Source organism: Bacillus cereus (assembly GCF_015071065.1).
Classification (GTDB): Bacteria; Bacillota; Bacilli; order Bacillales; family Bacillaceae_G; genus Bacillus_A; species Bacillus_A cereus_BA.
The window spans coordinates 229,699-287,369 of sequence record NZ_VOVA01000003.1 but is presented as its reverse complement, the minus strand read 5'-3'; the positions used below and the strand labels follow the sequence as shown (position 1 = coordinate 287,369).

The following is a 57,671-nucleotide window of genomic DNA, read 5'->3' as shown; positions in this document are numbered from 1 at the left end:
CCGAGGGAGAGGGAATCGTTCAAAGGTATTGTTTCAAAAATATCCACTTTCATTAATTTTAGAAAGAGGAAAAGAAATAACGAAACAAGGGGACGTAAAAAGCGGGATCGCGTTTATCGAGCGGTATAGCTCATATTTCCCATCGCTCCAGCCACAATTTCAAACTTGGATTGATTCAATATTTGGTTATCAAGTTGAAAGGACATCTCAAGGAAGAAGAGATGTGCTCCGTTTGCAAGTACAAATGAATCTAGATATTGCATTAGATCCTATATACGCTACGATGCGTTCGGAATGTCATATGGTAAAACATATATATGACACCTTAGTGTATATAGACGGAAATACAAACATGGTAGAGCCGAGACTGGCGTTTTATTGGGAATACGATGACCAGAAATATATATGGACCTTCTACTTACGAAAAGGTGTTCAATTTCATAATAGAAAAGAACTAACCGCTTATGATGTTGAACAGACATTTAAACGATTTATGAAAGCGAAAAATAATCCGCATGCTTGGATGTTACAGCACGTTGAAAGTTTACATATATTAGATGACTACATTGTGCAGATTCGTTTATCTACAGATAACAAATTGTTTTTACATGCATTAAGTGCAGAACAGTGTTCTATTGTAAATGAAGATGGAGATGGAAGGTTAATCGGTACTGGACCGTTTCGTTTATGTGAAAAGAATGAAGATGTATTCATATTAGAAGCAAATGATTTATATTTTCGCGAGCGACCATTTCTCGATCGAATTGAATTATGGAATGTAGAGCACAGTGTTAATACGTACGATATTTTAGCGAAAGCACACTATAACAATATAGAAAAGCATCATAAAGAACTAACAAGACTTGAGTCGAATGTAACATACATTACGTTAAATACTGCAAAAGAAGGACCTATGCAAAACACGATGTTTCGGAAAGCTTTATATAAAATTATTCATAGCAAGGTGCTTATTGAAGAATTACAAGGAGAGCGCGGAGAAATAGCAGAAGAATTGGTTCTAACAAAGAGCGGCACAATACATATAAATGAGGATATATATACACTTATTAAAGATAGCTCTTACCAGAATGAAACGCTACGTCTATATACATTTACAGAACAAGATCATGTTGAAGACTCATATTGGATACAAAAAGAGTGTGCGAAGTATGGCGTTACTATTGAAGTCGTTTTTCTGGAAACAAAAGAGTTATTGCAAACAAGTACGATACAAAAGGCTGATATAATGCATGATAGTGCGACAATGAGTGAGCGAATTGAAGATAGTTTACTATATATGTTTCTTACCAAAAACAGTTTTATTCATCAGCATAGCAATATGAATTTTAACGAAATTGTACAGCCTTATTTTACAGAGAATCAATTAGAGAAACGGGTGACACTGTTACGCAATATTGAGGACACATTGTTACGTCAAATGTATATCATTCCTTTATATCGTAACAAACAGCGAGTAAGTACACATGAAAAAGTACAAAATGTAATGATTAATTCACAAGGATGGATTGATTATTATAAAATATGGTTTAAACCTTGATACATAAGGGTTCTTATGCATTTTAATGAAATGCGTAAGAACCCTTTTTTCGTATGAAAAGGAGGTTTGTTTTGTACATTGTTACGCTACTGGTTATAAAAGTACATTTACAACGTAACAGTGTTATGTTACATTGTTATTAGGAAGGAGTGTTGTACAGTTGAGTACAGATTTAATTTCAAAAAAAGATTTATTAGAACTAACTGGGATTTCATATGGACAGTTATATAGGTGGAAGAGAAAAAATTTAATACCGGAAGATTGGTTTGTACGGAAGTCAACGTTCACAGGCCAGGAAACATTTTTTCCGAAAGAAAAGATATTAGAACGTATTGATAAAATCCAAACGATGAAAGAGGATTTATCACTTGATGAATTAGCAAATATGTTTTCACCGAGCGTAACAGAGATTCTTTTAACAAAAGAAGATCTCATCCGTAAAGGGATTACTTCAGAACCCGTTTTGCAATTTTTTATAGAGCAAACGAACAAAACGGCAGATTTTCAATTTGTAGATATTCTTTATGTATACATTTTAGAAGAACTTCTTCAATCGGGAGACGTTAGTTTAGAAGAGGGAAAAATAGTTTTACAAGTTTTAAGTGAAAATTATGAAACGATTAAGCATAAAAATTGTGATTTAGTTATCATTCGAAAGTTAGGGATTTCTACATGTTTCTTAGTATCAAACGTGGAGGACTTAATTTTCGAAAAAGCAGCGAAAATCGTTATACGTGTAGCAATTATGAATTATACAGAAGCATTAAAAACAAAACTATTGTAGTGGAGGAGAAATAATGCGTACAGAAAATTTAATTATAAACGGTTACGGTTCATCGAATGGCGGAGAATTTCGTAAAGTGCAATTAAACGGAAAAGGGACTGTTAACGGAAATGTTGAATGTGATGAATTTGAATGTAATGGTTACGGTACTGTTACTGGTGATTTGAAAAGTAGCAATGCACGAATTAGCGGATCAGGTAAAGTTGATGGTACAGTAAGCGCAGAAACGATGCGAATCGATGGGAAGGCGACAATTACACAAGATGTAAAGGCGAGCACTTTAAAAATTGCAGGAAAAGGAACTATAGGTGGAAATGTAACCGGTGAAGAATTTAAGGTAAGTGGCCAAGCGACGATTGATGGTAATTGTGAAGTTGATATTTTTTCTTCAGAAGGACAATTTACAGTTGGTGGATTATTAAGTGCAGATGAAATTAATATTAATATTCACGGTACATGTAGAGCGAAAGAAATTGGCGGTCAAACAATTAAAGTAAGACATAAATTGAGCGCTTTTAGTAGATTAGTTAAAACGGTATTTGGTTTGCAGTTGGAAGCTGAACTGCTAGAAGGTGATAATATCGATATTGATTATGCTCACATTAAAATGGTAAGAGGAAACAATGTTACAGTAGGACCGAACTGTGAGATTGAACTGATTGAATATACCGGTGTTCTTAATGTTGATAAAAACGCAAGTGTGAAAGAAATTAAGCAGGCTTAAAGAAGGGAGCAATCGATATGGAAAACCAACATAGTCTTACTGTAAATGGATCAGGTAGCTCGGCAGGTGGAGATTATAATAAAGTGAAGATCCGCGGCGAAGGAACAATCTCTAATCATATGAGTTGTAATGATTTTAAAACGTACGGTACGAGTGAAGTACGTGGCAATATGAAAGCAAAAAATTATGTCGTGTATGGAGATAGTGAAGTGCAAGGGAATATGGAGGCGGGATATGTAAAAGTATATGGTAATGCCCAAGTACAAGGCGACGGACAAATTAATAAAATAAAAGTTAGAGGTATGATAGAATTTAAAGGGAAGCTATCCGGTGATTTCGTAGATGTGAAAGGCGCTTTAAATGTGAAGGGAGATATAGAAGTAGAGGAATTATTACTAACTGGCGGTCTTGAAAGTGATGGTTTGCTTAATGCTGAAAATATTGAAATCTCACTTCGTTATGAAGGAAGTAAAGTAAGAGAAATCGGCGGGAAAAAGATTACAGTACGTAAAAAAGCGAGGTTTATTCCTTTTGCAAGTCATGCAGGAAGCCTTCAAACATCAATTATTGAAGGGGATGATATTTATTTAGAACATACAATAGCAGACGTAGTAAGAGGGAATCGTGTTATAATTGGCCCTGGCTGTGAAATTAGTATTGTAGAGTATCATACTAGTTTTAACCAAAAAGGAAATACAGTCGTAAAAGAACATAAACAAATATAAGTAGTATGAGGGAGAGCAAGAAATATGGTTGAGAAGAATAATAAACTCGGCTTCGTTGTTGCCGGTTTATTGCTAGGTATCTTAATGGCATCAATGGATAATACCATTGTCGTAACAGCAATGGGAACGATTGTTGGTGACTTAGGAGGTCTTGAAAACTTTGTATGGGTTGTTTCTGCCTATATGGTTGCAGAAATGGCAGGTATGCCGATTTTCGGTAAGCTATCAGATATGTATGGTAGAAAGAGATTCTTTATTTTCGGATTAATCGTCTTTATGATTGGTTCGGCACTTTGTGGAACTGCTGAAAATATTACACAGTTAGGTATTTATCGGGCCATTCAAGGTATTGGCGGCGGGGCACTAGTGCCGATCGCATTTACTATCGTTTTTGATATTTTCCCTCCAGAAAAACGCGGGAAAATGGGTGGTTTATTCGGAGCAGTATTTGGTTTATCAAGTATTTTCGGACCATTACTTGGTGCATATATTACGGATTACATTAGCTGGCACTGGGTGTTTTATATTAACTTACCACTTGGCATTTTAGCACTTATTTTTATTACACTATTTTATAAAGAGTCACGAGTTCATAGAGAACAAAAGATTGATTGGTTTGGCGCAATTACTTTAGTTGGTGCAGTAGTTTGTTTAATGTTCGCCTTAGAATTAGGTGGACAAAAGTATGATTGGGATTCTAGCTTTATTTTAAGTTTATTTGCTGGATTCGCTATTTTAGTAATTGCTTTTATTGTTATTGAGCGAAAAGTAGCAGAACCAATCATTTCATTTGAGATGTTTAAACAACGTCTGTTTGGAATGAGTACAATTATTTCCTTATGTTACGGGGCAGCATTTATGTCAGCAACTGTGTACATTCCGTTATTTATTCAAGGTGTATACGGTGGTACCGCAACAAACTCAGGATTATTGTTATTACCAATGATGTTAGGATCAGTAGTAACAGCGCAGTTAGGTGGATTTTTAACATCGAAACTTAGCTACCGTAACATTATGATTATTTCTGCTGTTATTATGCTAATCGGATTATTCTTATTAAGCACGTTAACACCAGAAACAAGTCGTATATTATTAACAATTTATATGATTATAATCGGTTTTGGAGTTGGTTTCTCATTCTCTGTACTAAGTATGGCTGCTATTCATAACTTCGGTATGGAGCAACGCGGGTCTGCGACTTCAACGAGTAACTTCATTCGTTCGTTAGGTATGACACTTGGTATTACAATCTTCGGAATGATTCAAAGAACTGGTTTCCAGGATCAATTAGAAGAAGCGTTTAAAGGTATGAGCGGGGGAATGAATACAAACGCTTTAGGAGATTCAAGAGCTATTCTATCAGAATCGGCAAGATCTCAAATTCCGCCGCAAATATTAGATAAAATTATTGAAGCTCTTTCTAATTCAATCGTTCAGACATTTATGTGGGCGTTAGTCCCAGCAAGTTTAGCGTTCGTATTCATTTTCTTTATGGGAAATGAGCGCATGGTATATAAGAAAGAACAAAACAAGGTGAAAAGTGAAACGTCAAAAGCGTAAAAAAAAGCTCCTTTCAATTTTGAAAGGAGCTTTTTCGTATGTACGGGTTTAGATTAGCCTTCGATAATTTCGTACTCTTCGTCTGCTAATAATAAAATTTGTGTTTTCTTACCTTTGTTTTGAACTTCGATTACATCATATGTACCTAAGTCTCTTAGCTTAATTTGAGAAGCGTTAACCATAACTTCCATAGAATCAATTAAGATATCTTCTTCAACGTATGATTCAGGCAATGCCATATCTTCAGTATCTAATACACATGTATATAGATTTTGTAAGTTCTCAGCAGTTGGATTTTGTTCCTCAACATCAATAATGTTTTTTACTGCTTCCATATTTTCTTCTTTTACTTGATATACTTTAATTTTAGTCATTGTTTTAATCTCCTTTATAACGTAATCTTAGAGGCTGCAATTCATCCCGCACTAACGAACAGTAAATTCCCACCTCAAGTTGAAGAAGAAAATGAGGAGGAAGGGCGAACTGCCCGTAAGAGCCCAATTGGTTCAACTAACCATTAGTAGGAGATAAAGCTCCCTGCTAATAGAAGTTTCACTTTATTATAACGCTTTTTTGTTGAAAGATGAAATTGTTATATGCATTTATAGTGAAAAATATATTTTATTACTTATTTGAGGAACGATTAGTTTCTTAATTTGACAGGCATATGTCGGTATACTTATCTAGACTAATATTAGAGTTATATTGTCCAAGCTTTTCTTACATGCCTTTCATATTATATTTATTAGGTAAAACATATAGGAAAGGAATGGAGAATCAGTGGATTGTGAGCCGAAACGTGATTGTCAATTACCTGTAAATAGAAAATGAGATATGAGGATTAAAATGAATCTGAAAATAGCAATTCTTGATTGATAAATCATTTCAATGTAATTAGATGTTATAATAAATTTGTATTTACGAATAATTTATAATTATTTGATATTTGAAGGTTGAGTTTCATAGACATTTACTTAGATAATACATAAGTGCGTATAAGAATACTAATAAAAGTTAACTCATGAAAATGTTGAGCCTAGTTGATTTTAAAGAAAGCGGGAATGTAAATGATATATGAAGCAAATATACATATAAGAAAAAAATTAGTTTCTATGTTTGAGGATTTTAATAATGTTGTTCTACTTTCTTATTTACAAGGACATATGGGCACCGCTTGGGTGAACAATCTTGAAAACCCGACAGTAGTACAGATTACGGTAGGAATTTTCACATTTTACGCTGGGGATCCAAATGCGGAAGAGACAGAAGGGTTATTACGTAACATCCCTGAAAGAATTTTAGTAATCGTAAATAGTGATGAATGGAAAAAGCGTTTAGAAGCATTCCACGAAATAAAAATAGATAAGTTTTTACGGTATAAATTCAAACGGAATCCAGAATTGTTTAATCATACAAAATTACAATCTTTTATATCGGCACTTCCAAAAGGATATGAATTAAGAAAGATAGATGAGCATATCGCGAATACCCCATCATTACACAAGGTTTCTGAAGATTTTATAAGCCAATTCCGTTCAATAGATGATTATGTAAATCGAGGTATAGGTTATTGTATTTTGTATAATGGAGAAGTCGTATGTGGTGCATCATCATATAGTATTTATGATGATGGTATTGAAATCGAAGTTGCAACTGACCCGAATCATAGAAGAAAGGGATTGGCAACTGTAGTTAGTGCAGCATTAATATTGGATTGTTTAGAAAATGGGAAATATCCAAACTGGGATGCAGCGAATAGCACTTCTGCTAAACTAGCTGAAAAGTTAGGATATGTTTTTGATAAAGCGTATGATACTTATTTTGTGAATAATAGGTAAATGAACGGTGTGTGTACAAATTATACAACGTCATAAGGCTAGCCAACCTTATTAAATTAATGTTTATTAGACTTATTTTCTATAATCGCAAATATAAACTATCCGAAGGTGATTTTATCAAAGTTAAAGGCATTGAAACAGATGTTAATTAATGAAGTTAAGGGAAAGAATGACAACCAGATTGGTTCTATTAGAAGAATTGATAAATTTGAAAAAAGCAACAGTATCAATGGTAAGATTGAGGGAGTGCGCAAAATTTGGGGTATAAAAACCGACTTTTTTAAGTCGGTTTTTATTTTTTTACTAATAGAGTACCGCCAATATTGATTTTTTGTTGTATAGATAGCATTAAATGAAAAAATTCCTCTTCCATTACTATTGAATATAATTAACACATCAGTTTCTACTTCCACTATTAGGGTTCAGAAATTCTCTTTTTGTATAGGTAGATAATCATAAAGGCTCAATATATTTAGTTGTATGTGTTTTAACTAGCAAAAAAAATGCTATTTTTTGTAAATGATAAAAGTGTCTATGATACAAACCCACGCATTAATAGAAGAGATACATATACAGTATAGAGAGTTAAAAAAACTCTAAAATCTTGTATAAAGGAGATTATAAAATATGAGTGAACAATGCCCAATTAATGTACCATGTCAGGTAGCGGGACAAACCCAAACACCATTAAGTGATGCTGCAGCATCACCAATTGTTACTCCAGGAACACCAATCGTAAAAATACCAGTTGTATTAGCAGAAAGAACAATTCAAATTGTTATAGAATCTGATATTTCATTAGATCCTCCAGCAACTGAGATTAAACGTGTGTTAAAAAATGTATTTTTAACACAATGTAAGTTAGTTCCTGTAGCATTTACTCCGGTAGTTGGTACACCTTACCGCCGAGTTACAAGAGGAAAATTATTTGTACAAGGGTATATTCGTAAAAATATTGAATATGCAAATGATGAGTGTAATGGAGTTCTATATGACCGCATTGCAAATGTTCCATTTTCTGGTTTTGCAGATCTAACAGAAGCTGATTTCCTATCACTAGCTTTAGTAGCTTCTTCCTCAGACACTACTTCTCATTTTATTAATCCTAACAACGGTGATTTACCACGTTTAGACAAATATTTCTTCGAAAATGCAGTTTTTTATAACGAACAACCATATTGTGAATTAGTAAGCGCTCAATTTTTCGAATTAGACTTTTCCCCTTGTCCAACAGAATTAAACGAGCCATTTGGAACTCTTCGTGAAAAAATTGTACTAGACCTTACTTTAAAAGTTTTACAAGTACAACAAGTACAAGTATAAAACTAAAAAAGCATTGTCTTTATTAAAAAGACAATGTCTTTTTTATTATTATAAAACATATATAATGATGAAATGGCCGCGTACAAATAATATATTTTTATGGATTTCATCAGATGGGGGGATGGTGATGGATAAGCCATGGGTCGGTAAAGGAATATGGAACAAAGTTTACAAAGGGAAAATGCTGAATGCTCAAGATGATTCGCGCGAAATAAGAAAAAAAGAGGAGATTGAAGAAACTGAATTAGAAAAAGAAGAAGTAGCAATTGAATTAGAGAAAGAAGAAATAGTAATTGAGTCAAAGAAAGAAAGTGAAGAAACTGGATCAGCAAAAGAAGATAAAGAGATTAGATTAGAGGAAGAAGAGGTGAAAATTGAATCAGAGAAAGAAGAAGTAGCAATTGAATTAGAGAAAGAAGAAATAGCAATTGAATCAGAGAAAGAAGAAATAGTAATTGAGTCAAAGAAAGAAAGTGAAGAAACTGGATCAGCAAAAGAAGATAAAGAGATTAGATTAGAGGAAGAAGAGGTGAAAATTGAATCAGAGAAAGAAGAAATAGCAATTGAATCAGAGAAAGAAGAAGTAGCAATTGAATTAGAGAAAGAAGAAGTAGCAATTGAATCAGAGAAAGAAGAAGTAGCAATTGAATTAGAGAAAGAAGAAATAGTAATTGAGTCAAAGAAAGAAAGTGAAGAAACTGGATCAGCAAAAGAAGATAAAGAGATTAGATTAGAGGAAGAAAAGGTAAAAATTGAATCAGAGAAAGAAAGTAAAGAAACAGAGTCAAAAAAAGAAGATAAAGCAATTAAATTAGAGAAAGAAAGTAAAGAGACAGAGTCAAAAAAAGAAGATAAAGCAATTGAATTAGAGAAAGAAAGTGAAAAAACTAGATCAGCAAAAGAAGATGAAGAAACCGAATCAGAGAAAGAAAAAATAGTAATTGAATCAAAGAAAGAAAGTATAGATTCAGGATCGAAAATAGAGACTTCAGTGCGTTCAATAGAAGTGAAAACTCCATTTTCTATTATTTCGGATGTGACTAGTTTTATAAAATTTCCTAATATCAATGTAAAAAAACAAGAAGCATTTGTATTTCGTAATGAAAAAGGTGCTAGGGGTCGTGAACTGGATGCTAAGTTATTAACTACAGTGCAACATTATCATGGAGAAGTTAATTGTAATTTAGTTTCTTCAAACCTTCATGAAAAGAGAGTGCTTTTAGAACTTTCTAATCAAAAAGTAAAAAGGAATATGGAAGAGAATTGGGTAGGCACATCTTCGTGGATTCCTATCCACGGTATAATATTAGAGAAAGAAGATGGAGCAGACGTAAATAATTATATAACTGCGAAATTACCAATAGAAATAGGGAGATATAAAGGTGAAATTGGTTTACGAGAAAAAGTGGTATTTAAAGAAAAAGTTTTAGGAATAAAAGAGGTATCGCAGGAAATTATTTTGACAAAAAAAGAATTCTTATTGCCAAAAATAATACAGAAAGGAGATAATCCATCTATAATTGAAAAAGGGAGCTTACTTGTAGAAGGCTATATATTTCAATGTATTGAATTTATATCAGAACGAAGTACATCTCATGATAAGCTCTATCAATTAATGCAAAACATTGTATTGGAATTGACTATCCAATTATTTCAAGAGCAGGAAGTTCGTGTGCGGATTACATAAATAATCATATCTCCATCAATCAGCTGAAAATTTTTTCAGGAGTATGTAATAGAGAAATTTAAAAATAGTGCTAGCAAGTTTGCAAACGAGCTAGCTAATAAGGATTGGGAAAAGATGTGAAATATAACTGATGGATCGATTGAAAATACTAGTTATTAAGATAGACGAAACGGATAAATCTTTGGTAAAACATGAGGTGTAATACAATGTGTATCCCCTTCAATTATAGAAAACTCACAACTTAAAAAGTAATATATGTTTATCGTAAGTTTCTAAACACCAATTATATTTTTTTAGAATAATTGGATGGACAACTTCTTCAGTAGTATTGACTTCAGTAAAGCCATATTTTTTATAAAAGTTTTCTAATTCCTCAAAAGGGAGACAATACACATTTTGAATATGTAATTTTTTCGCCGTTTGTACTAAAAATGAAACGAGTTTCCCTGCTAATTGTAACCCTCTAAATTGAGGAAGTATGAAAATACCACCCATTTCAATCGTATCTTCATCAATTTGAACTAAACGACCTACACCTGCATACTCACCGTTGTATGTAATAATCGCAACTTTATCCCGCTTTAAATCACTCGGTACAAATCCTATTGATTCGTAGTGGTTATTAATCCATTCTATATCATTAGGTGTAGCTAGTTGAATTCCCATAATCGCTCCTCCTTCAAAAAAAAACTAATATTCTCATTATATATATTTCGAGACGAATTGTAATTCATATATGGCATGAAAATTAGTAGTAATAAGTGAAAACAGAATCATTTTTAATAATAGTTCAAGTTTTGAAGAAGAGTGCATACAATATAAAGTACTTTCCCTTTCTTCATTCTTGTTTTACGTATATAATTTAAAAGTAATATTTTTATTTTATTTTTTTTATATATTTATAACAGAATAGAGGTTTAAAAATGAGTGTTAAAATCATTACGGATAGTGCGGCGGATTTACCGGTAGAATTGCTGCAGGCATATGATATAGATTTAATTCCACTCCGTGTATATGATGAAGCAGAAACAGAGTATTTAGATGGGGTTACATTAAAATCAGTTACATTACTGCAAAAAATGAGAGAAGGTGCAGTGTATAAAACGTCACTGCCTTCACTTGAAACATTCCAAGAAAAATTTGTTTCCTATGCAAAAGAAGGGAATCCTTGTATATATTTAGCTTTTTCATCTGAACTGTCTGGTACATATCAATCATCAGTTGTTATTAAAGAAGAAGTGAAAGAAACATATGCTGATTTAGATTTAGAAATTATTGACACAAAATGTGCCTCACTCGGTCAAGGTATTGTCGTATTAGAAGCTGCAAAAATGGCAAAAGAGGGCGCATCAAAAGAAGAAATATTAAACCGTGTCGCTTTTCTAATGGAGCATATGGAACATATCTTCACTGTAGCTGACTTACAGTACCTTGTTAGAGGTGGACGTTTAAGTAAAGTAGCCGGTTTCATCGGCGGTTTATTAAATATTAAGCCGATTTTAAATGTGGATGAAGGAAAACTTGTACCACTTGAAAAGGTAAGAGGGAAAAAGAAAGTATTAAGCCGAATTGTTGATATTATGGAAGAGCGCGGAAAAGACCTTAAAGGTCAAACAATCGGTATGACTCACGGTGATGATTTAGAAACTGCCGAAGCATTAAAAGCATTAATTACTGAAAGATTCGGTTGTGAAGTATTTATCGTAAATACAATTGGAGCAGCAATCGGAGCGCATACAGGACCTGGTGCATTAACATTGTTCTTCTTAAATGAAGTAGAGTAAAGGATTGATCTTTTGATCAATCCTTTTTTTATTCTAAAATAAATGTTTTATGCGAATGAAAAATATGTAATTATTTCTTAACTTTCTCTTTAAAAGGTAAGAAGGTAGATAGGAAAGTAGTGATAGCGAGTGCAAAGCTGATTCTTTCAGTATGATCAATTACCAAGTCATTTTTCCACTGATAAAGGAAAGATGCGATTATTAAAAGTGAAACGGCTCCTCCAACATATCTTACTGTTTTTCGTGCTGATTCATTTTTAAGTCTTACAATCATCTTTATCATCCTTTCTCGTTTAATAAATTATTCGATAAACTAACTTATAGGACACGATATTTATAATTCGCCTATTAAACTAATTCAATTTATTTTCGATTGCATTTATCGCAAGTATGGGGCGTTTAGGCTATTCACTAGGAAAGGAAGAAGTTGCACCACGTTATTTAGCATGTATTAATGCAAAAAGAGCAGCGCCAACAAATGCAGTAAAAGTTGTAGGTTTTATTGCGATAATAGGTTTGTTAATAAGTTTCGTTTTTCATATTAGTATAGATAGAATCGTATTAATACCGAATTCGTTAGGGATTGTTACATATATAGTCGGTACTGCGGCCGGAATTAAGTTAATAAAGAATAGGTTAGGTAAATTTTTTTCTATAATAGCTTTTACATGTTGTGTAGCGGTTTATCCCTTTATTGGAGGAGTCATACTTATTCCAATACTTGTAGCTTTAGTGTCTTTATGCTATTTACATTTCATAAAAGGTAGACTTGTAAATGGGAGGGAGCAGAATAAGGAATGTTAAAATGCATTAATTTAAGAAAGAATATTTAAATATATTAAAATATTTCGAGTTCATATATAATTATGGAGGGATTAACTTGTAACTATTTGTAAAAAAAGGAGGCTATTAAAATGAATATGCTTATACAAGCCCCAACTAAATGGGATTTATGCAGGCTATATTCCAATGAACAGGACCCTATGTTTTCTATAGAACAGCTAAAAGTAGAATATAAAGCAACGAAAAAATCAGTAATCCTTTCACAACTTATACAGGCTATCGAAAAAGCAGAGTACTATTTATATTGCCGATCTACTGAAGAGGATGTACAACCTGAAAATGCTTTACTAAGTGTAAAAATAAATCAATTAAAGAAAGAAGTTCAGCTATTAATAGAATCTAGTAAGCAACAAGATATTAAAACTAATAATTTAAGTATTAAACTAATAGAAAATGAACTAAAAGCTTGGGAAGATATGTACATACAATTACGGAATAAATTAGAAATAACTCACGATAAAGAGACTTTATCTTTTGGACAAGCGAATTATGTTGCGATGAATAGTGATGATCATAATGAAAGGTCAAAAGTATTCGATTCTCTTACAAATACTTTGAATAAGGAAAAAGAAATCTTTGCTACGGTATTGAATCAAATAGGAAGATTACGTCATGCTAAAAGTGATGAAATGGAAGGAACAGGGATTTTAAAACATTCACTACAAGCAAATGGCATCTCTGAAACTGCATTATCCCAAATGTGGAATGCAACGGAACAAAATCTTACGAAGCTAGTAATTGCGTTAAACGGTTATAAAAAAGGAAAGAATTCAATTACATGGCACGAGCTAATGACATGGAAAGAAAGTAATGAGACTGTTATTCCTTTTTCAGTAGCAGTAAAAAACATATATGATGCACTAAAAAATATAGATGAAGAATTGGCACAGTTCGCACAGAATGCAATAGCGAATGGTTGGATCGATGCGGAACCGAGAGATAATAAACCGCCGGGTGGATTTTGTGCTCCTTTTTTCAGTGAAAAAGAATCTCGCATTTCACTTCGTTATGATGGAACAATTGATAGTGTAAGAGTACTTGCTCATGAACTAGGACACGCTTGGCATTTTTATGTTATGAGTCTTGAACAATCTACAACATTTTTAGATGATTATCTGCCAATGAGTACAGCTGAATCAGCGTCTATTTTCTTTGAGATGGTACTTGTAGATCACTTAATAAAAACAGCAGAATGTACAGAAATGAAAAGGTCATTGCTTAGCTGGAAAATTAGAAATAGCTTTAATTATGTTATGGCAATTCGTGCATCATTCCAGTTCGAAAAGAGTTTTTATGAAAAAAGTAAAGAAGGTCCTATAAGTGCTGATGAAATTGAGAAATTATCTTTAGCCGCGCAAGAAAAGGTATACGGAAATGCACTAACAGAATATCAGCCGTTTGTTTGGATGAAATACGTTCAGTTTTATATAGCAGGCGTTCCCTTTTATAATTATCCATACACATTTGGTTATTTAGTAAGTTTTAGTTTGCTAGAATTAGCGAAAGAAAATAAAAGTGAATTTCATTTGAGGTATAAAGAATTTTTACGAGAAACGGGAAAGGCCCCAGTTGAAGAACTGGTGAAAAAACATTTTGATATTGATCTAACAGATTATGAATTTTGGAATAAAGCTTTTATACAAATGCATAAAGATATTGATGAATATTTGCAGATTATGTAGGGGAAGCGCAAATTTTAAAAGGGGACTATATAAATGAACAGAATCGGTATTATCGGAGCAATGCAAATAGAAATAGACTTACTTTTAGAAAAACTACATATAAAAGAGGAACATACAGTTGCCAACATGCCTTTCTATAAGGGAGAGTTCATGGGTACAGAGATTATAATTACTCGCTGTGGTGTAGGGAAAGTAAATGCAGCGGCATGTGCACAAATTTTAATTAATAAATTTGATGTGGATTCTATCATTAATACAGGTGTTGCGGGTGGATTACATCCTGATGTGAAAGTCGGCGATCTAGTTATTTCTACAAATGTTACGCATCATGATGTTAGTAAAAATCAAATGAAGAATTTATTTCCGTTCCAAGAATCTTTTACTGCAAGTAAAGAGTTAAGAGAGTTAGCACGAGAAGCTTGTAATAGTACTAGTTTAAATGTTTCTGTACATGAAGGAAGAATCGTCAGCGGAGAATGCTTCGTCGAGGATTCAAAATTAAAGATGAAACTTATCAATGAGTATGCACCACATTGTACTGAAATGGAAGGGGCAGCAATTGGGCATGTCGCTCATATAAATGACATACCATTTCTCGTTATAAGAAGTATTTCTGATAGTGCAGATGATGAGGCGCAAGTTTCATATGATGATTTCGCGAAAACTGCAGCGAATTATTGTTCAGAAATTATTGTTGAGATGCTTAAACAAATTTCAAGTAAAACTGTATTGTAGTTCATAAGTAAAGAATGGGAGAGAATATCATGTTACAAGCACTAATTTTCGATATGGATGGAACTTTATTTCAAACAGATAAAATCTTAGAATTATCACTAGATGATACATTTGATCATTTACGCTCACTACAATTATGGGATGCGGAAACACCTATTGATAAATACCGTGAAATCATGGGTGTTCCTTTACCTAAAGTTTGGGAAGCACTATTACCTGATCATTCAAATGAAGTAAGAAAACAAACAGATGCTTATTTTTTAGAAAGATTAATTGAAAACATAAAGAGCGGAAAAGGGGCTTTATATCCGAATGTAAAGGAAGTTTTTAGTTTTATAAAACAAAATAATTGTTCGATTTACATAGCTAGTAACGGTTTAACGGAATATTTACAGGCAATCGTCTCTTATTATGATTTAGAACAATGGATTACTGAAACGTTTAGTATTGAACAAATTCAATCGCTTAATAAGGGTGATTTAGTAAAAAGCATTTTGAAAAAATATGATATAAAAGAGGCAGCTGTAGTTGGTGATCGTTTATCTGATATTAACGCAGCAAAAGATAATGGTTTAACTGCGATTGGATGTAATTTTGATTTTGCACAAGAAGAGGAACTCGCTCATGCTGATTTAGTAATTGATGATTTAATGGAACTGAAGGACATATTACCAGAATTGAAGAATACTTACATAACAAAATGAATAAGTTCACATTCAAATGAATGCTCAGGATGATATATCCTTGGGCATTTTTATTTTTCAAAAGATATATTTGGATAGAGAAAGTGAGGGATTAAGCTGGAAAATATACAAATTAAACAGATTGAAGATTTGTTTAAATATGAGATCAATCATCTTGTTATGGGAAGTAAAGAAGAAGGATTTAACTTCCTAATAAAATTAATAAATGAATATGAAAGTAAAAGAAATACATTTAGTAAAACGGGCGAATGTTTATATGGCGTTTTTCGAGGTGATACGTTAATTGGAATCGGGGGATTAAATCAAGATCCGTATACGAAAGATAATAAGATTGGCCGATTAAGAAGGTTTTACATTGCAAAAGATTACCGGCGGAAAGGATTAGGAAGGTTACTGTTAGGGAGAATTTTAAGCGATGCAAAAACCTATTTTACTATTGTTGTCTTACATACAGATACAGAACAGGGGGATCAATTTTATACTTCGAGTGGATTTGTGAAAGGGACAATGTATGTAGGAACGAGCCATTATCTAAATTTAGATAAAAGGATGTAGTGAATTATTATTTACCCTCCAATAAGAACGTTTGTTCCTCTATGTGTGGATTAATGGTATAATTTATCTAAATCTAATATTAGAATGGGGATTAGATGATGGGAGAAAATAAAATTATTAATGATTTTAAAGATTATGCAATTTGGATAACCACATTGAAAGATATGAAAGAAGAATTGTGGACAGTGCCAATATCAGAGGGGAAATGGACTGTTGGTGAGATTGTATCTCATATTATGAATTGGGATGACTATCTTTTACGTGAGACATTATCATCAGTGAGAGATGGACAGGGAATGGAGTTCCCTGACTTTGATACATATAATAAACTAGCCTCTACTTATGCAAAATCAGGTATCTCTAAGATAAAACTTATTGAAGAAGCGCAAGCTAAAAGAGAGTTACTTGTAAAAGAGCTTAGCTTACTGTCTACTGGAAAGTTAAAGAAACATGTAACTGCCAATGGAGTATTGTATTGTCCGCATACCGGCATGCCATATTCTCTTATATATATTATTAGTGAATTTGTAGATCACGATAACCATCACAAAAGGCAGATTATTAATTTCTTAAGTGAAAACCATACTCAAAAATCTTCATTTTAACTGATAAAGAAAGATCCCACGAATGATATCATGGGATCTTTCTTTTAGTAATTATAATTTAACATTCATTTGTTTCAATAACCCCTTCGGATCACCTTTTACATAATAAAAATGCGGATTATTCTCATCATCGTAAAGCATAATGTAAGGTTTTTCATTAAGTGGAAGAAGGATGAGTACTTCATCGATTGTTGTATGTAACCATTGATTTGTAATAGAAACAGGTTTCGATAATGGGATTTTTATCATATGACCATCTTTCGGAACGACATTTAAGTTTTTAAATGGACCAGTAATTGATTTTGCAAATTGAACAGCTTTTTTTTGAATGGTTGCATCTAAAGATTGTTTTTTGACCACCATTTCTTTTTTGCAATCAAATACTTCAATTTGTTTATTTGTATTTGCGAACGTATTTGTTGATAATAAAAAGAAAAACAGAGTAATGACTCCTATTTTTTTGAACATGAAACAACACCTCACACTTACTATACCCTCAAATGTTGTAAATATTTTTCTGTCACATTCATGTAACAAAGAAGTTGTATGATAAAATTGATATTTGTTTATAGGTAACGGAGGAAATGTAATGAAAGTATTAATCGCAGATGATGAACAAGATATGCTAAAAATTTTAAAAGCATATTTTGAAAAAGAAGGCTTCGAAGTTTTATTAGCAAAGGATGGAGAGGAAGCACTTCAAATATTTTACGATGAGAAAATTGACTTAGCTATTTTAGATTGGATGATGCCGAAAAATAGTGGTATTACTGTCTGTCAGGAGATAAAAAAGAATTCAAGTGTGAAAGTATTAATGCTTACGGCGAAAAGTGAAAGTGAAGACGAATTAGCAGCTCTTCAAAGCGGGGCAGATGAGTACGTGAAAAAACCATTTCACCCAGGGGTGCTAATAACCCGAGCGAAAAAGCTTGTGCAGCATGAAGATGTTATTCAAGTTCAAGATGTAAAAATAGATTTCACCAAAAATAAAGTATATAAAAATGAGAAAGAATTAGACATTACAAAGACAGAATTACAATTAATAAAGTGCTTTTTAAATCATAAAGGAACGATTTTAACGCGGAAAAAGTTGTTAGATATCGTCTGGGGATTTGATTATTTTGGGGAAGAGCGAACGGTTGATACGCATGTAAGAAGGTTGCGTAAAAAAATAGGAGAAAATATTATAAAGACACATCGTGGTTTAGGATACAGTTTGGAGGAAGAGTGTGAATAAGCTCGGTAAAAAGTTATTTTTCAGCATCTCTTTAACAGTCATCCTTATTTTTTCCATCTCTTTATTATTAATTAACTATTTTTTTCCAAAATATAATGTGCACAAAACACGTGAAAGCTTAGAAGGCATTACAGCGCAAATACAGTCGATACCGCGTGAAGAACTTGATGATGCTATAAATCGCATTGAGAATGAAGGTAATGTTACGATTGCTTATACATCAATAAATAGTTCAGAAGATGCTATTAATGAAGAATTACGCATGCAACTTACAAAAAAGAGGGTTGCACTAAATAAACTTTGGATTACAAAAGAAGAAATTACGAAAGTGAAGAACCTCGGACAATCGAATAAAATATATGATCAAGAAAAGATAAAATCTAGTTTTTTTGCGAAATACATTGCGAAAGATGATATGTTGATTTTAGTAGGAGTTTCTATCGCACATTCCAATGAGGTAATTAAAACGCTTAACTCATTTTATTTATACATTTTGGGGTTCTCACTATTTCTTATTATCGTGCTCGTCTGGATTTTTTCAAAAACAATCACTACACCACTGAATGAATTGAGTGATGTCGCAGAAGATATTTCACGTCTGAAATTTAAACGGACGAAAGTTAAAACGAATGATGAAATAGGTGATTTAGCAAATAGTATAAACATTATGAGTGATAAATTACATGAAGCACATCAAGATTTAACAGATCGAAATGACCACTTAAAACGATTTATGGGCGATGTAACTCATGAATTAAAAACACCAATCGCATTAGTGAAAGCATATTCTATAGGAATAAAAGATGGTTTAGATGATGGCACATATGTTGATACAATCATTAAACAAACAGATCAAATTTCAAATTTAATTGAAGAGTTATTGCGATTTTCTAAACTAGAAAGAGATATTTTACAAAAAGAAGAATTCCCTATTGAACCACTAGTCCAAAGTATAATAGATAAGCATAAGATTGAACTGGAGTCGAAAGAAATCAATTTACAAGTGAACTATAATGCTGGTGACGCGATTGTTTATGCTGATTTAAATAAAATGAGAATGGTCTTTCAAAATTTAATTTCTAATGCGATAAAATATACAACGAATCAAAATATAAAAATCACATTAGAAGAGAAAAATGACATTGTGTATTTTCAAATTCAAAATGGTATTGCCGCTGAGGGAATTAAAGAGATAAATAAAATTTGGGAACCTTTTTACGTATTAGAATCTTCACGTAGTAAAGAAAAATCAGGTACTGGATTAGGACTAGCGATAGTAAAAAGTATTTTAGAAAGGCATGGATTTGAATACCGGGTTTCGGTAGTAGATGGGGAAATACAATTTTATATGTATATAGAGAGGAACTAATTGTTATTAGTTCCTTTTCTATTATCTTAAAAGATTTGAATGTTTTACAAATTTCTCAATTTTTTACGCAAAATATAAACTGAATTTTCAGTGATTTTATTGTATAGTAAAAGAAGGAAGATATGGGGAGGGAAGGGCATGAAGAAAAAGAAAATAGCAATTACACTATCGACTATATTATCTTTAACAATTACTTCAGGAGTTTCTAGTATGACTGTACATGCAGAAAATAAAGAAGGGACCTCTGTAAAAGAGAATGGTGTTAAGTTAAATGGACAAGTTTCAGAAGCTTTAACTCTAAATACGAAAATTCAGTTGGAAAATGGGATGACGAAACCAATCTATTCACTTGATGAAGCCATTGTAGAAGATCTATTTGTTGAGACAGAAGTTGATAGTGATCGAGATGGTAAAAAAGATCGTGTATCAGTAAAGGTTATGCGTCCAAAGACGAATCCAGATGTGAAAGTTCCTGTTATTTATGAAATGAGTCCATATCGAGCTGGTTTAAAAGATGTTCCTGTTTATAATGTTGATGAAGAATTGTATGCGTATGAAGGAAAACCGTATGGGGCAGTTAATCTTGGATCGTATGGAAATTATTACGTTCCGAGAGGATATGCAGTCATTTTAGGCGAAAGTATCGGAACTGGAAAATCAGATGGATGTCCGACAACTGGAGATGAGCAAGAAATACTTGGGACGAAGTCTGTCATTGATTGGGTAAATGGGCGTGCGAAAGCATATACAGAGGATGGTAAGGAAGTAAATGCAAATTGGTCTTCGGGAAATGTAGGAATGACAGGAGTTTCTTATAATGGTACGTTACCGAATGCTGTCGCAACGACTGGAGTTGAAGGGTTAAAAACAATTATTCCAATCGCAGCAATTAGTAGTTGGTATGATTATTATCGTGCAAATGGAGCAGTAATTGCGCCAGGAGGTTATCAAGGAGAAGATACAGATAATATGGCTGAAGCAGTACTAACAAGAAAGAACCCTGAAGTTTGCGGACAAATCATTAAAGAACTAACAGCTGGACAAGATCGTAAAACAGGTGATTATAACGATTTTTGGGATAAACGTAACTATGTAAAAGATGTTAAGAATGTGAAGGCTAGTGTGTTTGTTGTTCACGGTTTAAATGATTGGAATGTAAAAACGAAGCAATTCGCACAGTGGTGGGAAGCTCTTGGTGAAAATAATGTTCCTCGTAAAATGTGGTTACATCAAGGGGGACATGGAGGGACAACAAGTAATAACTGGCAGCAAACGCAAAATAAATGGTTCGATTATTGGTTATATGGAATTGAAAATGGAATTATGGATGAACCGATGGTAGATGTACAACGTGAAAATAAAACGTGGCAAAAAATAAAAAATTGGCCAGATCCAGCGGCTGTACCATCAAAAGTTCGTATGTATTTAAATAATAAAGCAATCAACTTGCCATTAAGTATGGGATCAGTAAACAATGTTTTCTCATTAGTAGATGATGCTAAAATAAAGTCAAATCAACTAGTAGAAAACCGAGAGTTAGAAGTAGCGAATCGATTAGTATATACAATGCCTATACTGCAAAAAGATATGCGAATAAGTGGCACGCCTAAGATTTCAATAACAGGAAATATTGATCGGTCTGTTTCAAATTTAACAGCTTTACTCGTTGATTACGGCGGAGCGAAGCCTGAAATTGTAACGAGAGGTTGGATGGATCCGCAAAACTTAAATAGTATAGAAAATTCAACAGCGATTCAACCTGGTAAAGATTATACATTTACATGGGACATGCAGCCAGATGATTACGTATTTAAAGCAGGAAATCAAATAGGAGTCGTCTTAATCGCAAGTGATTATAATTATACAATTAGACCGAAAGCAGGAACAAAGCTTACGGTGAAATTGAGTGAAGTGACATTGCCGATTGTGAAATAAAGGTTTGTTTATGAGAGGAATGAGCTAGGAGAGCTTACTAAGGTAAGCTCTTTTATATTGAGTGGATTTATTTACTGGTGTTTTATAAATAAATGCTTCTGTTAGTTTTCATTACTTTTAGAGACAAAATTTGAGTACTATACTTAAATTTTGTTACACTTTCATTGTCCAAGCATTCTCCTAATAACCACATATACTATTTATATTAAGGCCAGTCACTATTATAAAGAGGACTGTTATTTTAATATAAACGACACTTTAGGGAGGTAAGGGGAATAAATTTGGAAGACGAAGAACAAGGAAGAATTGAAAATCAAGTGTATTCAAATCGGGTAGTAAGATCAGAATTTGATAAGCATTGGGAAACTTGTATTTCCAAAAGTGGTTATGTAATCTATGTAGCGACAAGTGACCATGCTGAAGTAATAGTGCTACTTTCAGATGGTTCAAGTAAATTATTAATCTTCGAAAAAGGCGGTAAAGTAGTAGTAGGTGGCGGTGGAACGAGTCATTACAGCAAACCACATATTGCAAGAAATATTTAAGGTAGAGCATGTTAATTGAGAAGACGCTGGTAGCCTTATAGCCTTTAATTTATATTTGGAAATAAGCATCCTAAAGTAAGTTTTTGTTTTAGATTCTGGCGTTTTTTGTAACAAAAATAAGATGAAAAAGATCTTTAACGTATAAAGGTCTTTTTTGTTTTATTCACAAATAAAATTAATGGAGGTGAGCTAATAATGAAAAATATTGGAGTAACCTATGTCCTTTCGGGAGTTCTCCTATTCGGCCTTACATATATAACTTCCGCAATTTACGCGGGTTCATTAGAAATTTGGGATAGAGCAAGCGGGAAATTCTTTACTGCATTTTATGAAATTCATGGCACAACTTTATCGATAATTTCAATTTGTTTTATAATAGTGGGGATATACTGTATACATAAAAATGGTCAGCCTTTCATGTACTATACATGAAAGGCTGACCATTTTTATGTATTGAAGGAGTCTTTTTAGAAGAATTTCAATTTTTAGATTGATAGTTAAAAATGTAACTACTTATGTATAATTAAAATCATTTCGTCAAATGAATGTCACATAAAAGTCTTATAGTGTATGTAGAAAGTGAAACATACACAAAGCAGGAGATGGAATGATGAAAAAAGCGCTACAATATATATTCATATTACTTACGTTATTTACTTTAAGTTATGTAATTTATACTAACTATGAAAAACAGAAAGAGATTAAAAATAATAAACAAGTAATTAGTGAGATTGCAAAGAGGTATGGTATTCCAGATTGGATACCATTATCTATTGCTGATCATGAAACGAAGTTTAATCGAAAAGCGATAGGGGACAACGGAACATCTTTCGGATTATTCCAATTACATCGTGGTGGATTAGCACCAGCACAATTATCGGAAGAGAGCTTAATGGATTCACAAATAAATGCAACAATAGCAATCTCTAACATGGTTAAATCATATGAACGCGGTGTGAAAAAAGGATTGAAGGATTGGGATTTACTTAAATATGTTGCTAATACATCAGGATGGCCAGGGAACTTAGGAGGAGACTGGACGGATAATAATACGAAATATAATATAGGGCTAGAACAATCATATCAATTATATAAATAAGAGAGATACATATAAAAAGGCATTTCCAATTTGGGGAAATGTCTTTTTATATGTTATAGTGTAATAGTGTTCAAAAAAGTATGTTATCTCGATATATCTTTAATTTTATTGTGTATTATTTTTATATTAAATAATCACTAAAATCATTTTTTTATATAAGGAGCAAGAATAGGGAATATGAAAAATGTAGATTTTATACTAGAAAGTGACGAAACATTAAAACCGTCAGAACGATTAGTACTGTTATTATTAGAGAAGCATAGAATGTTATATACGAACGATCTATTAGCTCTTTCGAATTTATCATATAAAACATTAACGGATGCACTAACAGCGCTCGTTTTAAAGTCTTATGTACTGAAAGATACAGGTAAGGGAAGAAGACAGAATTGTTATAGATTAGTATGATAAGACTGCTGACTATAAACATTTTGTGTATGTTTTTTTCAATTGTAAGGTAAATCGCATTATTTGTTTTCAAACGAAAAAAGTTATTATGAAGCATGCATATATATTTCAATTTCATTTTTGTTATTATATTTTTCTGGTAATCGAAATAAGAAAATATAATAAGCTTCACAAAAAAGAAATAAAAAAACAATCCGTTTAAAAGTGGATTGTTTTTTTATTGGAATAATATTATTTGATAAATGGAAAGCATTAATGTTTATTCTACTTCACTTGTATACTTTTCAGGTAATAATTCCATTACGTTACATTTTACAAGTTCACCATTATAAGAAAGTATAACTTTCGTATTTTTTCCGTAATCACTAATTAATTCTCGACACATACCACATGGAGCAACAACCCAACATTTTTCTATATTTTCATGAGGGTGTGGGTGAGCAACTGCTACAATGGTATCAAATTCATGATCACCTTCTGAAATAGATTTTCCAATTGCCATTGCTTCACCGCATACTGTTATTCTTCCAACATTCGCTTCAACATGTACTGCTGCATACACATTACCCGTTTTGGTTCGTACAGCTGAACCGATATGATGACGACCGTATTTATAGTTTTTTTCGATTACTTTTTCAGCAGCTCTAATTAAATCATAGTCTTCAGTGTTTAAAGGCATTACTTGTAACATAGTCTCTCTCCCTTATTAAGCATAATACGACCGTTTTAACAGAAAATTTTAATATTTAAAATAAATAATGAAGTTTACCCATTATTATCAATAAAATAATCAAATAACATTATTATGTAAACTATTAATTTTAAAAGGAAAATATAATAATTAACAGAACATATAGAAAGGGATACTCAAATAGTTTGAAAACTGGGGGATTATTATGAAACATTTACAATCAATATCACAAGCTGTCATAAGCGGTGACAAGGAAAAAGTAGCGGAATTTATAAAGATTGATCCAAGTGTTGCTAACGAAATTAGTGAAGATGGCTGGACACCGCTTCATTTAGCAGCTTATTTTGGGCAGAAAGAAATAGCAAGTTTCCTTTTAGAACATGGAGCAGATATACATATTAGAGCAGAGAACGACAATGAAAATACGCCACTTCAAGCAGCAATTGCGAACGAACAAAGCGAGCTTGTAGCTTTCTTAATTGAAAAGGGATCAGATGTGAATGCAGTGCAAAGTGGTGGCTGGACAGGACTTCATGAAGCTGCATTATTAGGAAATGAAGAAATCATTACATTGCTTCTTGAAAATGGGGCGCATAAAGCGAATAAGAAAAATGATGGAAAAACAGCGTACGATATTGCATTAGAGAAAGGGCATGAGCATCTTTTTCATCATTTGCAGGGGGAAGTAAGTTTATGATTAATCGCTGGAATGTAGGGGTTTTTCTATTTAATGAAGTGGAAGTTTTAGATTTTGCAGGGCCGTTTGAAGTTTTTTCCGTTACTACAACGAATGGTGAACAACCATTTACTGTACATACCGTTAGCCAAGACGGGGAAATGATTACAGCGAGAAATGGATTAATGGTACAACCGGATTATAGTATTGAAAACTTACCTCCAGTTGATATTTTAATTATTCCTGGTGGATTAGGTGTTAGAGAAAACGAAGTGGAAAATGAAATTATAATAAGTTGGATTCGTCAGCAAATGAAAGAAGTGAAGTTAATGGCTTCTGTTTGTACTGGAGCGCTTTTGTTAGCGGAAGCAGGTTTACTTGAGGAAAAACAAGCGACAACACATTGGGCTAGTATTGAAAACTTTAGAAATGATTTTCCGAATATTGAAGTATTAGAAAATATAAAGTTTGTAGATGAGGGGTATATTATTACGTCTGGTGGAATTTCAGCCGGAATTAACATGTCATTTCATATTGTGAAAAACTTGTTGGGTGCTGAGGTTGCTGAAGAAACAGCGAAGAGAATGGAATATGATATTGATTTAAAATATTAAAAGTAAAACAAGACCAGTAGTTGGATATTTCCAGCTGCTGGTCTTGTTTTATATTGACTGAATATACGCTAATTCCCCATCTGTAAGGATTGGACGGGTAGTCGCATCTGCATTTTCTTTCGCTTGTTTTTCTGTTTTTGCGCCAGGAATTGCGACCGATACTGCTGGATGGGAGAGGACGTAGCGAAGTGCAAGTTGTCCTAATGTCTGATTTTCATTTGAGAGTAATCTTAATTTTTCTATTTTTTGTAAATCTTCTTGAAACCACTTTTCTTTTGGCCATTCTTTGCGTAAATCTCCGTCAGGAAAAGTTGTTTTATTTGTAAACTTTCCAGTTAATATCCCCATTTTTAAAGGTCCGCGTATAACAGCTCCTAAATTGTTCTCTTGTAGGTAGGGCAGTATGTCGTTTTCTGGTTTTCGGTTTAATATGTTGTAATCAAGTTGCACAACATCAATTTCATCGTTTTTATTGAAGTGTTTTATATATTGTAGGTCGTGAGTTGAAACACCAACAGCTCTTACTTTTCCGTCCTGTTTTAATATTTCAAATGCGCGTAAGAATGCTTCTGTTTCTTCTTGTTTATCCCACCAAATGTGACAGAAATAAACATCAATATAATCTGTTTCTAGGCGCAGTAAGCTAGTTTCAAATACTGCGATCACTTTTTCGGCAGTATTATAAACAGGCTCTCCACTTGGATCATAGTGATGCCCAATTAAACCGCCTTTCGTTGATAAAACGATATTATTACGGTACTCTCTTATCGCTTGAGTTACTAACCTTTCACTATGTCCTAATCCGTATACATCAGCAGTATCAATAAAGTTTACACCGCATTCAATTGCTTTCTTCATAGCGATTATAGATTGTTTGTCGTTAACAGGACCCCATTCATCGCCGCCAATCGCCCACGCTCCAAAGCCAATTTCAGAAACAGTAATTCCAGTTTTACCTAATGTACGGTAGTGCATCATTTTTCCTCCTTGTAAGCATGTTATAACATCGATATGCAAAGGGAAAATTTATGTGTGTAAAAATGTTTTCTACAATTGAGGAAAAAGAATAACATAAACTACTATTTTATAGCAGCATAAATAAAAATTCTCATTTTAAATACAGAGATGTCGTCGAACGCTATCTCTAATTGGTTAATTTGTGAGATTTTTTTGTGAAGGTGCTTATTTTATAAGAATAGAATTTAAGTTAATAAGAGATCGTGCCTATGGTAGTGAAAAAATATGGGTTAGGGGGATTTGAAAATGAGGAAACTCAAAAGAATAAATATTCCTAATATACCAGAGCAACTATCACAGCCTAACGACAATCGAACTATAAATAAGAAGAAGTTAAGGCGTTTTATTTTCATGTTCATTTTTATTGCTGCGACTACTTTGTACGTTCAATATATTTTAACGAAACAACAAGAAGTAATTAATGGCAAAAAAAATACAATAACGAATCAAAAGAAACAATTAGTTTCTTTAAAGAAAGATCAAGGTTCTTTAAAGACTAACATTGAGAATTTAACCGATAATGAAGAAGAGATTTTAAAGTTTGCGAGAAAAGAGTATCAATTTTCTAAGTCAAACGAAACAATATTCGTATTGCCAAAGTGAAGTGGTGGAACAGTTAGCGATAGCTAACTGTTTTTTGATGTATGAGGGAAAAGGCATAGTACAAGGAGCAATGATATATTGTGAAAATGAGAAGTTTGAGCCATTTTTAATTGTTTTAAGAAATTTTCATAATTATGGAATATATGTCAAAATAAATATTGTTAAAATTCTGTCAATTGTATATAATACAAGATAAGCGGATACATTTTTTAATCAACGTTGAGTTAACAGCTTATACGTCTGTTAAGAAAACCGTTATCCTCGTATAAGAAAGGAAGATAGCTGTGTACGCTTCAAATACAATTTACGTCGTAGGGGATGCGAAAGCACCTCAAAATAATCCCATTACCGAAAAGTACAAAAGTTATTTTATAGCATTTGTACTTGAGAAGGATACAGGGGAAATTGTAGATGCAGATTGCTCAGCGACAATTGCATTAACATCTCAATTTGTTAAATATTTGTTTCTACATAAAAATATTAATGACCCAGCGTTAGTAACAGAAATAAAAAATCGATATTTCGGTTCGTCTCAAAAGGCGCTACTTGTAGCGCTAAAGGATGCGCAGAAAAAATATAATCAGATTGCTGCTTTGTCTACCCATTCATAGACGAAATCCAGCCGTAAGAATCTTCTTATGGCTGGATTTTTTTGTTCCGCATTAATGGGCAGGATTTAGCCTCCTGTGGATTAAAGTTTCACTCTATAGACAACGAAAGGATGAACAAAATGAAAATTACCGACGTGAAGGTAAATCGCCGACATGTAAAGCTTCATACACCGTTTAAAACAGCGCTTCGTACCGTAACGGAAATTGAAAGCATCGATGTGTTTATTCATACAGATGAAGGAATTGTTGGAAAAGGAGCAGCTGCAGCAACGCCGGTTATTACAGGTGATTTTGCCAACGGGATTGAGGAAGCAATATTAGGACCAATGCGTTCTGTATTAGTTGAAAAAGATGTACTGCAATTTCAAACGTTATTGTTACACATTCAAATGAGCTGTATAGGAAATACAAGTGCGAAAGCGGCGGTAGATATGGCTTTATATGATGTATATTGTCAATTTCACAACATACCGTTATACGCATTACTGGGTGGAAAGAAAGAGATTTATACTGATATTACAGTAAGTGTGGATGAACCTTTATTAATGGCAAAAGAAGCGAAAAAGCATATCGAGAAGGGATTCCAAACATTAAAAATTAAGGTGGGTAAAGAGGCGCATTTAGATTTGGAACGCATAGAGGCAATTCGAAATGTGGTCCCAAAGAATACGACGTTACGTTTAGATGCAAATCAAGGGTGGAAACCGAAAGAAGCGGTTTCTATTATTAGAGAAATGGAGAATAGAAATTTAAATATAGAATTTGTAGAACAACCAGTTCATGCGAAAGATTGGGATGGATTAAAATACGTGAAAGATAATGTACAAACGCCTATTATGGCAGATGAAAGTATGTTTTCAGCGGGTGACGCATTAAAGATTGTCCAAGGAGGATATGCAGACTTGCTTAATATTAAATTAATGAAATGCGGTGGTATTCGAGAAGCCTGGAAAATTGCGGATATTGCGGAAGCAGCAGGTGTGAAATGTATGGTTGGAAGTATGATGGAATCTTCACTCTCAGTTAGCGCTGTTTCACATTTAGCTGCGGCTCATCCGAACATTCATTACTTTGATCTTGATGCACCGCTATGGTTAGTAGAAGAGCCAGAAGGAATGACTTACACTGGCCCAAAGGTAAACCTGCATTCTGCAGTGAATATACAATCTTAGAAGTAGTATCTAGCAAACTATTTTTTAAGGGGGATATATATGAAAAAAATAGGGACTGCATTATTAACAACATTATTCATTTTTTCATCTTTCACAGCGGCAAATGCCGAAGAGAAAAAAGATAAGAAAGCATTTATTGATGTGGCAGCTGCGACGTTATGGACCGCACCAGATTCGCTTCGGCCAATCGATGAACCAAGTGCGACAAATCCTGTTGATTTATGGAAGTGGACGAAATCAATGACGCTTGATGAGAAGCTTTGGTTAACGAGTGCAAATAAATTAGAAACGCAAGCGCTACTCGGTCAAGAAGTAACGGTCATTGATAAAAAAGGTGATTGGGTAAAAGTACTAGTGCACGGACAACCAACGCCGCGAAATGAAGAAGGGTACCCAGGGTGGATGCCTGAAAAACAATTAACGTATAATCAAGAATTTGTAGATAAAACAAACGAACCTTTCGTATTAATAACGAAACCGACAGCCATTTTATATATTAACCCTTCTGAAAAACATAAATCGCTTGAGGTTAGCTATAATACGCGATTACCGCTACTAAGTGAAGATACGATTTCATACCGCGTATTATTGCCAAATGGTCAGAAGGCGTGGCTACGGAAAAATGATGGAACTGTTTACCGTTCTCAAAATGATATTCCGACTCCAACAGCTGATGATTTAATAAACACAGGAAAAATGTTTTTAGGTTTGCCATATATATGGGCTGGTACAAGTGGTTTTGGATTTGATTGCTCTGGATTTACACATACGATTTATAAATCGCATGGCATTACAATTCCACGCGATTCTGGTCCGCAATCAAAAGCTGGAATTGCGGTTGATAAAGAAAACCTACAAAAGGGCGATTTAATATTCTTTGCACATAATCAAGGAAAAGGTAGTGTTCATCACGTTGCCATGTATATTGGTGATGGAAATATGATTCACTCTCCAAAGGCTGAAAGATCGGTAGAAATTATACCGCTAAATACACCAGGATATATAGAAGAATACGCTGGTGCTCGTCGTTACTTACCTTAAAAAAGATAGGGGGGCTTTATATGAAAAAGGTTGTTCGCTACTCATTAGTTAGTACTCTATTGGTATCTTCATTTTTAGTAGGCTGTGCCAAAGAAAAAACAGCTACAAAGCCGAAAGATGAGAAGAAAGTATTGCAGCTACTAGAAACGGGTGAAATTCCATCATTAAATTCAGGGAAAGTAACAGATGCGGTATCGTTTAACGTTTTGAATAATGTAATGGAAGGATTATTCCGTTTATCGAAAAATGATGAAGTGATCCAGGCTGGGGCACAGAAATATGAAGTGAGTAAAGACGGAAAGACTTATACATTCCACTTGCGTGATGCGAAATGGTCTAACGGTGATCCAGTAACAGCTCATGATTACGTATATGCTTGGAAGCAACTTATAAATCCAGATACAGCCTCTCAATATGCATATATCGCGTACGATGTGAAAAATGCGGAAAAGATAAATAAGAAACAATTAGGATTAGAAGAATTAGGTGTGAAAGCAAAGGATGATAAAACGTTTGTTGTTGAGTTAGAACATCCAGTACCGTATTTTACGAAACTACTTATTTTACCGTCTTTCTATCCAATTAATGAAAAGTTTGCGAAAGAGCAAGGTGATAAATACGGGTTAGAGGCGAATAAAGCGATATATAATGGGCCGTTTACATTATCAGAGTGGAAGCACGAAGCAAGTTTTACAATGAAGAAAAATGATAAGTATTGGGATAAAAAAGAAGTAAAGTTAGATGAAGTAAACTATCAAATTGTTAAAGAAATTTCAACTGCGGTAAATTTATATGAAACAGATAAAGTAGATAGAGCTGTCATTTCTACAGAATTCGTAGATAAATATAAAAATAATAAAGAACTGAAACAATATACAGATCCAGTTATGTATTTCTTCCGTTTCAATGAAAATGTACCGATTCTTAAAAATAAAAACGCCCGTCTTGCATTAAGCACAGTTTTTGATAAGAAGGGTCTCGCAACTTCATTTTTAAATGATGGTTCCGTTGCTGCGAACTATTACGTACCAAAAGGGTTTTTAAAAGGGCCAGATAAGAAAGATTTTAGAAGTGCGGCAGGTGAGTTTAATAAGACTGATGTAAAACAAGCGAAGGAATATTGGGAAAAGGCGAAGCAAGAGACAGGCACAAATGAAGTGACGTTAGAACTATTAAACTATGACTTAGAGAACTTTAAAAAAGTAGGAGAGTATATTAAAGAACAACTTGAGAAAAACTTACCAGGGTTAAAAGTAAATGTGAAATTACAACCACATACTCAAAAACTAGCGTTAGAGAAGAAGAAAGAATATGAAATGTCGTTATCACGCTGGTTACCTGATTATCCAGATCCAATGACATACTTAGAAGTATTCCTTTCAGGAAGTACTGTCAATAATACAGGATATGCAAATCCAGAATACGATGCATTAATTAAGAAGATTAAAACAGATTTAGGTAATGATGAAAAAGCTCGTTGGAAGGCATTGCAAGATGCTGAAAAAGTACTCCTTGATGATGCAGTAATCGCACCAGTATTCCAGCGCGGACTATCTTACTTACAAAAGCCTTACGTGAAAGATTTATACGTACATCAATTTGGTCCAGGAACAAGCTTGAAATGGGCGGATGTACAAAAATAAAGTGAGAGAACAAACAGACTTCACATATGTGGTAGTCTGTTTGTTCTTATTTAAAGCAGAATGATAGTTCATGCTTATAATTTATTAGTCTGTAAACAGTATTAGGAGAGGGGTTATGTCTGTATTTGCAATACATACGAAAAGGTCATTCGTGAGGAGACCGAATGTAAAAAAGGTTAATCATAACGGACGTTTATTATCATATTTTGAATATCCTACAGCTCTAAATGAGTTATAGACATTTTATATGTTTTTTCATCGCTTAAAAATAAAATTATTACATAAATTCCAGTGTGAAATTTATGTAGAATCTTGTATAATTAACATGTTTCTTTGGAAACATTTTCTTGTGCTATTTATATAGGACTTAATAGAACAAGGAAGGAAATACATACATGTAAAATAATAGATAAATAGAATGGAACATGTATAGAGAAAAAGGAGAACAATGATGACGTGTCAAAAACAAGGGTTACAATTTAATAGTAATAGAAAGAGGAATAAATGATGAAGATGAAGCATGCTTTTGGTCCACTTATTTTAGCGTGTCTACTTTTTTTCATTGTACTGCTTATCCCTTCTAAAAGTTTAGTATCACTTATTAGCGATAAGAAGGTTGAAGATGCGGCAACTTCCTTACAAAAGGAGAAATTACAAAGTGTTTTCTTACAACAGAAAATGTTAGAGAATTCTCATTATTTACCGATGTACGGCTCATCAGAATTTTTACGAATGGATGCATATCATCCTTCTAATTATTTCAAAGTAAATCCAGCAGGCTTTACACCATTTCTAATTGGGACTGGTGGCACGCAAAGTTTGGCTCATATATTAAATATGACGTCTACAATGGATGAATTAGAAGGGAAAAAAGTAGTGTTTGTTCTTTCACCGCAGTGGTTTACAAAGAGTGGTGTACAGGAAGGGGATTTTACAAATAATTTCTCCAAACAACAAGCATATCATTTTATTTTTAATGATGAAATAAATCTTGAAATGAAGAAGAAAATCGCGAAACGTTTACTAGATTATAAAGTTGTTCGTAAAGATGCGATATTAAGTAGTTCGCTAGAAAGTATTGTATATAATGATACAAAACATAATATAAAAGCGGGACTAGCTAAACCACTAGCGTATATGTACCGAAATATTTTAGATCATAGAGATTTATTTAACTCTCTATTTAAGATCGAACCGATGAAAGAGAAAAAGAATATGGGACTACGTTCAGTTTCTTGGGAAGAGGCACGTAAGCATGCAGAACAAGAAGGTAAAGCGGAATCTACAACAAATACATTCGGAATTGAAAATCCGTATTACTATAAAAATAATTTAAAGAAAAAATTAAAAGGTTTAAAAAACTTTAGAGCGAATGAAACGTATGATGATTCACCGGAATATGATGACTTACAAATTGTATTAGATCTATTCAAAGAAAAAAATGTAAAACCACTCTTTATTTCTGTACCTGTAAATGGACCGTGGTATGATTACACTGGATTCCCGAAAGAACGCCGTGATGTGTATTATAATAAGGTTCGCGAGCAAGTTGAAAAAGCAGGATACCCAGTAGTCGATTTCTCTAGCCATGAGTATGATAAGTATTTCTTAAAAGATACAATTCATTTAGGTTGGAAAGGCTGGATCTATTTTGATGAAGCAGTGCAGAAGTTTTACTCTGAAAAATAATGTATTAAAAAACAGGAATGGCGATAAAGCCGTTCCTGTTTTTTAATACAAAGGATCTTGGTGCGGGCAATTTGGAAAGGCGTGTATATCTTGAATTTTTCTAAAGTCATAATGTTTCATGGCGAACTGAGCTTGGTAAAGGTATTCATAAACAAATAATTGATTATTTTGAACGCCACATAAAACGCCGGAAGTCCCTTGCCCATTAATGAGAGAAATACCAACAGGGCGTCCGATTAAGTATGGTATTTTTTGTTGCCAATGCATAGGGGAATCACTCCTTTTGAGTTACTATACGAAGGAATAGTTTTAATTGTTGCTTATCCAGGAAAATCTTAAACTGGAGGGTTTTAATGTAATATCTAGAAGTTACTAATATGAATGAATTATAAGTGTAGAAGAGGAATGGATTATGGAGAAAGAATGTATTCTAGAAAAAAAGTTAAGTTTAATAGAATGGTGTCAAACATTGAAGTTTATGTCTAGTGATGTATGGTTTCAACCTTTTAGAAAAGGTTCATGGGGAATTGCGGATGTCATTTCACATTTTATCGTTTGGGATGAGTTTTTAATGAAATATAGAATCTTGTATTTTATAAGCTCGCAATATGTACCTGATGTTCCAACAGATGTGGAAGAAATGAACAAGAGTGCAATGAGATATGCGAGGTCTGGTATTTCAAAAGAAGAACTAATAGATCAGTTTATATCCACCCGTAAACAATTAGTTGATCAAATTAATCAAATTCCTGCCCAAAATTTTAATGGTGACTACCAATTCGGCACGAAAAGAGTGAGATTAAACAATTATTTTTCATCACTCATTCAACATGATTTAAAACATACAGAAGAAATTATGCAATTCCTAAAACTTAGCGAAGCTCATAGTAAAAACCGCTATAATTCTAAATGAATTTATAGCGGTTTGATTAAAAATTTAAGCAAGCTTTTTGCGTTTCTTTGACCATTTTTTTATTGCGAAATATAAAATAATAAGAACAACCCCGCCAATAGCGAAAGATTTCACATATGGTCCAGCAACGTCATTTATATTACCCCAGTTTTCTCCAAGTTTTTCACCTAAATAAATGAAAATGATAGACCAAGGAATAATCGCAAGTCCTGTTAATGTAATGAAACGTAAAAGCGGCATTTTTGTAATCCCGGCAGGAATTGATATCGCATGACGAACGACAGGAATGAAACGTGCTGTGAAAATTACGCCAGTTCCGTAACGGTTAAACCAGTCTTCAGCAGCATCAATTTGTTTTTTATGAATGAAAATATACTTTCCGTACCGTTCTAATACAGGGCGACCACCGTATCGTCCAATCCAATAAATAAAGACTTGGGCAATGATTCCACCAATTGTACCGAATATAACTGCGCCTATAAATGAGATACTTCCATTTGATACTAAGTATCCTGCATAAGCTAGGACAATCTCACTTGGGATAATTTCAATCATAAGTCCGAGCATAATGCCCCAATAACCTAATCCTTCAAAAAATGTTAATACTGAATGAATAAAACTACTTAACATTGTTGCACCTTCTAGTTCATAAATTTTCAATTACATGTCATTTTTATTTAACAACATAAAAAGTTCATCATATGTAAATTATACCTTATTTAATGAACATATTGCCATTTTAATACTTTTCATCTCTCATATTTATAATAAAGGATGTAAATTGAGTTTTCATGAAGGGAGAATGAAAGGAGTATTAAAAATTTCTCATTTTATCTATATTAAAGATAGGTGAAGGTTTTGATTTTTTGTCGTAGTATCGATATTCTTTGTTGAATCGCTGACATATCTTCATTCACATGGATATAATTTCATCTGTTCTAATGACAAAAAGAGGGGCCATAATCTATGGCTCCTCTTTTACGGCTTCACATCTAAATTTTGTAAAAATAACGTTGCTGAAACGTAACGTTTTGCAAGCATCTGTACATATGCGGTATGTACAGATAGGGTGGCGATAATAATAGCGTTACGAATTGCTTCGCGTTGTTCGTTATTAATTTGATCGAACTTACTTGCTATTTTATCAGCCTTTTCTTTTACGATATTTTCGATCGTATGAATTGTATCTGTAGCATTTAGTTGTAAGCAATTCCCTTGATTCAGTTCTTCAAATAAAGAAGAATAAGCTACATATAAATGAAGAGGGTTAATTAAATCATCACTTCGATCGGCCGGGTCATTTACGATGAGTCGTAATAGTTTGCGAATAGATTCAAAATCAAGCGCTGTTTTTAAATCTTCGACAATGAATAGTAATGCTGCTTGTTCGATTGAGTATTTCTTCCCTTTTTGAGGGGAGCCAATCATTTCTTTTATATCTCGTTTCACCCAGTTTTGCATAGCAGTTACAGAGAAGCTCGTATTTTCAATCTGATTGCCAAGCGCAACTATTTCATTTAAAGAAAAACCGACATCCGTATCGTCAATCTTAATCAATTTTTCAAAAATAGGTGAAAGTGCGGTTGTAATAAAAGCAGTAACGCTTTGTCCGCTTTCAATATCTTTTTTATGTGACTTTGCCCAAGCTTCTTGTAAAATGCCGAGAGGCTTCTTCGTATTCCATCCTCTTAGTGATAGAAGGAGCGTTGCCATTTCGTTTCGTGTGAGATGAAATGTTTCCATCTTTTCACCTCCAAAATTATAAAAAGTTCTTATGAACTTATAATATGTTTTGTTTCATTTAAAGTCAATTCCGTTTTGCTTAATTTTTCCTATGTCATGAAATTGTCGTAAGTAAATAATGCTTGCATATTTCGACAAAAGTTCATATAATAAGTTCATAAGAACCTTTAAAATGGTTTTAAAACAAATCTATCATTCTGAATTTACTAGAAAGGTAGATTTCACATATATCTATATAAAAGGAGAATGGATATAATATGTTGAAAAAACTTGTAGCAGTAATGACAGCATTCATGGTTATCTTTGGGGCTAGTAGCTTTATGTTCGTAGATCATGCGGCAGCGAAAAGTTACAAATCTGGTAAAAAATCATATACACCAAGTTCAGGTCAAAAGTCAAAAGTTGATTTAAACAAAAAAGATTCTAATGTGAATTCACAAAAAACGACAACTGATTCAAAAACAAAAGCAACAAACACAGCGCCAAAAAGTAATAAAGGTGGCTTTATGAAAGGCTTATTACTAGGTGGTCTTGGTGGTTTACTAATGGGTAGCTTATTTGCAAATATGGGAGCACTTGGTTCTGTATTAGCGTTTATGGTAAATATGTTAGTAATGGCTGGTATCGTAATGTTAGCAATTCGTGCATTTAAATACTTCAAAGATCAACGTAAGAAAAAGGCAGATGAAGTAGCATGGAAACAATAAAAATTTCTGAACAAGAGCTTATAAATGCGCTTTGTATATATATCGCTGAAAAAAGACAAGTTGGTCCAGAAGAAGTTTCAGTTGAACTAATGTATGATGATGACTACGGTTTCTCTGCAGAAGTAGAGGTAAATGGTCGCCAGCAAATTTTAATTCAAGCAAACTTAATCGAAGCACTACGCTTGTTGCTTGATCGAGAATACAACGTCAATTCATTTGCAGCAAGATTACAACTTGAATTAGATGATGAAGAAGGCATTTACGCATTAGCGAAATTTAATAACTCGGACGAGTAGTGAAAAGAGCTGTTGAGAGTAATCTCAGCAGCTCTTTTTAGTATGTGCATATGTAGAAGAAGAATCACGCCAAATCTCATTCATCTTCCGTCTACCAACATTAACCATCGGATTAAACTGAATTGCAGCTTGTTGACGCACGGTGTGGACGTTTTGAATTGCTTGTTGTAAGTGTTGTTCAACCGAATTAGATTTTTTATTTGCTTGTTTCACGATTGAATATCCAGCAACAGTACCTTGCGCCATCGCGATTTTTCCGCTTTCAATGCCAGTAATATTTCCAGCAACAAATAAACCTGGAAGTGAGGTTTCCATTTCTTCTGAATGAAGTGGGACATGCCCGCCAAGTTCAGGAATGTAATGGAACGGACAACCAGCAACAGCCGCAAGCTCAGCAAGCGGATATAACCCTCCGGCAATACAAACGAAGTCAGCCTCATATATCTTTTCTGATCCAGTAATAATATTTCCTTTAGAATCAATATTAGCAACACGAACACCTTCAACTTGATCTGTACCGATAATTTCAAGTGCAGCTTTACGAAGATGAAGCGGCGTCCCGTTTATTTTCATGCCGCTATTTGGATAAAATGTTAATCCAGCTTTTCGAATCCAATCATATTTCATAAAACGGCTACCTATACGCAAAAAAGCAGATGGGGCGAGGTGAGCCGCATTTAAGAGTGAGTTTAAAACTTCTTCTGGTTCACCGGCCTTTTGGCTTAACTCGCTTTTTTCAGGGAGTACAATATGATCCACTGTAATTCCAGCTAATTGCAATTCGTTTAAAATGGCGAATGACAAAATGTTAGCACCAATAATGATTCCTTTTTTCCCAACTTGAACCCGGTGAACATTTGTCATAACTTGAGCTGCTCCAATTGACATAACTCCTGGAAGTGTCCAGCCAGGAAGGGGAATAGAATACTCAGCAGCCCCAGTAGCAATTAGTACGAACGGTGCTTCTAATGTACCGATATTTGTATGTACGAACCAAGAACTTGCATCTTTATCTAAATTATAGACGGAAACACCGCATCGAATATCGACTGAAAGTGATTTTGCTTCTTCGTGAAGGCGTTTTGATTCTTCTATTCCGTTCCACCATTCGCCAGTAGGCTCTTGATGTAACTGTCCTAACAACCTCCCACCCGGCTTCATAAATTCATCAATAACAAGTACGTTAAGTCCAAAACGTGCACAAGAGATGGAAGCTGATAATCCTGCTGGTCCCGCACCAATAATAATTACATCGATCATCGCTTTTTCACCATCTCTCTCACGATATTTGGATGCTGTTTTCCGCTTTCAACAACCATATCGTTTTCAACTACAGTTAAGCAAGCTCGTACGTTCGTTTGATTGTTTACAGTCACGCGGCATTCAGAACAATGCCCGATATTACAATAAATACCTCGCGGAGTTCCGCTATCTTCATGCACTCTTAACGTTCTTATTCCGTTTGCAAGTAAAGCGGCCGCTATCGTTTCATGTTCATATGCTTCATATTGTTGATTGTTAAATTGAAAAGTGATGCGCTGACTAGTATTTAAACTACCTAAAATAGGGTGATGTGTAATTCTACTCATTGATTGTCACCTACCGCTCCAAAAGTAACTGCACGCACTGGTGGTTGATATTTTAATGGAATTTCATTTTTGGATGCGTTAGGATTCGCACTTTCTACCATTCGTTCTATCGTCATTCTACATGTTCTTCCGCCGCAAAAACCCATACCAGCACGCGTTCTTAATTTTAATTCGCGAGCTGAGCAATTATATTCAGCAATTGTCGATTGAAGTTGTCCGTATGTAACTTCTTCACAACGACAAACAATTAAGTTTTCTTTATTCGTCATATGTATTCCTCCTCTAGTTCGGTTTGCACAAATTATGATGCAAAAACTATGCCAATATAGAGGAGGAGAGGGAATTAGTGTAATCCAAGTCTTTTTAAACGGTTATATAAAGTGGCCCTCGTTACGCCAAGTTGTTTCGCGCATTCTAATTTATTATCATTTAAAATGCGTAAAGCTCTTTCAATGACCTTTTTTTCATGCTCATCCATCTCTTCTTGTAAAGGGAGAATCGTGTTGTTGTTGCTGAGTAAAAGAGAATGAGATGTTTCGTTCTCTGAAGTATCATTTGTATGGAATGGTAAATATTCTTGTTTTATAATGCCATCTGTCGCAAATACGACGAGTCTTTCAACTACGTTGCGGAGCTCGCGAATATTACCAGGCCAATTGTAATGAAGCAGTTCATGCATAATGCTTGAAGGTAAGTCGCGAATAGGCCTGTTATAGTTTATTGAAAAATCATTTAAGAAGGAATAGGTTAATTCGATAATATCCTCTCGTCTTTCGCGTAGTGGCGGAATATGCAAGCTTACTACGTTTAAGCGATAGTATAAATCTTCTCGGAACGTTCCTTTTCTCATTTCTTCTTGTAAATCACGATTTGTAGCAGCGATAATGCGGAAATCAATATGTATTTCTTTTTCTCCACCAACTCGGTAATACTTTCGTTCTTGCAGTACACGCAAAAGTTTCACTTGCATATCGAGCGGCATTTCGCCTATCTCATCGAGGAATAAAGTACCACCTTGTGCAAGTTCTATTTTACCTTTTTTACCTTTACTATTTGCACCAGAAAACGCCCCGCGTTCATACCCGAATAATTCACTTTCAAATAACGCTTCTGGAATTGCGCCGCAGTTGATCGAGATGAAAGGTGCGTTTGCTGTTTCACTTGCTTCGTGTATTGCTTTCGCAAATACTTCTTTTCCAACCCCACTTTCTCCGAGTATTAAAACTGTTGATTTCACTGAACAAACCTTTCTAGCTAATTGAATAGTCCTTTGTATGACTGGGCTTTTTCCATTCATCGCATGAAAAGGATCGGATGTATCTTTATACTTGGCCACTTCTTGCTCTAAGCGATGTACTTCATGCGACATATTAAATAATTTCTCATTCAAAACAACTTGATTTGTAACATCCGTTTCAGAAACGACTGCTCCTATAATTTTATCGTTACAATAAACAGGATTTGAATTAATTAATACGAACAAATCAAGGCGAGGCTGATGGAACTGAGCTATTATACTTTTTCCGTCATGTAATGATTGTAAAATTTCTAAATCTTTATAATCAAAAAAACGTGTAATGGGTTGTCCGATAATTTCATTATGGTTGACTGAAAAGATTTTTTGAGCGCCATCTGTCCAAGTACGAACGCATTCTTTATCATCAATGACGGTAACAGAAGAATCAGACGTTTGAATAACAGTGTTATAAAAAGCTTGTAGTTCATTGTAAGACTTATAAAGAAACGGAATCATTTGCTGAGCAGTTATACAACATATCGGCTCTAGATTTTCGTTCATAATAACGACCGCAGAATGGTTAGAAAAAGCTTCGATTAACGTAGTGAAAGAGTCATCTTCATAAATAACTATGCAACTGTATTCTTCAGTAGATGAAGGAAGGTAATAAAAATTTTCACCTATCTGTTTCATGTGCTGAATGGTGCTTGTATGATCGATTGACAAAATCTTTATAAACTCTTTTATTGTTGGAAATGAAAATGCCATATTGTCCTCCTGTTATGTATAAAAATTTAGACAGTGATAAGAAAATAATACACCTATTTACGATAAATTTAAAATATTTTTACAAATAAATTTATTTTATATAAATATTTATGGATGTAGAGTTGGCACACCAATTGCATAAATAGAAAGTGAGAGATTTAGGAGAAAGGAGGAGTGCTATATATGAGGCACTGTGACGTTTTAATAATAGGCGGTGGTATTATAGGATGTTCTATCGCCTATTACACTTCAAAATACGGAAGAGACGTAACAATCATTGAAAAAGGGGAATTTGTCAGTGGGACGTCTTCACGGTGTGACGGGAACATTTTAGCGATTGATAAAGACCCAGGATTTGATAGCCAAATGTCGTTAGTAAGTCAAAAATTAGTAACTGAATTAAGTGAAGAGTTGGAGCACTCATTTGAATATAGGACGCCAGGAAGCATTCTCGTTTGTGAATCAGACGAAGAAATGGAGGCAGCACAGCAATGGGTAAATCGTCAAAAAGAAGCTGGTTTACCATTTCGAATGCTTGATAGGCAAGATATAAGAGAGGAATCACCATTTTTTGCGGATGATTTATTGGGTGGTTTAGAATGCGCAACTGATTCGACTGTAAATCCATATCTTCTTGCTTTTTCACTTCTTGCAGAATCGAAGAAATTTGGTACAAAAACTTTTAATCATACAGAAGTGAAAGAAATAAAAAGAGATATAGACGGTTCCTTTATTGTAGAAACGACAAATGGAACGTTTACTGCGAAGCAAGTTGTGAATGCAGCCGGTGTGTGGGCTCCTAAAATCGGACAGATGTTAGATGTGAATATCCCTATAGAACCGAGAAAGGGGCATATTATTGTAGCTTCAAGGCAACAACACGTAGGTTCACGTAAAGTAATGGAATTTGGTTATTTGATTTCTAAATTTGGCGGAAAACGAAAAGTGGATGCTTTAACTGAAAAGTACGGGGTTGCACTTGTATTTGAACCGACAGAAAGCCAAAACTTTTTAATTGGTAGTAGTAGAGAGTTTGTGGGCTTTCATACGAGGATTAACAACGAGGTTATTAAATGTATTGCGAACCGAGCGATTCGTTTTTATCCGAAAATGGCAGATATGATGGTGATTCGTTCTTATGCTGGCTTACGTCCATGGACAGAAGATCATTTGCCAATTATTTCACGAGTGGAACATATTCCTAATTATTTTATTGCAGCAGGACATGAAGGTGATGGAATTAGTCTTGCGGCAGTTACTGGGAAAGTGATTGAAGAGTTATTAAATGAAAAAGAAACAATCATTCCTATTGAAGCACTTCGTTTGAGTCGTTTTACAGAAAGGGTGTTAAACGGATGAGGTCACAAAGAGTCTTTACGACGATTGATACACATACAGGCGGGAATCCAACGAGGACATTAATTAGCGGACTTCCTAAGTTAATTGGAGAGACGATGGCAGAGAAGATGTTACATATGAAAAAGGAGTATGACTGGATTCGCAAATTGCTAATGAATGAGCCACGTGGTCATGATGTAATGTCAGGGGCATTATTAACAGACCCGTGTCATCCGGAAGCGGATATAGGCGTTATATACATAGAGACAGGTGGATATTTACCGATGTGTGGTCACGATACAATCGGTGTATGTACAGCTTTAGTTGAATCAGGTTTAATTCCAGTAGTTGAACCGGTTACTTCTCTAAAGTTAGATACACCAGCTGGCTTAGTTGAAGTAGATATTTCTGTTCAAAATGGGAAAGCGATTGAAGTCTCCTTCTGTAACATACCAGCTTTTTTACTGAAAAATATTTCTGTACACGTCGAAGAAATTGGAACTGTAGAGGCTGATATTGCATATGGAGGAAATTTTTATGCCATTATCGATGCGAAGTCAGTTGGTCTAGAACTAGTACCAGAAAACGCTTCTACAATTATTGATAAGGCGATTCATATTAGAAATACAATTAATGAGAAGTTTGAAATCATTCATCCGCAGTATTCGTTTATAAGAGGATTAACACATATTGAATTTTACACAGACCCTACTCATGAAAGTGCACATGTGAAAAATACAGTTGTTGTTCCGCCAGGAGGAATTGATCGATCTCCATGTGGTACAGGAACATCAGCGAAGTTAGCTGTATTATACGCTCATAAAAAAATTGACATCGATGAAGAGTTCGTTCATGAGAGTATTGTTGGTTCTCTATTTAAAGGATGTGTCATGAATACAACATATGTCGAAAATATTGAAGCTGTAGTAACGAAAATTACAGGGTCAGCTTGGCTTATGGGAATGCATAGATTTTTTTACAATGAAAAGGATCCACTAAAAGAAGGGTTTTTGCTAATTCCGCCGATGGAACATGAAACGGAGGATGTAAAATGAACATTCAAAAAATGTATACAGCAGTAGACGTACACGTAGCTGGCGAAGCATTTCGTGTAATTAAAGACGTACCATGCAAATATTACTACAGTTTGGAACAACTAAATGAACAATTTTCAGGTGATTTAGCAGAAGAAATGAAGCTCTTATTAAATGAACCACGTGGTTTTATCGGTTTAAATGGATGTATTGTCGTTCCTTCTATTCATAATGAAGTTGATGCAGCTGTATTGTTTTTTAATCATGAAGGATCAATCCATCTTCATTACGGTGGTATTGTCGCGGTAATCACGATGTTACTAGAAAGTGGATATTTAAAAAAGAGAGATTCTAATCAATACAAAATTGAAACGTTATCTGGAATTTTTTCAGTCCACGCTTATGTAGAGGATGATGAAGTTATATCGGTGTCGTTTGAAAGTAAACTATGTTATATGGTTGAGAAAGATTTGAAGATTGGTAATATACGTTATTCTCTTATACAGGCTGATAAAGTATATGCAGTCGTAGAAAAGGATACGTATTCACCAGAAATTTGTATTGAAAACATCTCTGAATTAAAAAAATGGGGAGAAGCTACACTTCAAGCGATACAAAAACAGTCATTAATAAAAAGACTTATTTTAGTAGATTCTATGCAAAAAGAAAAGAACCATATAAAGTCGATTACATTTCATGAAGATAACTTTATAGTACGTTCGCCAGGTTTTGTTTCTACTATTGTGTCTTATGTTCATGCATTATTTAAAAATGATTATATAGCGGATAAACCTTTTAAAAATGAAAGTATTTTTAATAGCTTTATAACAGTGGAACAAGTGAAGAAAGAAGAACTAGGATACATTTTTCGATTTGAAAGTAGAGGGTTTATTACAGGAATGCAGACGTTTCTATTAGACCCTACAGATCCGTTTCCAACAGGATTTTTATTAAAATAAAATGTTAAAGGGAGAGATTAAGATGCAAAAAATTAAAGGGGCATTTCCAGTATTAATAACACCGATGGATGAATTTCAAGAAATTGATTGGAAAGGTGTAAAACAAAACGTAAACTACTTTATTGAGCAAAAGGTAGCTGGAATTATTATTAATGGAAGTACGGGAGAATTTGTTAGTTTATCAAAAGAAGAACGATTTAACATGGTAGAAACAGTATTAAAAGAAGTAGATGGCCGTATTCCAGTTATTGTTGGAACTGCTGCGGAGACGACGAAAGAAACGATTGAATATACGAAACATGCAGAAGCGCACGGAGCAGATTGTGCATTAATTATAAACTCGTATTATTGTAAACCGAAAGAAGAGGAAATCTATTTTCATTTTAAAGAAATCTCAAACGCTGTAAATATACCAATTATGCTATACAATAATCCATTTACTTCTGGTGTTGATATGAGTACAGAGCTAATGCTCCGTATTGGAAAAGAATGTGAAAATGTTACACATATTAAAGAATCTAGCGGAGATATTCGAAAAGCGAGAGATTTAGTAAGAAAAGGCGAAGGTGCTTTTCAAGTCTTCTGCGGATCTGAAGATTTAGTTATGGAATCTTATTTAGTTGGTGCAACAGGATGGGTTTCAGTAGCAGGAAATATCGTTCCAGGACTTGTTACGAAAATGTATGAGCATTTTCAAAATGGTGAATTAGAAAAAGCGTGGGAAATGAACGATGCTATTTTACCTCTTTGTGAGTTTCTTGAAGGATCAGGGAAATATGTACAAATCGTTAAACGCTCAATGGAATTACATGGGCAAGTCGGAGGACCTTCACGTTATCCGAGATTAGGATTAACGATAGAAGAAGATCAAAAGCTTCAAACGATTTTATCAGAAATTGCAGCTCATGCAGCTGTTTAAATAAGGAGGAGAGCATATATGTTAACGACAAATATTGAGCTGAAACCAAAAGTGAAAGCGTTTTTAAATGAAGAAATTAAAATGTTTATTAATGGTGAGTTTGTTCCTTCTATTAGTGGGAAGACGTTTGAAACTTACAACCCAGCGACAGAAGATGTTCTTGCGGTTGTTTGTGAAGCACAAGAAGAAGATATTGATGTCGCAGTAAAAGCTGCGACATTAGCTTTTGAATCAGGCCCTTGGGCAGAAATGACTACTGCTGAAAGAGCGCATCTTATTTATAAATTAGCAGATTTAATTGAAGAACATAGAGAAGAATTAGCACAGCTAGAAGCTTTAGATAATGGGAAACCATATCAAGTAGCACTTGATGATGATATTACAGCGACTGTAGAAAATTACCGCTATTACGCGGGATGGGCTACAAAAATTATCGGGCAAACAATTCCGATTTCAAAAGATTACTTAAATTACACACGCCATGAACCGGTTGGCGTTGTTGGTCAAATTATTCCGTGGAATTTTCCGCTCGTTATGTCTTCTTGGAAAATGGGAGCCGCTCTTGCGACAGGTTGTACGATTGTATTAAAACCAGCAGAGCAAACGCCTTTATCTTTACTATATACAGCGAAGCTTTTTAAAGAGGCTGGTTTTCCAAACGGTGTTGTAAACTTTGTTCCAGGTTTCGGCCAAGAAGCAGGATCGGCAATTGTAAACCATCATGATATTGATAAAGTAGCTTTCACAGGTTCAACAGTTACGGGGAAATATATTATGCGACAATCTGCAGAAACAATTAAACATGTAACATTAGAACTTGGTGGTAAGTCACCAAACATCATTTTAGAAGACGCTGACTTAGAAGAAGCAATTAACGGTGCGTTCCAAGGAATTATGTATAATCATGGTCAAAATTGTAGCGCAGGGTCTCGAGTATTCGTTCATCGAAAGCATTATGAAACAGTCGTAAATGAACTTGTAAGAATGGCAAATAACGTGAAGCTAGGGGCAGGTATGGAGGCGGAAACTGAAATGGGACCGCTCGTATCTAAAAAACAGCAAGAGCGTGTGCTAAGTTACATTGAACAAGGAAAAGCTGAAGGTGCTACTGTTGCAGCTGGCGGTGAACGCGCATTTGAAAAAGGTTATTTTGTACAGCCAACAGTATTCACAAATGTTACTGATGATATGGCAATTGTTAAGGAAGAAATTTTTGGACCAGTTGTCGTTATACTTCCATTTGATTCGACAGAAGAAGTAATTGAAAGAGCAAATAGCTCTTCCTATGGGCTTGCTGCGGGTGTATGGACACAAAATATTAAAACAGGGCATCAAGTTGCCAATAAATTAAAGGCAGGAACAGTGTGGATTAATGATTATAACCTAGAAAATGCTGCTGCACCATTTGGTGGATATAAGCAATCTGGTATCGGACGTGAATTAGGTTCATACGCCCTTGATAACTATACAGAAGTGAAAAGTGTTTGGGTAAATATAAAGTGAAACTCTATTCAGTGGGAGTCTTTTCATCCACGCTGAATAGTAGTAGAACCAATCGGGTATTTACGAGCAGTTGATCTTCCACCTTACTTCTTTGTATTCACCGGATTTAGGAGGTGGGAGTTTTACTGCCCACAAATAGCAGGATAAAAGAATGATGAAATAGTGAGAGATGCGGACAACTGGTAGGTAGGATAAAGGTTGTCCGTTTTCTTATATATAAAATTGCTTTTTCAAAAGAATTATAAGGGGGATTTGGATGGAGAAATTAGTAGAATGGTTAGTAGGACAAGTATGGAGTATTGGTTTAGTTGTTTTTGCGTTAGGAGCAGGAGTGTATTTCACAATTGCGACTCGTTTTTTACAAATTCGTTATTTTAAAGAGATGATTAAACTATTATTTGAAGGGAAGAGCTCGGAGACGGGAATATCATCCTTTCAAGCATTTTGTTTGGCGTTATCGGGCCGGGTTGGAATTGGTAATATCGCAGGAGTAGCGACAGCTATCGCTTTTGGCGGGCCTGGAGCTGTATTTTGGATGTGGGTGATGGCATTATTAGGAGCAGCTAGTGCATTTGTTGAATCGACATTAGCACAAGTATATAAAAGTAAGGTGGGCAATGAATATCGCGGTGGTACGCCATACTTTATTGAGAAGGGTTTAAAAATGAAATGGTTTGCGGTCATTGTAGCGATCGTCGTTACAATTTCATACGGCATGTTATTGCCAGGGATTCAATCAAGTAGTATCGCAGTGGGGTTTGAAAATTCTTCTGGAATTAGTAAATATGTAACTGGTATATTTTTAGTTGTGTTACTAGCAGCGATTATTTTTGGTGGAGTAAAGAGAATTGCGGGCGTTTCACAAATGTTAGTTCCATTTATGGCAATTGGTTATGTAATTGTTACATGTATCGTATTAATTGCGAATGTAACGGAAATTCCAAGTATGTTTGCTTTAATTTTCTCAAGCGCATTTGGTGTAAATGAAATGTTTGGAGGGATCGTTGGGGCAGCTATTGCATGGGGAGTAAAGCGTGCAGTATTTTCAAACATTGCTGGTGTAGGAGAAGCAACATATAGTTCTGCTGCTGCTGAAGTATCGCATCCTGCAAAACAAGGCTTAGTTCAAGCATTTTCCGTATATATTGATACAATTGTCGTATGTACAGCGACGGCTCTTATGATTTTAATAACAGGCATGTACAATGTTATACCTGAAGGAAAGAGTGCAATTGTACAAAACATAGGGAATGTGGAAGCTGGTCCAATTTATACACAACAAGCAGTTGAAACCGTTATGACAGGATTTGGTCCAATATTTATTTCAATCGCAATCTTCTTCTTCGCATTTACAACTTTACTCGCTTATTACTATATCGCTGAAACGACGCTTACTTATTTAGATAGTGGACTAAAATATAGTTGGTTAAAGCCAATTTTAAAAATCGGATTTTTAATTATGGTTTACATCGGTAGTGTAGAATCAGCGTCCCTTTTATGGAATCTCGGAGATTTAGGAATAGGCAGTATGGCATGGTTAAACCTTATAGCGATTTTACTATTAAGTAAAACAGCATTAAAAGTGTTAAAAGATTATGAGGCGCAGAAGAAAGAAGGAAAAGACCCAATATTTGATCCTAAAAAGGTAGGAATTGAAGGATTAGCGTTTTGGGAAGAGAAGAGTAAAGAGATTGAAAGGAAAAGCTCTAAAGAAAAAGTGCCAGTCGATGATAGTGTGAAATTTTAAGCTTGCAAATTTCCGGGATTAAAAAACTGAAAATTCTATCTTTTATTGATCTGAGTAAAGGGATTTTATTATCTTGTTGTGTTTTAGCTGCAATTTCTGAAGAACTGAAATGTGCCAAGCGATGATTTTAATACAAGAGTGTATAGTGGAATTGAAAAATCAAAGTCATTAAGCGAGAAAAAGCCCTCCTTAAACTATTATTTTAAGGGGGACTTTCTAGTTTAGCCTAACTTTTTTGAAAGAGTTTCAATTGTTTCATATAATCGATAGCTTTTGTTTTATTCCTTTGTGTAGAAACATATTGCGCCTCGTTTATATATCTATAATAATTATTAAATATTTCTTCAGAAAGAATTCCGTCAGAGAGAGCTTTTTTAACTGCACAGTGTGGTTCATTAGTATGCGAACAGTTAGAAAATTTACATCTCCTAGATATACCCGCAATATCTTCATATCCAAAATCAAAGTTATCCTCATGATTTATCAAGTCAAATCCTATTTTACTAATAATTAATCCCTCCACTTTTCAAAGTTTTTTTTGAATCATACATACAAATTCTATCGTTTTCAAGTTGTATTTATTTTAATATTCTATATTTTTATAAATTGATTTCTCTACATCAGGAAGAAGTGTGTATATACTCTTACCGATTATAGATTCTAATTCATTCTTAATTGTATAGAATCCCTTCCAATGTAAAGAGGTATGAGAGGTTGTTCCGTGACGTAAACCAACAGAAATGAATCTTTTTTCAAGAGTAGTACAGCCTTCCGCATCAGCAAGTGCGTCACAAAGGGTAATGACCTTATTGTATAAGTCGTAGTCACTATTTTCATTCAATATTTCAATTAACCGACTTTCCATATAATCGGGAACAAGGCTCCACCCCGCTGCGATATCTAAATGCTCATTTTTGCAAGGAAACGAATGTGTCACACAAATAATCGCGTTTCCTGTATATCCTAAATCATTCATGTACATATACCCATCATAGGAATGAATAACAGATTTGGTAAAACCTTTATATCTTCCTATATCATGCAGGAGGGCAGCATTGTATGCTATGTCAGCATCTAGGTCGTACCCATTATTAATAAGTTCTACAACTATCTTTTCAGTTGCAAGGGCAACATTACATGAATGTTCGAGCCACGGACCTGAGTTTTGTTCATATGCCCACTCGAGTAATTCTCTTGCATATGTCCTATCTAATATATATTTCATATAGTTATCCTTTCTCTAAAAAATCATATATTAAATAATTTCATCTTAGAATTTCATTATTCCTTCTTTAAAAGTTGTTACAATGAAACAAAAGGGGGAAAAGTAATGCGAAATTTAGTAATTGAAGAAATTAAGCAACTAGAAAATGCTATTGAAGAGCTTTCTAAACTTTTGAAAACTGTAGTAGATGATGGGGCGTCAATTGGTTTTTTACCTCCACTAAAACAAAAAAAAACAACCAATTATTGGCAAACTGTATTAGCGCCCGAAGTGATATTATATGTTGCTAAAATAAACAATGAAGTGGCAGGAAGCATTCAATTACATCTAGTTACAAAGCCTAACGGGATCCATAGAGCCGAAATTTGCAAGTTAATGACTCATCCAAACTTTAGACGTAACGGCATTGGACGTTCGCTTATGCAAAAAGCAGAGGAAAGAGCAAAGCAAGAAAACAGGTCTCTTTTAGTGTTAGATACTAGAGAAGGAGATCCTTCAAATAGATTGTACAAATCATTAGACTATCAAGAAGTTGGAAAAATACCGGAATATGCAATTTCTCCGAATGGTGAGCTCGATGCCACGGTTATTTATTATAAAATGATTTAGTTTTTTATTTGAAAAGGGAGATAATTTCAAACGATATATTTGTTATTATGTAAAAGATTGATAATTTAAAATAAAATTTGATAAAACCCTGTATAATAGTGTTTTTCTTTTGACCCTTTAACTTCATCTGGACTGTTTAATTAAAGGGCCAGTTTGTAGAAGGTTTTAACAGGTTTTTTAGAGTTATTATTTAAATAGGAATCTTGAAGTCTTTTGGTGAATATTAAATGTTAATCTAAAAGATGGAGGTTGCTGTCATGTTGAAACTGTTTCAATATAACTGGCAAGTTCGTGATGATTGGTTTACATTGTGCGAAGAAATGCCGGATGAAGAACTATTAAAGAAACGGATCGGTGGGTTCGGCAGTATCCTACATACTCTATTTCACATTGTAGATGTGGAATATATGTGGATCTTAGGTTTGCGAGGTGAACCAGTACCTGAGGAGCCATTGTTTGAAGATTATGCTAGCTTGCAAAAAGTGAAAAATCTTTCGGCTCAATACCACGAGAAAGTGAAGCCATTTGTGACATCTTGGACAAATGAAATGGATTCTCGGAAACTTTCAGAAACTGATTTCAATGAAGAATCGATTAGCTCTAGAGACGCACCAATCAGGCGCAGAGTCATTGAATGTACACATGGAGAGATAATACGTCATGTCATTGTCCACGAAATCCACCATATCGGCCAGTTATCTATATGGGCACGTGAAATAGGAAAGGAGCCTGTTTCCGCAAATTTGAGAGGAAGAGGGCTATTTGATAATTAGACTGCCTTTTCCAATTTCGCATTTAACAACGTAGTGCAAGTACCATCTTTATTTTAACGAGAAGATAACCTTTGACCCTCTAAATTATTTTAGAGGGTCTTTATTTGTGAAAATGATGAAAAATATAGAAGAAACTGCAATTATTTATAAAAAAATACGCTTTAAATATTGTCATATTTGCTTCTTTAAGATATCCTTTTCATGAAGAGGTGGAAAACATGGAAAAAGTACTAGTTTTCGGGCATAAAAACCCAGATACAGATGCAATTTGTTCTGCGATTGCTTATGCAGAATTGAAAAAAGAATTAGGAATGAATGCTGAGCCTGTACGTTTAGGCGAAATCAGCGGTGAAACTCAATTTGCGTTAGACTCTTTTAAAGTAGAAGGACCGCGTTTTGTTGAGACAGTAGCAAACGAAGTGGACAACGTTATTTTAGTTGACCATAACGAACGTCAACAAAGTGCTAACGATATCGAATCTGTTCGTGTGTTAGAAGTTATTGACCATCACCGCATTGCTAACTTTGAAACAAGCGATCCTATATACTACCGTTGTGAGCCAGTCGGTTGTACAGCTACAATCTTAAACAAAATGTACAAAGAAAATGGCGTTGCAATTCGTAAAGAAGTTGCAGGTTTAATGTTATCTGCAATTATTTCAGATTCTTTACTATTCAAATCTCCAACTTGCACAGAACAAGACGTAGCAGCTGCTCGTGAACTAGCGGAAATCGCTGGTGTTGACGCAGATAGCTACGGCTTAGAAATGTTAAAAGCTGGTGCTGACTTAAGCGGAAAAACAATGGAGCAATTAATCTCCCTTGACGCTAAAGAATTCCAAATGGGTAACGCGAAAGTTGAAATCGCACAAGTAAACGCTGTTGATACAAACGACGTTCTTGTACACCAAGCGGAACTTGAAAAAGTTATCTCTGCAGTAGTAGAAGAAAAAGGTTTAGACCTATTCTTATTCGTTGTAACTGATATCTTAACTAACGACTCTGTTGGTCTTGCGATCGGTAAAGCAACAAACGTTGTTGAGAAAGCATACAACGTAACATTACAAAATAACACAGCTACTTTAAAAGGTGTTGTATCTCGTAAAAAACAAATCGTTCCTGTATTAACAGAAACATTCCAAGCTTAATATTATTGAGTATGGATAAATAGAAAGGACAAGTAGTCGGATTGGCTGCTTGTCCTTTTTTATTATAAAATTACAGACGAGCCTATTGGGTGGAAATAAAAAAGGATAGCAATAGCTATCCTACTTATCGTTTATTCATAAGATCGTTTCTTATTTATATAAAATGTAATAACAGCAGCAATAATGAAAATAGGTATTGCGTACACTTGCCCAACAAATAGTTTCCAGCCCACAGTATTATAGCCGTCAGATGCTGGAACGATAACGGCGATAATACAAACAATAATATAGAGTAATAGTGCTGGGAGTATATTTTTCATAGTCGTTCACCTCCTTTTCATAATTTATTTATATATTGTACTATTTAATAGTTATTGGAAGATTAAATATGCTTGATTTTACGAAATCTTCACAAATTCACTAAAGGATGAGGTATATGCATGTTGTATGAAAGTGACTTTAGTACGGTGTGTTTATGTAATAATATATATACTTAATCGATTGTTATAAAACAAATTAAACTAAATGTAGAAGATAATGTAATTTTATCTTTCGAGATTATTATATAGTATTCTGTAAAAAAATGTACTGGGAAATTGATATTTCATAAGAAAGTTAGAAGCGAGGTAAGAAATAACGATGAAAAGGTTATGCATAATTCCATGCGGAAAGAAGAAAATTTGGGATAAGTACCCAGATTACGGAGAGGCAGAGGCAAAAGATGTATATATTAGTCCATTCGGAAAAGCATGTCAGGCGTATGCAACTGAGTTTTTCGAGAACTGGGTTATATTATCAGCAAAGCATGGATTTTTAAGACCAAATGATATTGTAAAGGAAAACTATGATCTTGCATTTGATTCAAAGAGTAATGAGATTATTAGCATTGAACAATTAAAACAACAGATGATTGATAAAGGCTTATTTCAATTTGATGAAATAGTCTTACTTGCAGGGAAGAAGCATAAGAACGTAGTGACAAAATTATATCCAGAAGAAATCATTACATATCCATTAGAAGGATGTAAAGGGATTGGGTATATGTTGCAGAGATTGAAGGGGGCTGTGGAAGGGCAGCAGGAAATATAGACATGAATTAGTACTTGATTCAAATTACATCACATTTATACATTTAAAATAGACTATTAAACAAGCCTTTTTACGCTTTTAAACATAGAATATGATGAATTCTAATGTGTATTAGGGGGAGTCATATTCATGGGAAATAATTGTCGTTGTAGACATTTCTGAGATTGTAATAGATTTTGGGATGATTTAATGTTTGGAAGATGTAGACGCAGAGATTGTGATGATTGTCGTTGCAATTGTAAACGTCATTGTGATTGTGATGATTGCCGTTGCAATCGTAAACGTGACGATGATGATGATAAATGCCGTAAGTGGTAATTTTCTTTGAAAGAGTACTTTGAAGTAAAGTACTCTTTTTTTGTATGAACCTTTTAAATTCCTTTTTGAACGGATTTCTTTTCAATTCCCCATGAATCTTGTTTTATTATTTTTAAAGCTACATTCGTACCATTAGATTCTGTATAAAAGATATATCCGTGGTTTGATTTAACGTAGGTTGAAGGTTCACCTGTGCAATCTTGTGAACAAGATGTGTTGATAAGCTCGATTAATGATAGTTCGCTCGGGTCAGTCTTACTTGCATCTATTAGAGTATCAAGGTTCGTTTTACGATAACCTTGTAAGTTTACATGGAAAATCTGTTCAATTTCTCCTGTAATGCTAGTATTCATTACTTCAACTGAATTTTTCTTTTGTTGAAGAAATCCGTTTTCATAAAGTAATTTTGTATATCCAAGCCATGCGATTAAAACTAGCATGATAAACATACCAGACATTTTTAGTCTTCGAAGTCTTTTACTTACAATTGTTTCTGAGTATTTCATTCAGTCTAATCCTCCAATGTTTTTAATTTAAAGTATGCCTGGATACATACATTTAGAAGAGGATGAAAGTTAACGAGTTCTTGATTCAAAAAAGAAAACATCAGAAGTTAGATGCTTTCTTTTTTGAATGATTTTTTGTTATCTGTTAGTTACTTGTTTCATAAGAGGTCTTATTTCTTTAACAGGTGGTTTTTTATCATAGGCGTCAACGTAAGAAAAGTAATAATTTAAGTTTCTAAGAAGTCCTTTTCCTATTTTAGCGCTTAAGAAGGGGAATACTTGTCCAGTATAATCATCGAGAGATTTACAGTAGTATTTTTCATCTAAATATATACTGTATTTACATGTTAGTTCTACTAGTGGATTGCCTTCATCATCATTTACTTCTTTAGAATCGATAATGTCTATTAGTGCGAATTTCTCATTTAGATAAACTTTTTTCTTTTTCTCGTGTTTATTAGTAAGTATAAAAACGAGACCAATGGCGTTAATCAAACTATTTCCTCCTATAAGAAAGGCTATTAATAAAATATATCGATATAAGACAAATGTAAAGAGGAGATATAATATAGTTTGAAACTTTAATAAGCCGATTTGTTTTCAAATCGGCTTATTATTATTGAAATACTTGCGGGAATTGTTTTACGATTGCATCTGTTATAGTATCAGCCATTTCTAATGCTTCTTTTTCAATTTTATCGTATAGTTTTACACTGGCATCATAATCCTTATTTAGGAAGGCGAGTGCTTCCGCTTTTGTTAACGCTAAATGCTCATAAAACATTTTTCTAAATTCTTCTTTTTCTATATATGGGTTGATACTGGTTAGGAACTCAACAATTTCATCGCCATTAGAGTACCACTTCTTTTCTATAGCGGCTGCTGCGTTTTGATCGCCAGCTTTTGCGGCTTTAACAAGATCAGCAGCAATTACTAAGTGGTCTTTAATTAATGCACTATATTTTTTCACTGCATTTTCTCCGTAGAATGGTTCAAGTGATAGTCCCATGTGTGTTGCATTTTGTAGAAGACGTCCAACAGTAACGTTTACGTCTGGCAAGTTAAAGATGATGCCTATAATGGCTAATCGTGTCCAAGTGACGTGTTGTTCCCATAAAGAACGCATATATCCTTTTAAAAAGTTTTCGTTTTTACTAACTCGGTAATTTCGTACAAATGAATCGAAGTTTCCGTTAGTGATATGATAAGGGGAGTAATACGATTGCCAATAAGTATACATAAATAGTTACACTCCTTTGAACATGTATATCTCACAATATGATAAACGTTATTTTTAAGTTACGTGTCCAAGAGTTTTTTTGAGAGTTGGAAAAGGAGAAGGTTGAAGGGGAATGAAAAAACATGATTATGATATATATGAATCAAAAGAATTTTAAATTAATAGAGGTCCTGCAAGGGAAATTACAGGACCTCAAAAGGGTATTGCCGAGATGTCGGACTCGACTACGTAATATTAACATAAAATTTTTTCAAAATAACCTGGTAAATGTGTCCAAATGAAAAGGATACTATTTAATAAAGTTAAAGGGATCTGCTTCCCGCGGCAGATCCCCTTAACTAGATAATGTTGATGAGTAAAGACTCATCTAGAGTATCTTTATAATAACAAATGAAATTCACTTTGTGTATTGAGAAAAAATGAATTGCTTGTATGAATGTAGCGGATTTATATTTTGCTTTTTGGAATTATAATCATTTGTGGAGAGCGGAATAGGGTTCTAAAATGGAGAAAAGACTTTTCAGCCAGGCTACGATACATTGCAATATGTAAGTATAAAAAAGACCTGCTAATTTAAGCAGGTCAACATAAGGGGTTTATCTAACAGATTATTATATATGGTAACAACTGTATTATAGTGAGTCTATAAGTTATATGTTGAGAAAATTTGTTTGAATGATATATATTTGGCACATGTATTAACGTTTAAAAAGTTGAGAAAGGAAATTAATAAGCTTTCTATAGGAGAATAAGGGTTGATACTTATAAAATGATTCATATTTCCACGCATCATTATTAGAGAATTGGAGTTGTTTATTTGACTCTTTAGACTTGATGGAACTATTGTAACTACGTTTCATAATTTAACCTCCTCAAATTCAAATGTATACGATTAGTAGTATTCTAGGAAGGTGAATAAAATGAATATTTATATTGAAATTCTTTCTTCTTGTGTACTAAATTTGTGTTTTTTATGTTGTAAAACGTAGAAAGTAACTAAAACAATGATACTAATTAATATCCATAACGAAGAGAAACTTAGAATAATGAAAAAGCATGCTATTAAGCTTAAAGAGAGTGCTTTGTTAAAGAATTCAGGAATAGTTTGTATGCAGCGGAAATTTCATAAATCGCATATCACAAAAACAAGTGGATTTATCCAGCTTTACAAGAATTATTAACAATTGTACGTGGATCATGCCAAAAGGATGGCGAGAATCAGTTTGATGATAGATTATATATAACTCTTTCATTCAGCACTTTCATGACGCATAAGTGATGATATAATAGGAATAGATGAAAGATATAGAAAAGCAGGTGACTCTTTTTTGTTTACAAAAGCACAAGAACTTTTAGCGTCTTATTTCGGTTATTCGTCATTCCGAAGAGGACAAGATGAAACAATTAAAAATGTATTAGATGGGAAAGATACAGTTTGTATTATGCCTACGGGCGGTGGTAAGTCAATTTGTTATCAAATTCCCGCATTAGTATTCGAAGGAACGACATTAGTTATCTCACCTTTGATTTCACTTATGAAAGATCAAGTAGATACATTAATACAAAACGGTATTTCCGCTACATATATTAATAGTTCTATTTCTATTACAGAAGCGAATCAAAGAATCCAATTGGCGAAACAAGGGCATTACAAGCTGCTTTACGTGGCGCCTGAGCGTCTTGATTCTATGGAGTTTGTTGATCAACTTATCGATATGAAAATCCCGATGATAGCGATTGATGAGGCGCACTGTATTTCGCAGTGGGGACATGATTTTCGCCCGAGTTATTTACATATACATCGCATATTAGATTATCTTCCAGAAAAACCGCTCGTTTTAGCGTTAACAGCAACCGCGACACCACAAGTGCGTGATGATATTTGTAACACGCTTGAAATTAATCAAGAAAATACAATTATGACAACGTTCGAGCGCGAGAACTTATCGTTTTCAGTAATTAAAGGACAGGATCGTAATGCGTATTTAGCAGATTATATTCGTCAAAATCAGAAGGAATCTGGGATTATTTATGCAGCTACAAGAAAAGTAGTCGATCAGTTATATGAAGATTTAGGGAAAGCAGGAGTTTCGGTATCGAAATACCATGCTGGTATGAGCGATCACGATCGAAATGAACAGCAAGAACTCTTTTTACGAGATGAAATCAGTGTTATGGTAGCGACATCAGCGTTTGGAATGGGTATTGATAAATCGAATATTCGTTACGTTGTTCATTATCAACTTCCAAAAAATATGGAAAGTTACTATCAAGAAGCAGGACGTGCTGGTCGTGACGGATTAGATAGTGAATGTATTTTGTTATATTCTTCTCAAGATGTGCAAGTGCAACGCTTTTTAATCGATCAATCAACTGGAGAATCACGTTTCTCAAATGAGCTTGAAAAATTACAAAACATGACTGACTATTGTCATACAGAACAATGTTTACAATCATTTATTTTGCAATACTTTGGAGAAGAACCGAAGGAAGATTGTGGGCGCTGCGGTAATTGTACTGATGACCGTGAAAGTATTGATGTGACGAGAGAAT

63 protein-coding genes and 2 pseudogenes (2 of these 65 only partly in view) are annotated in these 57,671 nt (G+C 34.0%); 46 read left to right on the top strand and 19 right to left on the bottom strand.

Going from position 1 to position 57,671, the window contains the following annotated elements:
• The 5 genes from FT637_RS12145 to FT637_RS12125 all read left to right on the top strand — a co-directional run.
• Positions 1–1,558 carry the 3' portion of an SgrR family transcriptional regulator gene (locus FT637_RS12145; RefSeq protein ID WP_193646709.1) on the top strand. It extends 218 nt beyond the left edge of the window, so the window shows 1,558 of its 1,776 coding nt (coding positions 219–1,776); its start codon lies off the left edge, out of view; it ends in the stop codon at positions 1,556–1,558.
• 160 nt (positions 1,559–1,718) lie between these two features.
• Positions 1,719–2,342, top strand: a complete 624-nt coding sequence (locus FT637_RS12140; protein WP_193646514.1) for a YhbD family protein — start codon at positions 1,719–1,721, stop codon at positions 2,340–2,342.
• A 13-nt stretch (positions 2,343–2,355) separates the two neighbouring features.
• On the top strand, positions 2,356–3,066 hold the full coding sequence (locus tag FT637_RS12135) for a bactofilin family protein (RefSeq protein ID WP_193646513.1): 711 nt from the start codon (positions 2,356–2,358) through the stop codon (positions 3,064–3,066).
• 17 nt (positions 3,067–3,083) lie between these two features.
• Positions 3,084–3,791: a polymer-forming cytoskeletal protein gene (locus tag FT637_RS12130; protein WP_193646512.1), complete on the top strand. Its 708-nt coding sequence runs from the start codon at positions 3,084–3,086 to the stop codon at positions 3,789–3,791.
• A 24-nt stretch (positions 3,792–3,815) separates the two neighbouring features.
• A complete protein-coding gene (locus FT637_RS12125) occupies positions 3,816–5,351 on the top strand; it encodes an MDR family MFS transporter (RefSeq protein WP_193646511.1) in 1,536 nt (511 codons plus the stop codon).
• Positions 5,352–5,404: 53 nt separating this feature from the next.
• Here FT637_RS12125 and FT637_RS12120 read toward each other — a convergent pair whose 3' ends face one another.
• Positions 5,405–5,725: a hypothetical protein gene (locus tag FT637_RS12120; RefSeq protein ID WP_193646510.1), complete on the bottom strand. Its 321-nt coding sequence runs from the start codon at positions 5,723–5,725 to the stop codon at positions 5,405–5,407.
• A gap of 693 nt (positions 5,726–6,418) precedes the next feature.
• Here FT637_RS12120 and FT637_RS12115 point away from each other — a divergent pair.
• The 3 genes from FT637_RS12115 (at position 6,419) to FT637_RS12105 (ending at position 10,199) form a co-directional block, all read left to right on the top strand.
• Positions 6,419–7,189: a GNAT family N-acetyltransferase gene (locus FT637_RS12115; protein WP_193646509.1), complete on the top strand. Its 771-nt coding sequence runs from the start codon at positions 6,419–6,421 to the stop codon at positions 7,187–7,189.
• A gap of 627 nt (positions 7,190–7,816) precedes the next feature.
• Positions 7,817–8,512, top strand: a complete 696-nt coding sequence (locus FT637_RS12110) for a CsxC family protein (RefSeq protein WP_193646508.1) — start codon at positions 7,817–7,819, stop codon at positions 8,510–8,512.
• 529 nt (positions 8,513–9,041) lie between these two features.
• The gene (locus FT637_RS12105) at positions 9,042–10,199 is read left to right on the top strand and encodes a BC_2427 family protein (protein ID WP_413773229.1); all 1,158 of its coding nucleotides are present in this window, start codon (positions 9,042–9,044) and stop codon (positions 10,197–10,199) included.
• Between the two features lie 234 nt (positions 10,200–10,433).
• On the opposite strand, the gene FT637_RS12100 is transcribed toward FT637_RS12105, so the two are convergent.
• Complete coding sequence (locus tag FT637_RS12100; RefSeq protein ID WP_193646507.1) at positions 10,434–10,865, bottom strand: GNAT family N-acetyltransferase; 432 nt, start codon at positions 10,863–10,865, stop codon at positions 10,434–10,436.
• A 257-nt stretch (positions 10,866–11,122) separates the two neighbouring features.
• Between FT637_RS12100 and FT637_RS12095 the strand changes: the two genes are divergently transcribed.
• Positions 11,123–11,983: a DegV family protein gene (locus FT637_RS12095; RefSeq protein WP_193646506.1), complete on the top strand. Its 861-nt coding sequence runs from the start codon at positions 11,123–11,125 to the stop codon at positions 11,981–11,983.
• A 70-nt stretch (positions 11,984–12,053) separates the two neighbouring features.
• On the opposite strand, the gene FT637_RS12090 is transcribed toward FT637_RS12095, so the two are convergent.
• Entirely contained in the window at positions 12,054–12,257 is a 204-nt protein-coding gene (locus FT637_RS12090; RefSeq protein ID WP_193646505.1) for a hypothetical protein, read from the bottom strand.
• 101 nt (positions 12,258–12,358) lie between these two features.
• On the opposite strand from FT637_RS12090, the pseudogene FT637_RS12085 reads away from it, so the two are divergent.
• The 6 genes and pseudogenes from FT637_RS12085 to FT637_RS12060 all read left to right on the top strand — a co-directional run.
• A pseudogene (locus FT637_RS12085) lies at positions 12,359–12,787 on the top strand (amino acid permease); the annotation flags it as partial.
• Between the two features lie 110 nt (positions 12,788–12,897).
• On the top strand, positions 12,898–14,508 hold the full coding sequence (locus FT637_RS12080) for a M3 family metallopeptidase (RefSeq protein ID WP_193646504.1): 1,611 nt from the start codon (positions 12,898–12,900) through the stop codon (positions 14,506–14,508).
• Positions 14,509–14,541: 33 nt separating this feature from the next.
• A complete protein-coding gene (locus FT637_RS12075) occupies positions 14,542–15,243 on the top strand; it encodes a 5'-methylthioadenosine/adenosylhomocysteine nucleosidase (RefSeq protein ID WP_193646503.1) in 702 nt (233 codons plus the stop codon).
• Between the two features lie 29 nt (positions 15,244–15,272).
• Positions 15,273–15,947 (top strand): HAD family hydrolase, encoded by a 675-nt coding sequence (locus tag FT637_RS12070; RefSeq protein WP_193646502.1) that lies wholly within the window; start codon positions 15,273–15,275, stop codon positions 15,945–15,947.
• 159 nt (positions 15,948–16,106) lie between these two features.
• A complete protein-coding gene (locus FT637_RS12065; protein ID WP_413773228.1) occupies positions 16,107–16,502 on the top strand; it encodes a GNAT family N-acetyltransferase in 396 nt (131 codons plus the stop codon).
• A gap of 98 nt (positions 16,503–16,600) precedes the next feature.
• A complete protein-coding gene (locus FT637_RS12060; RefSeq protein WP_193646500.1) occupies positions 16,601–17,107 on the top strand; it encodes a DinB family protein in 507 nt (168 codons plus the stop codon).
• A 51-nt stretch (positions 17,108–17,158) separates the two neighbouring features.
• Here FT637_RS12060 and FT637_RS12055 read toward each other — a convergent pair whose 3' ends face one another.
• Positions 17,159–17,575 (bottom strand): hypothetical protein, encoded by a 417-nt coding sequence (locus FT637_RS12055; RefSeq protein ID WP_193646499.1) that lies wholly within the window; start codon positions 17,573–17,575, stop codon positions 17,159–17,161.
• Between the two features lie 121 nt (positions 17,576–17,696).
• Between FT637_RS12055 and FT637_RS12050 the strand changes: the two genes are divergently transcribed.
• The 7 genes from FT637_RS12050 (at position 17,697) to FT637_RS12020 (ending at position 23,700) form a co-directional block, all read left to right on the top strand.
• On the top strand, positions 17,697–18,344 hold the full coding sequence (locus tag FT637_RS12050) for a response regulator transcription factor (RefSeq protein WP_193646498.1): 648 nt from the start codon (positions 17,697–17,699) through the stop codon (positions 18,342–18,344).
• Complete coding sequence (locus FT637_RS12045; RefSeq protein ID WP_193646497.1) at positions 18,337–19,713, top strand: sensor histidine kinase; 1,377 nt, start codon at positions 18,337–18,339, stop codon at positions 19,711–19,713. The genes FT637_RS12050 and FT637_RS12045 overlap by 8 nt, the downstream gene beginning before the upstream one ends.
• Positions 19,714–19,851: 138 nt before the next feature.
• Positions 19,852–21,648, top strand: coding sequence for a Xaa-Pro dipeptidyl-peptidase (locus tag FT637_RS12040; RefSeq protein WP_193646496.1), 1,797 nt, complete (start codon positions 19,852–19,854; stop codon positions 21,646–21,648).
• A 281-nt stretch (positions 21,649–21,929) separates the two neighbouring features.
• The gene (locus tag FT637_RS12035; protein WP_193646495.1) at positions 21,930–22,193 is read left to right on the top strand and encodes a hypothetical protein; all 264 of its coding nucleotides are present in this window, start codon (positions 21,930–21,932) and stop codon (positions 22,191–22,193) included.
• 195 nt (positions 22,194–22,388) lie between these two features.
• Positions 22,389–22,625 (top strand): hypothetical protein, encoded by a 237-nt coding sequence (locus tag FT637_RS12030; protein ID WP_193646494.1) that lies wholly within the window; start codon positions 22,389–22,391, stop codon positions 22,623–22,625.
• Positions 22,626–22,800: 175 nt separating this feature from the next.
• Entirely contained in the window at positions 22,801–23,292 is a 492-nt protein-coding gene (locus FT637_RS12025) for a transglycosylase SLT domain-containing protein (protein ID WP_193646493.1), read from the top strand.
• A 177-nt stretch (positions 23,293–23,469) separates the two neighbouring features.
• Positions 23,470–23,700: a hypothetical protein gene (locus FT637_RS12020; protein WP_193646492.1), complete on the top strand. Its 231-nt coding sequence runs from the start codon at positions 23,470–23,472 to the stop codon at positions 23,698–23,700.
• Positions 23,701–23,959: 259 nt separating this feature from the next.
• Here FT637_RS12020 and FT637_RS12015 read toward each other — a convergent pair whose 3' ends face one another.
• Complete coding sequence (locus FT637_RS12015) at positions 23,960–24,391, bottom strand: cytidine deaminase (RefSeq protein WP_193646491.1); 432 nt, start codon at positions 24,389–24,391, stop codon at positions 23,960–23,962.
• 205 nt (positions 24,392–24,596) lie between these two features.
• On the opposite strand from FT637_RS12015, the gene FT637_RS12010 reads away from it, so the two are divergent.
• Entirely contained in the window at positions 24,597–25,088 is a 492-nt protein-coding gene (locus FT637_RS12010; RefSeq protein WP_193646490.1) for an ankyrin repeat domain-containing protein, read from the top strand.
• Positions 25,085–25,681 (top strand): DJ-1/PfpI family protein, encoded by a 597-nt coding sequence (locus FT637_RS12005; RefSeq protein ID WP_193646489.1) that lies wholly within the window; start codon positions 25,085–25,087, stop codon positions 25,679–25,681. The genes FT637_RS12010 and FT637_RS12005 overlap by 4 nt, the downstream gene beginning before the upstream one ends.
• A gap of 48 nt (positions 25,682–25,729) precedes the next feature.
• Here FT637_RS12005 and FT637_RS12000 read toward each other — a convergent pair whose 3' ends face one another.
• Complete coding sequence (locus tag FT637_RS12000; protein WP_193646488.1) at positions 25,730–26,656, bottom strand: aldo/keto reductase; 927 nt, start codon at positions 26,654–26,656, stop codon at positions 25,730–25,732.
• A 288-nt stretch (positions 26,657–26,944) separates the two neighbouring features.
• Between FT637_RS12000 and FT637_RS11995 the strand changes: the two genes are divergently transcribed.
• From FT637_RS11995 to dltD, 7 genes are all read left to right on the top strand, one after another.
• Positions 26,945–27,301 (top strand): FtsB family cell division protein, encoded by a 357-nt coding sequence (locus FT637_RS11995; RefSeq protein ID WP_193646487.1) that lies wholly within the window; start codon positions 26,945–26,947, stop codon positions 27,299–27,301.
• Complete coding sequence (locus tag FT637_RS30460; RefSeq protein ID WP_319805948.1) at positions 27,240–27,497, top strand: hypothetical protein; 258 nt, start codon at positions 27,240–27,242, stop codon at positions 27,495–27,497. Before FT637_RS11995 ends, FT637_RS30460 begins: the two co-directional genes overlap by 62 nt.
• A gap of 88 nt (positions 27,498–27,585) precedes the next feature.
• Entirely contained in the window at positions 27,586–27,912 is a 327-nt protein-coding gene (locus FT637_RS11990) for a DUF3870 domain-containing protein (RefSeq protein WP_193646486.1), read from the top strand.
• Positions 27,913–28,022: 110 nt separating this feature from the next.
• Entirely contained in the window at positions 28,023–29,084 is a 1,062-nt protein-coding gene (locus tag FT637_RS11985) for a dipeptide epimerase (protein WP_193646485.1), read from the top strand.
• Positions 29,085–29,123: 39 nt separating this feature from the next.
• Entirely contained in the window at positions 29,124–30,125 is a 1,002-nt protein-coding gene (locus FT637_RS11980) for an NlpC/P60 family protein (protein ID WP_193646484.1), read from the top strand.
• A 20-nt stretch (positions 30,126–30,145) separates the two neighbouring features.
• Positions 30,146–31,768, top strand: a complete 1,623-nt coding sequence (locus FT637_RS11975) for a peptide ABC transporter substrate-binding protein (RefSeq protein WP_193646483.1) — start codon at positions 30,146–30,148, stop codon at positions 31,766–31,768.
• 507 nt (positions 31,769–32,275) lie between these two features.
• Positions 32,276–33,457 carry a D-alanyl-lipoteichoic acid biosynthesis protein DltD gene (dltD, locus tag FT637_RS11970; protein ID WP_193646482.1) on the top strand — a complete coding sequence of 394 codons (1,182 nt, stop codon included), beginning with the start codon at positions 32,276–32,278 and terminating at the stop codon, positions 33,455–33,457.
• A 42-nt stretch (positions 33,458–33,499) separates the two neighbouring features.
• Here dltD and FT637_RS11965 read toward each other — a convergent pair whose 3' ends face one another.
• Positions 33,500–33,724, bottom strand: a complete 225-nt coding sequence (locus tag FT637_RS11965; RefSeq protein ID WP_193646481.1) for a hypothetical protein — start codon at positions 33,722–33,724, stop codon at positions 33,500–33,502.
• A 145-nt stretch (positions 33,725–33,869) separates the two neighbouring features.
• Between FT637_RS11965 and FT637_RS11960 the strand changes: the two genes are divergently transcribed.
• Positions 33,870–34,370 (top strand): DinB family protein, encoded by a 501-nt coding sequence (locus FT637_RS11960; RefSeq protein ID WP_193646480.1) that lies wholly within the window; start codon positions 33,870–33,872, stop codon positions 34,368–34,370.
• Positions 34,371–34,394: 24 nt separating this feature from the next.
• Here FT637_RS11960 and FT637_RS11955 read toward each other — a convergent pair whose 3' ends face one another.
• Together FT637_RS11955 and FT637_RS11950 are read right to left on the bottom strand one after the other, a co-directional pair.
• A complete protein-coding gene (locus tag FT637_RS11955) occupies positions 34,395–35,000 on the bottom strand; it encodes a DedA family protein (protein WP_193646707.1) in 606 nt (201 codons plus the stop codon).
• Positions 35,001–35,348: 348 nt separating this feature from the next.
• Positions 35,349–36,113, bottom strand: coding sequence for a DUF1836 domain-containing protein (locus FT637_RS11950; RefSeq protein WP_113710029.1), 765 nt, complete (start codon positions 36,111–36,113; stop codon positions 35,349–35,351).
• 257 nt (positions 36,114–36,370) lie between these two features.
• Between FT637_RS11950 and FT637_RS11945 the strand changes: the two genes are divergently transcribed.
• The gene (locus FT637_RS11945) at positions 36,371–36,820 is read left to right on the top strand and encodes a hypothetical protein (RefSeq protein ID WP_193646479.1); all 450 of its coding nucleotides are present in this window, start codon (positions 36,371–36,373) and stop codon (positions 36,818–36,820) included.
• Entirely contained in the window at positions 36,808–37,116 is a 309-nt protein-coding gene (locus FT637_RS11940; RefSeq protein ID WP_002110338.1) for a YxcD family protein, read from the top strand. Before FT637_RS11945 ends, FT637_RS11940 begins: the two co-directional genes overlap by 13 nt.
• Positions 37,117–37,140: 24 nt before the next feature.
• Here the strand turns inward: FT637_RS11940 and FT637_RS11935 are convergent, their stop codons facing one another.
• The 4 genes from FT637_RS11935 to FT637_RS11920 all read right to left on the bottom strand — a co-directional run bounded on the left by FT637_RS11935 (position 37,141) and on the right by FT637_RS11920 (position 40,710).
• Entirely contained in the window at positions 37,141–38,376 is a 1,236-nt protein-coding gene (locus FT637_RS11935) for an NAD(P)/FAD-dependent oxidoreductase (protein WP_193646478.1), read from the bottom strand.
• The gene (locus tag FT637_RS11930; protein ID WP_193646477.1) at positions 38,373–38,705 is read right to left on the bottom strand and encodes a (2Fe-2S)-binding protein; all 333 of its coding nucleotides are present in this window, start codon (positions 38,703–38,705) and stop codon (positions 38,373–38,375) included. Before FT637_RS11930 ends, FT637_RS11935 begins: the two co-directional genes overlap by 4 nt.
• The gene (locus tag FT637_RS11925) at positions 38,702–38,974 is read right to left on the bottom strand and encodes a (2Fe-2S)-binding protein (RefSeq protein ID WP_193646476.1); all 273 of its coding nucleotides are present in this window, start codon (positions 38,972–38,974) and stop codon (positions 38,702–38,704) included. Before FT637_RS11925 ends, FT637_RS11930 begins: the two co-directional genes overlap by 4 nt.
• Before the next feature lie 74 nt (positions 38,975–39,048).
• Positions 39,049–40,710: a sigma-54 interaction domain-containing protein gene (locus FT637_RS11920; protein WP_193646475.1), complete on the bottom strand. Its 1,662-nt coding sequence runs from the start codon at positions 40,708–40,710 to the stop codon at positions 39,049–39,051.
• A gap of 183 nt (positions 40,711–40,893) precedes the next feature.
• On the opposite strand from FT637_RS11920, the gene FT637_RS11915 reads away from it, so the two are divergent.
• The 6 genes from FT637_RS11915 to FT637_RS11890 all read left to right on the top strand — a co-directional run bounded on the left by FT637_RS11915 (position 40,894) and on the right by FT637_RS11890 (position 48,210).
• Complete coding sequence (locus FT637_RS11915; protein WP_193646474.1) at positions 40,894–42,069, top strand: NAD(P)/FAD-dependent oxidoreductase; 1,176 nt, start codon at positions 40,894–40,896, stop codon at positions 42,067–42,069.
• Complete coding sequence (locus FT637_RS11910; RefSeq protein WP_193646473.1) at positions 42,066–43,103, top strand: proline racemase family protein; 1,038 nt, start codon at positions 42,066–42,068, stop codon at positions 43,101–43,103. Before FT637_RS11915 ends, FT637_RS11910 begins: the two co-directional genes overlap by 4 nt.
• A complete protein-coding gene (locus FT637_RS11905; RefSeq protein ID WP_193646472.1) occupies positions 43,100–44,041 on the top strand; it encodes a proline racemase family protein in 942 nt (313 codons plus the stop codon). The genes FT637_RS11910 and FT637_RS11905 overlap by 4 nt, the downstream gene beginning before the upstream one ends.
• Positions 44,042–44,063: 22 nt before the next feature.
• A complete protein-coding gene (gene dapA, locus FT637_RS11900) occupies positions 44,064–44,960 on the top strand; it encodes a 4-hydroxy-tetrahydrodipicolinate synthase (RefSeq protein ID WP_193646471.1) in 897 nt (298 codons plus the stop codon).
• An 18-nt stretch (positions 44,961–44,978) separates the two neighbouring features.
• Complete coding sequence (locus tag FT637_RS11895; protein WP_193646470.1) at positions 44,979–46,463, top strand: aldehyde dehydrogenase family protein; 1,485 nt, start codon at positions 44,979–44,981, stop codon at positions 46,461–46,463.
• 256 nt (positions 46,464–46,719) lie between these two features.
• On the top strand, positions 46,720–48,210 hold the full coding sequence (locus FT637_RS11890; RefSeq protein ID WP_193646469.1) for an alanine/glycine:cation symporter family protein: 1,491 nt from the start codon (positions 46,720–46,722) through the stop codon (positions 48,208–48,210).
• 226 nt (positions 48,211–48,436) lie between these two features.
• Here FT637_RS11890 and FT637_RS11885 read toward each other — a convergent pair whose 3' ends face one another.
• Entirely contained in the window at positions 48,437–48,733 is a 297-nt protein-coding gene (locus FT637_RS11885; protein WP_193646468.1) for a hypothetical protein, read from the bottom strand.
• Positions 48,734–48,793: 60 nt separating this feature from the next.
• Positions 48,794–49,435, bottom strand: coding sequence for an HD domain-containing protein (locus tag FT637_RS11880; protein WP_193646467.1), 642 nt, complete (start codon positions 49,433–49,435; stop codon positions 48,794–48,796).
• Between the two features lie 105 nt (positions 49,436–49,540).
• Here FT637_RS11880 and FT637_RS11875 point away from each other — a divergent pair, with 105 nt between their 5' ends.
• The 3 genes from FT637_RS11875 (at position 49,541) to ppaC (ending at position 51,965) form a co-directional block, all read left to right on the top strand.
• Positions 49,541–50,044: a GNAT family N-acetyltransferase gene (locus tag FT637_RS11875; protein ID WP_193646466.1), complete on the top strand. Its 504-nt coding sequence runs from the start codon at positions 49,541–49,543 to the stop codon at positions 50,042–50,044.
• A gap of 257 nt (positions 50,045–50,301) precedes the next feature.
• On the top strand, positions 50,302–50,817 hold the full coding sequence (locus FT637_RS11870) for a DinB family protein (RefSeq protein WP_193646465.1): 516 nt from the start codon (positions 50,302–50,304) through the stop codon (positions 50,815–50,817).
• A 218-nt stretch (positions 50,818–51,035) separates the two neighbouring features.
• The gene (ppaC, locus tag FT637_RS11865; protein WP_193646464.1) at positions 51,036–51,965 is read left to right on the top strand and encodes a manganese-dependent inorganic pyrophosphatase; all 930 of its coding nucleotides are present in this window, start codon (positions 51,036–51,038) and stop codon (positions 51,963–51,965) included.
• Positions 51,966–52,096: 131 nt separating this feature from the next.
• Here ppaC and FT637_RS11860 read toward each other — a convergent pair whose 3' ends face one another.
• On the bottom strand, positions 52,097–52,285 hold the full coding sequence (locus FT637_RS11860) for a DUF4017 family protein (RefSeq protein WP_193646463.1): 189 nt from the start codon (positions 52,283–52,285) through the stop codon (positions 52,097–52,099).
• A gap of 319 nt (positions 52,286–52,604) precedes the next feature.
• On the opposite strand from FT637_RS11860, the gene FT637_RS11855 reads away from it, so the two are divergent.
• Positions 52,605–53,054: a DUF6884 domain-containing protein gene (locus tag FT637_RS11855; protein ID WP_193646462.1), complete on the top strand. Its 450-nt coding sequence runs from the start codon at positions 52,605–52,607 to the stop codon at positions 53,052–53,054.
• Positions 53,055–53,183: 129 nt separating this feature from the next.
• Positions 53,184–53,372 (top strand): annotated as a pseudogene (locus tag FT637_RS30305) (hypothetical protein).
• 53 nt (positions 53,373–53,425) lie between these two features.
• On the opposite strand, the gene FT637_RS11850 reads toward FT637_RS30305, so the two are convergent.
• From FT637_RS11850 to FT637_RS11840, 3 genes are all read right to left on the bottom strand, one after another.
• On the bottom strand, positions 53,426–53,878 hold the full coding sequence (locus FT637_RS11850) for a hypothetical protein (protein WP_193646461.1): 453 nt from the start codon (positions 53,876–53,878) through the stop codon (positions 53,426–53,428).
• A gap of 138 nt (positions 53,879–54,016) precedes the next feature.
• Positions 54,017–54,373 carry a cytoplasmic protein gene (locus FT637_RS11845; RefSeq protein WP_193646460.1) on the bottom strand — a complete coding sequence of 119 codons (357 nt, stop codon included), beginning with the start codon at positions 54,371–54,373 and terminating at the stop codon, positions 54,017–54,019.
• Between the two features lie 121 nt (positions 54,374–54,494).
• Entirely contained in the window at positions 54,495–55,118 is a 624-nt protein-coding gene (locus FT637_RS11840; protein WP_002200238.1) for a hypothetical protein, read from the bottom strand.
• A gap of 1,328 nt (positions 55,119–56,446) precedes the next feature.
• Between FT637_RS11840 and recQ the strand changes: the two genes are divergently transcribed.
• Positions 56,447–57,671 carry the 5' portion of a DNA helicase RecQ gene (recQ, locus tag FT637_RS11835; RefSeq protein ID WP_193646459.1) on the top strand. Its footprint extends 893 nt past the window's final position, so the window shows 1,225 of its 2,118 coding nt (coding positions 1–1,225); it begins with the start codon at positions 56,447–56,449; its stop codon lies off the right edge, out of view.

Bases quoted from the DNA above. Each gene is read 5' to 3' on its own strand.
- FT637_RS12135 (WP_193646513.1), top strand. From the start codon at position 2,356: ATGCGTACAGAAAATTTAATTATAAACGGTTACGGTTCATCGAATGGC.
- FT637_RS12130 (WP_193646512.1), top strand. From the start codon at position 3,084: ATGGAAAACCAACATAGTCTTACTGTAAATGGATCAGGTAGCTCGGCA.
- FT637_RS12125 (WP_193646511.1), top strand. From the start codon at position 3,816: ATGGTTGAGAAGAATAATAAACTCGGCTTCGTTGTTGCCGGTTTATTG.
- FT637_RS12120 (WP_193646510.1), bottom strand. From the start codon at position 5,725: ATGACTAAAATTAAAGTATATCAAGTAAAAGAAGAAAATATGGAAGCA.
- FT637_RS12115 (WP_193646509.1), top strand. From the start codon at position 6,419: ATGATATATGAAGCAAATATACATATAAGAAAAAAATTAGTTTCTATG.
- FT637_RS12110 (WP_193646508.1), top strand. From the start codon at position 7,817: ATGAGTGAACAATGCCCAATTAATGTACCATGTCAGGTAGCGGGACAA.
- FT637_RS12100 (WP_193646507.1), bottom strand. From the start codon at position 10,865: ATGGGAATTCAACTAGCTACACCTAATGATATAGAATGGATTAATAAC.
- FT637_RS12095 (WP_193646506.1), top strand. From the start codon at position 11,123: ATGAGTGTTAAAATCATTACGGATAGTGCGGCGGATTTACCGGTAGAA.
- FT637_RS12090 (WP_193646505.1), bottom strand. From the start codon at position 12,257: ATGATTGTAAGACTTAAAAATGAATCAGCACGAAAAACAGTAAGATAT.
- FT637_RS12080 (WP_193646504.1), top strand. From the start codon at position 12,898: ATGAATATGCTTATACAAGCCCCAACTAAATGGGATTTATGCAGGCTA.
- FT637_RS12075 (WP_193646503.1), top strand. From the start codon at position 14,542: ATGAACAGAATCGGTATTATCGGAGCAATGCAAATAGAAATAGACTTA.
- FT637_RS12070 (WP_193646502.1), top strand. From the start codon at position 15,273: ATGTTACAAGCACTAATTTTCGATATGGATGGAACTTTATTTCAAACA.
- FT637_RS12065 (WP_413773228.1), top strand. From the start codon at position 16,107: ATGGGAAGTAAAGAAGAAGGATTTAACTTCCTAATAAAATTAATAAAT.
- FT637_RS12060 (WP_193646500.1), top strand. From the start codon at position 16,601: ATGGGAGAAAATAAAATTATTAATGATTTTAAAGATTATGCAATTTGG.
- FT637_RS12055 (WP_193646499.1), bottom strand. From the start codon at position 17,575: ATGTTCAAAAAAATAGGAGTCATTACTCTGTTTTTCTTTTTATTATCA.
- FT637_RS12050 (WP_193646498.1), top strand. From the start codon at position 17,697: ATGAAAGTATTAATCGCAGATGATGAACAAGATATGCTAAAAATTTTA.
- FT637_RS12040 (WP_193646496.1), top strand. From the start codon at position 19,852: ATGAAGAAAAAGAAAATAGCAATTACACTATCGACTATATTATCTTTA.
- FT637_RS12030 (WP_193646494.1), top strand. From the start codon at position 22,389: ATGAAAAATATTGGAGTAACCTATGTCCTTTCGGGAGTTCTCCTATTC.
- FT637_RS12025 (WP_193646493.1), top strand. From the start codon at position 22,801: ATGATGAAAAAAGCGCTACAATATATATTCATATTACTTACGTTATTT.
- FT637_RS12020 (WP_193646492.1), top strand. From the start codon at position 23,470: ATGAAAAATGTAGATTTTATACTAGAAAGTGACGAAACATTAAAACCG.
- FT637_RS12015 (WP_193646491.1), bottom strand. From the start codon at position 24,391: ATGTTACAAGTAATGCCTTTAAACACTGAAGACTATGATTTAATTAGA.
- FT637_RS12010 (WP_193646490.1), top strand. From the start codon at position 24,597: ATGAAACATTTACAATCAATATCACAAGCTGTCATAAGCGGTGACAAG.
- FT637_RS12005 (WP_193646489.1), top strand. From the start codon at position 25,085: ATGATTAATCGCTGGAATGTAGGGGTTTTTCTATTTAATGAAGTGGAA.
- FT637_RS12000 (WP_193646488.1), bottom strand. From the start codon at position 26,656: ATGCACTACCGTACATTAGGTAAAACTGGAATTACTGTTTCTGAAATT.
- FT637_RS11995 (WP_193646487.1), top strand. From the start codon at position 26,945: ATGAGGAAACTCAAAAGAATAAATATTCCTAATATACCAGAGCAACTA.
- FT637_RS11985 (WP_193646485.1), top strand. From the start codon at position 28,023: ATGAACAAAATGAAAATTACCGACGTGAAGGTAAATCGCCGACATGTA.
- FT637_RS11980 (WP_193646484.1), top strand. From the start codon at position 29,124: ATGAAAAAAATAGGGACTGCATTATTAACAACATTATTCATTTTTTCA.
- FT637_RS11975 (WP_193646483.1), top strand. From the start codon at position 30,146: ATGAAAAAGGTTGTTCGCTACTCATTAGTTAGTACTCTATTGGTATCT.
- dltD (WP_193646482.1), top strand. From the start codon at position 32,276: ATGAAGATGAAGCATGCTTTTGGTCCACTTATTTTAGCGTGTCTACTT.
- FT637_RS11965 (WP_193646481.1), bottom strand. From the start codon at position 33,724: ATGCATTGGCAACAAAAAATACCATACTTAATCGGACGCCCTGTTGGT.
- FT637_RS11960 (WP_193646480.1), top strand. From the start codon at position 33,870: ATGGAGAAAGAATGTATTCTAGAAAAAAAGTTAAGTTTAATAGAATGG.
- FT637_RS11955 (WP_193646707.1), bottom strand. From the start codon at position 35,000: ATGTTAAGTAGTTTTATTCATTCAGTATTAACATTTTTTGAAGGATTA.
- FT637_RS11950 (WP_113710029.1), bottom strand. From the start codon at position 36,113: ATGGAAACATTTCATCTCACACGAAACGAAATGGCAACGCTCCTTCTA.
- FT637_RS11945 (WP_193646479.1), top strand. From the start codon at position 36,371: ATGTTGAAAAAACTTGTAGCAGTAATGACAGCATTCATGGTTATCTTT.
- FT637_RS11940 (WP_002110338.1), top strand. From the start codon at position 36,808: ATGGAAACAATAAAAATTTCTGAACAAGAGCTTATAAATGCGCTTTGT.
- FT637_RS11935 (WP_193646478.1), bottom strand. From the start codon at position 38,376: ATGATCGATGTAATTATTATTGGTGCGGGACCAGCAGGATTATCAGCT.
- FT637_RS11930 (WP_193646477.1), bottom strand. From the start codon at position 38,705: ATGAGTAGAATTACACATCACCCTATTTTAGGTAGTTTAAATACTAGT.
- FT637_RS11925 (WP_193646476.1), bottom strand. From the start codon at position 38,974: ATGACGAATAAAGAAAACTTAATTGTTTGTCGTTGTGAAGAAGTTACA.
- FT637_RS11920 (WP_193646475.1), bottom strand. From the start codon at position 40,710: ATGGCATTTTCATTTCCAACAATAAAAGAGTTTATAAAGATTTTGTCA.
- FT637_RS11915 (WP_193646474.1), top strand. From the start codon at position 40,894: ATGAGGCACTGTGACGTTTTAATAATAGGCGGTGGTATTATAGGATGT.
- FT637_RS11910 (WP_193646473.1), top strand. From the start codon at position 42,066: ATGAGGTCACAAAGAGTCTTTACGACGATTGATACACATACAGGCGGG.
- FT637_RS11905 (WP_193646472.1), top strand. From the start codon at position 43,100: ATGAACATTCAAAAAATGTATACAGCAGTAGACGTACACGTAGCTGGC.
- dapA (WP_193646471.1), top strand. From the start codon at position 44,064: ATGCAAAAAATTAAAGGGGCATTTCCAGTATTAATAACACCGATGGAT.
- FT637_RS11895 (WP_193646470.1), top strand. From the start codon at position 44,979: ATGTTAACGACAAATATTGAGCTGAAACCAAAAGTGAAAGCGTTTTTA.
- FT637_RS11890 (WP_193646469.1), top strand. From the start codon at position 46,720: ATGGAGAAATTAGTAGAATGGTTAGTAGGACAAGTATGGAGTATTGGT.
- FT637_RS11880 (WP_193646467.1), bottom strand. From the start codon at position 49,435: ATGAAATATATATTAGATAGGACATATGCAAGAGAATTACTCGAGTGG.
- FT637_RS11875 (WP_193646466.1), top strand. From the start codon at position 49,541: ATGCGAAATTTAGTAATTGAAGAAATTAAGCAACTAGAAAATGCTATT.
- FT637_RS11870 (WP_193646465.1), top strand. From the start codon at position 50,302: ATGTTGAAACTGTTTCAATATAACTGGCAAGTTCGTGATGATTGGTTT.
- ppaC (WP_193646464.1), top strand. From the start codon at position 51,036: ATGGAAAAAGTACTAGTTTTCGGGCATAAAAACCCAGATACAGATGCA.
- FT637_RS11860 (WP_193646463.1), bottom strand. From the start codon at position 52,285: ATGAAAAATATACTCCCAGCACTATTACTCTATATTATTGTTTGTATT.
- FT637_RS11855 (WP_193646462.1), top strand. From the start codon at position 52,605: ATGAAAAGGTTATGCATAATTCCATGCGGAAAGAAGAAAATTTGGGAT.
- FT637_RS11850 (WP_193646461.1), bottom strand. From the start codon at position 53,878: ATGAAATACTCAGAAACAATTGTAAGTAAAAGACTTCGAAGACTAAAA.
- FT637_RS11840 (WP_002200238.1), bottom strand. From the start codon at position 55,118: ATGTATACTTATTGGCAATCGTATTACTCCCCTTATCATATCACTAAC.